Here is a 40,690-nt window from a genome sequence, read left to right as displayed (position 1 = left end):
ATTGAACCGCCGTATACGGATCCGTACGTACGGTGGTGTGAGAGGTCGGGAGCTAATCACTCCCTCCTACTCGATTGTAGAATATCGCTGATCCCCAAGAAGTCGCCCAGTCTTAACGAAGATCAACCATTCTGCATAATATATATGTGCTGGCAAGTCACTTTCATTTAAAGTGATAAAACGAAACTTCAGCATATGTTCTTTGTGCGAAAGCGTAGCGGCAGCAACAACATATGTTTTTGTAGGAAAAATGAAGAGACGACTAATTTTAAAAATAGTTTTCAACAAAAAAGGAGCCATTTTCGTATGAGATGGCTCCTTCTGCATTATTTAATTATTGTTGAAAGCGTATTTCAAGCACGCTTTTTCCACATCGTGTAGCGTTTCTTTTACCGGGATTTCACCTGAATAAAGAGAAATTGTAATAGGTGCTTTTTCTGCTATACCTTGTTTTGTGAAAATATAATTAGTGCCCTTATATGTTAAAAACATATTTTTTACAGGTCTTTTTCCGAAAGTACTAGCAGAAGAATCGAAAAATCCTTTTAATTGACTGCAGTATTCCGTGTAGAAATCACTTTTAAAGCCAGAAAGAGCTTCGAATTTTTTACTATCAATAACTTCAGCCTCATTCGCTAGCTCGAAAATTTTAGCTGAAAATTCGGGGAAAAATTCTTTTACTTTTGCACGAATTAATGGTTTTGAATTATAACTGTTTATGTCATCAGAAAGAGTGACTTTACTCATAGAAATAGCCTCCTGCATAAAATCCCTTTAATACATGATAACATAAATGTATAAGAAGGATAAGGGAATTTCAACATATTTAAACAATTATAAGATAATAGCAGTGCTAGAAATAGTGAAAAATAGGTATATTTATATAGTGTGAGTGTTGAAAAGTATTACTTTTATTAGTCGTAAACATGGTACAACATAAGCTCATGAATCATTTTTCTTACTTCCTCTTCGTTAGGAGGGATAGAGCTTTTCCATTGTATAACGCCATCTTTTAAGTACTCCGCTGAATAACGTTCGCGTTGATAAAAGAACGAGATGGACCAACCTGGAAGCTGAGAATTTTCAAATAAAGGCTTAAAGCTAAAATGCTGAATCATAACCAAACCCCATTTCTTATATATGTAGTTAATATTATTCAAGGATAGTGGTAATTTTGCAACTATTCACTTTACAGACGCTTGTAAGTTGCTATTTATATGCATAGGCATAATCATAACATGTGTTGATTTCCGTTCCGATTGGGCGCTTTGTAGCTGTCGCTTCGCTTTCACTACAGAAAACATTTGTTGATGCTGCCGCTACGTTAGAACTACGCTTTCGCACAGAGCAAAGCTTCCTAGGGCGTCCGATGAGCCGCTTCACTCGCGTTCCTCTATTGCTGATCCCCAAGGAGTCGCCTAATCATAACGAAGATCAACTTATATATTGAATAAGTTTAAAGTTCGTATCGGAAATCAGTATCTGCAAATTAATGAAGAAGGATAAAAATAGTGAATCATCATACTTTAACAGGGGGTATTTCTTTCGTAGAAAATCATTGCTCTGCTATAATGAGTGCAGCAGGCGACAAAAAACGCCAATAGTGAATACAATTGAAATGAGAGGATACTAATGGATAATTTTCTAGTGACATTAATATTTATGGCAGTCATTGGAGCTGCAATTGGTGGTGTAACGAATCACTTAGCCATCAAAATGCTTTTTCGACCACATAACGCTATATATATTAAAAATTGGCGAGTACCTTTTACTCCAGGCCTTATTCCAAAACGACGTGACGAATTAGCGAAGCAACTTGGGCTAACGGTTGTAAATTATTTGTTAACACCTGAAACTTTTAGAAAGAAATTTTTCTCAAAGGATATTCAGGAAAAGGTAGAACAGTTTGTACAAACAAAGGTAGAAGAAACGATTTTTACAAATGATAAAACAATTCAGGATTGGCTATCATTAGCTGGATTTTCTAATATGCCAGCAACAATTGAACAGAAGGTAGAAGCAATTGTTGAGGGACAATTTGAATCAGTTAAGAATACACTATCTACGAAATCAATTCGTACACTTTTATCAGCAGACATTCAAGAAACGATTGATGCAAAGATACCAGTAGCGGTTGATCATATTTTAGAAAAGGGTGAGGATTATTTTTTATCACCCGAGGGCGAACTGACAATTAAGGCGATGATTGATGACTTCTTATCGTCAAAAGGATCACTTGGTGGAATGATAAATATGTTTTTAGGTGATTCTTCTTCACTCGTGGCAAAGGTTCAGCGTGAGCTTGTGAAATTTTTACAGGCACCAGGAACTTCAACATTACTAACGAAAATTTTTACGCAGGAATTGGAGAAATTAAAAGATCGCCCAGCAATGGATTTCTTACAAGATATTCGCTTTGAAGCCATATTATCCAAATTACAAACTTACGTAAAAGAACAATTAGCAATTGAAGAACGCTTGAATTATCCTATTTCGCATTATTGGCCAGAAGGGAATTCGTGGATGAAGGAAACAGTAATTCCCCAAGCTATCGAAAAAGCTTTTGTAAAAGCTGAAGACAAATTAGAAGATGTATTGAAACGTCTAAATTTACAAGAAGTAGTACGTGAGCAGGTTGATTCTTTCCCTGTGGAGAAATTAGAGGAGCTTGTACTAGGTATTTCAAAGCGTGAGTTTAAAATGATTACAGTACTTGGTGCAGTTCTTGGTGGATTGATTGGGATTGTGCAAGGATTAATTGTTTACTTTATTTAAAAAGGAGAATTATGTTGATGAATAATATTTACAATGAAATTAATACGTTAGAGGCAGCTTTTCGTAAAACACCTGAATTTGAAGCTTTGGAAGCAGCAGTGAAAGTTGTTAAAGAAGATGAAGAGGCATTAAATCTATTCAAAAATTTCCGTAAGGTTCAAATTGACCTACAGAAAAAGCAATTAGCTGGTGAAGATATTCTGGAAGATGAACTTGTATATGCGCAGAAAGCTGCACAGCTTGCACAGCAAAATACAAAAATTACTGCAATGCTTGAGGCAGAAATGAATTTAAGTAAGATCATCGAAGAGGTAAATCGAATTTTAATAAAACCTATTCAAACATTGTATGAAGAATTTTAATAGCCAAGTTCAGAGTCCTGAAAAAGCGTAGGCATAAAAGTACTATTAGTTGCACATATAACAAGTAAGAAGAAAACGTGTTTCCGCAAGTCGGAGCACGTTTTCAATTTATGGCTCACTATCATCGGAGGTTATACTATGCATGTCATCATCGAATGGACTTATAAAGCGAAAAAGGGTGCGGAAACTGTTTTGCGTTCAGAAGAAATGCCAGCAGCTCAAGCATTACTACTTGCAGAGGACATGGAGCGAACAGGGAGAGTAAAATCACTGCATTGTATCGATCGACAGGATACAAGTTGGTCTTTAAAGGAACTCAAGGCATATTTAAAGGAAATTGACACTGAGCCACACAATATTACAGTTTATTTTGATGGTGGTTTTGATCGTGCGACATATCAATCGGGGCTGGGCTGTGTGATTTATTATGAACAAAATGGCAAGCCATATCGATTAAGACAAAATTCTTTTTCGTCGGAGCTTAAATCTAACAATGAAGCAGAATATGCAGCACTTTATTTAGGATTAGTTGAGCTTGAGCTATTGAACGTTCATCATTTGCCCGTTTGTTTCACTGGTGATTCCCAAGTAGTGATCAATCAATTGAGTGGGGAATGGCCAGCGCTAGAAAAGAATTTATCTAGCTGGGCAGATAAAATCGATGCAAAGCTAGAGGAGCTTAGTATTCAGCCAGAGTACAAGCTGATAGCACGTAAAGAAAATTCTGAAGCCGACCGCCTTGCAACTCAGGCACTAAACGGTATCGATATTACAGGGTTAAAGGAAATTGTAAAGGAGTAGATACTGGAAACTCCAAAAGAGAACTACCAGTATTTTGAAATGCACACTCAATTGTTAGATGGTGTGTCTAACAATTGGGCGCAGTTCAGTGACAAGGTGGTTTTTTACTATTCTATAGCATTAATCCCTAATGAGAGACTAGTTAGCTCAGCGTTACTTTGATCATGATTAAATTCACCTTGGAAATAAATATTATCAAATTCAAAATTTGCATAATATACGATATCATCAGGATCTCCATATCTCTCATAAGAAGAAATTTGAATAGCTTGACCTATGACTTCCTCTAATGATTCTTTTGTAACATTTTTGAAATTTGACAGATAATAATGACTAACAGGTACCTCTTCCTCAGCTAAACAGAAAAAGTAATTATCATAAAAAGAACAAAGACCCCCCTCATAATAATCCTCGCCTTTTGGCAAGCCGGCTTTCCCCTTAGCGATCGGATATGTATCACCAAAAATAATGTCAGTTTTAAAGAAATCATGATTTAACAATTTTAGCAGTTTAGAATTTTGAATGATTGGTAACCCAGAATATAAGTTTGTTGTACTATTTTCACTAGTTATAGCATGGTCATGAAGTGTAAAATGCTCTAAAAAGTCTCCTGCTTGAATAGTAAAGGTATTTTTAGAGGTATCTACTGTTAACTCACTATTCTCATAGAGCCTATAGGATTGACCGCTAATAATGTTACTACCATCGTCTGCTACTTTAAGTAAATGGAGAACTTCTAAATTGCCTGAAGCACCAGCTTCAAAATCGATTATTAATGCAATATCTTTTTTGTCTTCGTCCTTGAAGATACCCTTAAAACGGAAATCTCCATGAATTGTCGTTTCATATTGTTGAGAATTCCATTGTTCCCAAGCTTCGCGTTTCTTATTATAATGACCGATAATATAACCGTAATTAGTACCGCTATAACTAATGAAGAGTTCTGGGACTTCATCTCCTTCAAAGTCAATCATTTCTACAAAAACTTCTTCACTTGGGATTGTTAAGTTTTTGTACCATGTACTATCTAAAGCTTGTTGCTTCCACTCTTCTGTCGTGTAGGGTAATTTGTCATTCTTTGTTGACTCGTTAGAAACATCAGGTTTTTCTGATGACTGATCCTCGCAAGCAAATAACGAAAAACTTAGAAACAATAGTGGAATTATCCATTTTTTCAACATAGTATCTCCTTACTTCTATAAAATTAGTAAATTCATCACCAAAAGTTGGGGACGAAACTTGTTAAAAAGGAACAGAAATCAACCCTATGCTATTGGTAATAGGCCAAATATTCCATTCTTTATTGCTAATTATAATAGATATTGACTAAAAAAACGGTTATTATCATAAATTCTCCATTTTTAATGAAACTTTTACCATACTGAAACTACTACTACTATGAACCTAATAATAAGGAGAGATTTTATGAACATGAAAAAAATTGCACCCGTAGCAATGACAGCATTATTATTTGGAAGTGTAGTAATACCAGTCGCTTCAGCAAATGAAAATTCAACAGACGCACAACAACAAGTACCACAAATCCAAATTGATCCTGTACACATCTTCAACAATACCTATGGAACGGTTGAAAAAGTGAATTCAAGTGAAAATATTACATACTTCACAGTACAAGATGGTGATCAAACAAACATTTTAGAAATCACAAAGGATACACTTGTTTTCGATAATACAGGTAAAAAAGTGGAACTTAAAAAAGGAGATAAAATAGTAGCTTATACATTCGCAAACAAGCCACAAAAATTAATTTATCCACCACAATTCAATCCTGATGTTGTCATTGTTGAAACTGAGGAAGCTGGATTTGTTGAAGTTGATTACTTCTTTGAAAACTTAACGAATACTTATGAAATGTTGAAGTTAACCATTGGCGAAAATACAGAGCTTATCAATTCAAAGGGAGAGAAAGTTGCAGCGAAAGACTTAATAGAGAAAAATTTAGTAGTTTTCTATACAGCTTCAACAAAAAGTATCCCAGCTCAGACAACTCCTTCGAAAATAATTGTTCTTGATGACGAGTCTGAAAATCCAACAGAAAATACTGTAGAAGCGGAAATAGCACAAATTATCGCGACAGATTACTATGAAGTAGATGGAACAAAAATGGTTCCGTTGCGTTTGATTGCCGAAAAGCTTGGCTATAAAGTAGAGTCAACAAGTAAAGGCGCGATTGTATCAAAAGGTAATCTATCTTACACAATTACACTTGGAGAGAAAATGTTTGGTTATAACAAAGCATTACGCCCACTTAATACAGCACCTGCTTTTCTAGAAGCATATAAAACATATGTACCAGTTGAATTTGTAGAGGAATATTTAAAATAATTTAGAGACCCATATTAAGGTGCCTACCTTTGTATGGGTTTTTTGCGCCTTAAAAATGCTGAATTCATTCACTTTCTTAACTGTTATTTTAAATAAATATTTGATTATATTCCCAAAGATAATCATTGCAGGAAACTTGTGAGAGCATTTATCGTCTTAATCAATGAAGATGGTTACTTTAATGGAAGAGAGGATTTTGTGTGGAAAGAAAATTAAGGTCTAAAAAAGCGAAACCTAAAAATAAAATAGTAAAAATAACTTTAATAGTAATCGTAATTTTACTATTAACCGTAACTAGTTATGGAGCTTATGCGTTTGTTAAATTTAAAAATGCCTATGATAGTTCAAAGGTCGATTTAAAAAGAGATGGAAATAAATCAGAGCTAAGGGAAGAGGATGTTTCATTTAAAAAAGATCCTATCTCCATTTTTTTATTAGGTGTTGAAGATTACTCTAGTGAAGCGGAAAATGGTCGAGCAGACACTCAAATGGTCATTACCTTGGAGCCGGATACATCTGAAATTAGCTTAATTACAGTGCCTAGGGATGCAAGAGTTAACATAGAAAATGCAGGGGAATATACAGGTGTACATAAAATCAATGCCGCTTATAATTATGGATCGATTACAGACTATGGGGCAATTAAACTTCAATTAGAGACAGTTGAAAAATTCCTTAATATACCGATAGATAACTTTATTGCGGTAAACTTTGATGGCTTTAGAGATATTGTCGATGCTTTAGGTGGAGTAACAGTAGATGTAAAAGAGGATTTTTGGGAAGATAATATTTACGATAAAAAACGGATAGATTTTCATAAAGGAGAGTCGCATTTAAACGGGGAAGAGGCACTTGCATTTGTAAGAATGAGATACAGACCTATAAATGCTTCATACTCTCGTGAAGAAAGACAAAGACAATTTTTGACTGCAACAATTGATCAAGCAAAATCGACGAATACAATATTTAAAATTGGTCAAATTGCAGATATTTTAGGAAAAAACGTAGAAACAGATTTAGACCTTGAAGAGATTTACGCACTTCAAAAGCAATATTTGAATGCTAAAAACATATCTACGAAAACGATAGAAATAAAAGGCGAAGATCAGTATATCGACAAAGTATCTTATTTTATTCCTGATATGGAAAGCTTGGAGAAAGTAAGCATGGAATTAAGAAAAATTCTTAAACTAAAAGAAGAAAGTTTCAAAACAAACGCGGCTATTGAAAGATAAAAGATAAGAATCCATTTTGATAAATTTTTCAAAATGGATTTTTTGTATCAATAAACGGAATGTTCTGTTATTAAGTGTAGCTTTGCTTAACGTGATAAAAATTTGTTAAACTATTGGTGCTGTAATTTTTGAGAGAAAAGAGCGAAGACAATGAAAATTATTCACATAGATCAAAAATATCCTGAGGATTGGATTCGCGTATTAAATCATATTGCGAATTTATTTTTTGAGGATTCCAAGTTAAAAGTAGAAGCTGAAGGAACAGATATGACAGTGTCATTTGAATATAACATTGGTGATGATTTTTCCATTTCTACAAAAGCTGTGCTTGAGGTAGATGGTAAGCGTTATACGAATGATTACCGTATTCAATACGAATCTGGGGCTGAAGGACGTGAGCTAAATATTCGTATGAAGCGTGCTTTGTCACACGTATTTTTAGATGTGCTAGAGCAACATACGGGCATGCAACAACAGTGGGGAATTTTAACGGGCGTACGTCCGACTAAGTTGTACCATAAATTTCGAATGGCCGGAAAAAGAGATGAAGAAATTGCTGATATCCTAATTCGTGATTTCCGTTTGTCAGAGGAAAAGGTAGCGCTACTAAAAGAAATAGTTGAACGTCAGTTAGTAACGATTCCTGATATAGATGAAATCGGTAAAGAAATAAGTATTTATATAGGCATTCCTTTTTGCCCGACTAAATGTGCTTATTGTACTTTCCCAGCGTATGCGATTGGCAGCAATCGCAAGCAAGGGCGAGTTGCAACATTTTTAGATGGATTGCATATCGAATTACGTGAAATGGGTAAATGGCTGAAGGACAATAATATGAAAATAACGTCCATTTATTGGGGTGGTGGTACACCGACATCAATCGAGGCGGATGAAATGGATGCATTGTATCAGACGATGTATGACTCCTTCCCAAATCCTGATACAATCCGTGAAGTAACTGTTGAAGCGGGCAGACCTGATACGATTACGCCTGAAAAACTAGAAGTGTTAAAAAAATGGGGCATTGACCGAATAAGTGTTAATCCACAATCTTACACAGATGAGACCCTTAAAGCAATTGGTCGCCATCATACGGTACAAGAAACAATTGATAAGTTCTGGTTAGCGCGTGAATCAGGCATGAATAATATTAATATGGATTTAATTATTGGTTTACCGAATGAAGGGATTGAAGAGTTCCAAAATTCATTAGATGAATCTGCAAAAATGCAGCCAGAATCGCTAACAGTACACACATTATCATTTAAACGTGCATCAGAAATGACACGTAATAAGGATAAGTACAAGGTAGCAGACCGTGATACTGTTGCAGAAATGATGCATATGGCGCAAGTATGGACGAAGGAAAATGAATATGTACCGTACTATTTATATCGTCAAAAAAATATTTTAGGTAATTTAGAAAATGTCGGCTACAGTAAAGCTGGAGAAGAAAGTATCTATAATATTGTCATCATGGAAGAAGTACAGACTATTCTAGGGATTGGCTGTGGAGCCTCCTCTAAATTTGTTCATCCTGAGACAGGAAAGATTACACAGTTCCATAATCCAAAAGATCCTGCTGCCTACATCATGACGTTTGAAGAGGCGATCGGTAAAAAAATTGAGTTTTTAGATGAATTATATAAGGCATAAACAAGATGGCAGTCTGATGTTTTTCAGGTTGCCTTTTTTTATTCCGATAAATCCATGAAACATCCCGATAAAGCTAAAAAGTATTCCGATAAAAGCTCAGGAATGTTTTTAGTCTGAATTATAATGATGATAAGCGTCTAACTAAAATGAGTGGAGGTATAACATGAAAGTCGTTATTAGTCCAGATTCCTATAAGGGAACTTTGTCGGCCATCGAGGTAGCTAGTGCCATGCAGGCAGGAGTATTGGACGTTGATCCATCGATTGAAACAGTCATTTTACCAGTTGCAGACGGTGGAGAAGGTACACTAGAAGCACTTGTTACTTCAACAGAAGGTCAATATTTTTCGCACCGTGTGCTTAATCCATTGGGAAGAGAAATTGAAGCGAGATACGGTGTGCTTGGTGATAATGAAACATGTGTTATTGAAATGGCTCAGGCATCTGGCATCATGCTGTTGCAGGATGACGAAAGAAATCCTGAGCTTGCATCGACGTATGGGACGGGGCAGCTAATCGAGGCGGCTCTTGATAAAGGGTTTAGAAAATTTATTGTCGGAATCGGCGGTAGTGCGACAAATGATGCTGGTATAGGCATGTTAAAGGCACTTGGATTGCAACTAAAAAAAGAAGATGGCACCTTAATTGCTGATGGAGTATCGGCACTATTAGATTTATCCTCAATTGATGACAGTCAGCTAGATTCTCGATTAGCTGAAGCAAAATTTATTATTGCCTGTGATGTTGATAATCCACTGATTGGAGAGCGAGGGGCAACAGCTATTTTTGGGCCTCAAAAAGGTGTTAAAGAGCATCAAATTGCTTATTTTGATAGCTGCTTAAAGCAGTTTGCGGACATTGTTGAAAAGCATGTTGGTATTCGATTACACGATTACAAAGGGGCAGGCGCTGCAGGTGGAATGGGAGGCGCGTTAATCGCCTTTTTAAACGGCAGTTTTCATGCAGGTATTGAGATTGTGATGAATGCAGTACAGTTAAAAAAGCATTTAGAAGGTGCCGAGTTTGTAATGACAGGTGAAGGAAAATCAGATCGCCAAACATTACATGGGAAAGCGCCATTAGGTGTGGCAAAGGCTGCAACATTAGCGAGTGTACACGCTGTGTTATTGTCGGGGGCGATAGATGAAAATGATAAACCTGCATTACTTGAACATTTCACTGTAGTTGAATCATTAGTAGATGAGGCTATTAGTGTTTCGCAGGCAATACAAGAGCCTTATTATTTTATTCGCATGAAAACTAAGAAAATGGTTGAGCATTATATACAAAATGGGTATAACTTTGATCCGTTGTAAGTTGATCTTGCGACTCAGCGAACGCCCCCAGCCCATCGGTAGCTCTCTTTTTTGTATAATAGAAAAGTAGAAAGGAAGTTAGAAATGAAAAAATTAATAGTAATGCTCCTTTGTATTTTTTTATTAGCAGGCTGTACGGAGGCGTCAAATACGAAGAAAGTATCCGTCACTGCGGGACATGAAATGCGCGTACATTTTATTGATGTAGGGCAAGGAGATTCGATTTTTATTGAATCGCCAAACGGCAAAACAATGCTTGTTGATGGAGGCGTTAAAGGAGCCGGTCAAAAGGTTGTTTCGTATTTGAAGGAACTCGGTGTGAACAAGCTTGATATAGTGGTCGCAACCCATCCTGATGCAGACCATATTGGTGGTTTAATTCCTGTGTTGAATTCGATAGATATTGGACAATTTTATGATTCAGGGAAGGTACATACATCTCAAACTTTTGAAGAGATGCTGACACTTATTGATACGAAGAATATTCCTTATAATGTTCCGAAAACCGGCGATCGTATTACATTTGATGATGATATAAATGTGAAGGTGTTAAACGCCAATGAAAATGCAACAGATAATAATGATGCTTCTATTGTTTTAAAACTTGCATATGGCAATGTATCATTTTTATTAACAGCTGACGCGGGGGTAGCGTTAGAAAAAGAGATGATGCAGGACGATGTGAAAGCAACGATCTTAAAGGCAGGTCATCATGGATCTAACACGAGTAGCTCTGCGGAGTTCATTCAGAAAGTACATCCTGAAGTGGCAATTTTAAGCTATGGAGAGGGCAATAAGTATGGTCATCCTCATGCTGAAGTAGTTGAGCGATTACAAGCAATTGGCAGTGAAATTTACGCAACTGCAGAAGCGGGAACTGTTATCGTATCAACAGATGGGGTAAACTATGAGGTGAATTCGAAAGAATGGTCTGGAACCATCGCCTCATCACCAACAGCACCACCAACTACGAGTGCAACTGTTGAAATTGTTAATAAAGATTTAATAGAAGAAATTGTAGACATTAAAAATAACGGTAATGAAGCAGTGTCCTTAAAAGATTGGCAGCTTATATCAATTGAAGGGCATCAAGTTTTTAACTTTCCCAATGTGACATTGCAACCAGGGAAAACGATGTATGTCACTAGTGGCTCAAATGCACGAGAAGGTCAAAACTATTTAAAATGGACAAAGAAACAGATTTGGCTGAATGATGGGGATGCTGCACAATTACGTAATGCGAAAGGGGATATTGTTAGTGAGCTCGACTAAATACACCTTAGACCGTATTGAAGATGGATATGCAGTTTTTTTGAAGTACCCAGAGGAAGAGGAGCAGCTAATCATTTTACAGTCTACTATGAATAAACCAGTGCAAGTAGGCGCTCGTGTGCTAATTGAAGAAATAGACGGCATCTACCAGATTGGAATTTTAAAAGAAGAAACGGAGCAGAAAAAGGCTGATATACAAAGCTTAATGGATAGATTGCGTAGAAAAAATCAATAGTAGAAGAGGCTAGGATTAGGCTCATCACTTAAAGTTAGGGATGGCATTTGTAAAAGCGTATGTCATGATTTTCATTGCAATTGGGACGACCCCAGGTGGAATGGACATCACCCCTACGTTATGGTGATGAGCCTAAATTTTTGCTGTTCAAATCGAAGCATGAAAAACTAAAAACGCTATGCTAAATATTTTGAATATATGCTAAAATAATTATACTAATAGGAAGCTAGGAGCTGACACAATGTCAATTAACACAATTATTTTTGATTTAGATGATACGCTATTATGGGATAAAAAATCCGTTAAAACAGCATTTGAAAAAACATGTGAATACGCAGCAACACTACATAATGTGAATCCGGCTGAGCTTGAGGACGCTGTGCGTAAAGAAGCACGTGCACTTTACGAAGGCTATGAAACATATGATTACACGGTGTTAATCGGCATTAACCCATTTGAAGGACTTTGGGGAACATTCGATGATCCAACAGATTCTTTCCAGAAAATGAAAAACATCGTACCAGGCTATCGTACAGAAGCATGGACAAAAGGCTTATTGGCTCTTGGCATGGATGATACACAACTAGGGGCGGAGCTAGGGGAGCGCTTTGTGGCAGAGCGTAATGTGTCTCCATTCTTATATGAAGATACTTTTGATGTGCTAGATAAGCTGAAAGGAAAGTATCAACTCGTATTACTGACAAATGGAGCACCAAGTTTACAAAATTTAAAGCTTGAAATAACACCAGAAATCGCCCCATATTTTGACCATATCATTATCTCTGGGGACTTTGGCAAAGGGAAACCAGATGCCTCTATTTTCGAACATGTAATGGAGAAGGTAAGTATTACAGCAGACGATGCGATCATGGTTGGAGATAATTTAAATACTGATATTTTAGGCTCATCCCGTGTTGGTATGCGCAACGTTTGGATTAATCGTGAAAACAATGCGCCAAATGGCGTTGTTACACCAACATATGAAGTTGATTCTTTAACTGCATTATTAGAACTTATAAATAAGCTATAAGCTAAAATGTACTGATTTGGGTGTATTCATAAACAAGGGTTGATTTTCACTCCGAGTTGACGCTTTCTGCAGTGCTTTTAGCGCAAGCTCATCCCGCAGAACTCTCCAAGCAAATAGAAAAAGCGTATTTTGAAAAAAGATTGATCAAAATACGCTTTTTCTATATACACTTGAATAAGTGAGTAATATCTCAAAATTCCTACTGAATGTCAACTTCTTATCTCTTACTTAATTATTCACATAAAAACAAACATGATTTCTCAAATCTGTTAACATCACTTGATACGAAATACCAGTGATCATCTATTTTTTTGTAATCACTATAATAATCAAACTCTTTAGCAGTCGGAAATTTACCTGTGGATGAAAAAATAAATCCTTCCTGTAAACCCTGCATATCCATAAAGGGGGGTTCAGCTGATTGGAAATAGACAAAAAAATGATCTTTCGAATGCATACCTACTCTGATCGTCTCAGATTTAACCGCATCAATATATTGCGGGGGAGTGTAATACGAGTAAAAACCTTTAGCTCCGTATCTATTTGCTTCTTTTTTTATTTCCCCATTGACTAACATACTAATGATTTCATCTCTATCATCTTTATAAAAATAAAAATTCACTTCTGTTCTAATCAATGGTGGCACTACAAGTACTATGAGTAGTGTTATTAATTGAATAATAATTGGAACCCATTTTTTTTGGAATGAATAAATGAGTGAATAAATAAAGATGACTGTAAATGACCCATATGTTATTAATGCTAACTTAGAAGATTCATTCCCGATAAGCTTAAATACTGTATAAAACAATAATAAAATACTACTTCCTATTGCAAAGTAGATTATATTTTTTTTCATAATTGCTACTCTCCTAAAACGATATAAAACTTTTAAAAGCAACCAATGGTTTCAAAATCATTGCTTCGAAATATTTTTTTATTTTAACATATCCGATTTTCCCTAACAATTCGCACAGATAAACCCCATGTTGTTGTTGCTGTCGTTTCGCTTTCGCACAGTCAAAACCATGTTGCTGTCGCTTCGCTTTCGCACAGTCAAAACCATGTTGCTGTCGCTTCGCTTTCGCTGCCCGCCGTATGTCCCCAGGAAAGCACTCAGTCGGAACGGACATCAACCTAACGTTATTGTGAAGTACCAAAAAAATAAGAAGAGGCTGGGACATAAGTATGTTTTTACGACAAATTTAAAAAATTCCACATCGGAAAAGCGTGAGAAATCAACGTTTCTAAAATTGATTTCTCACGCTTTTTAAGGTTTTGACCAGTTATGTCCCGGCCTCTATCAATTAATCTATTATAGGTTAATCGCTCTTACTTCATCAATATTTTCAAGCTGTGCAACGAATGTTAGATCTTCTTCTGATACAGCATTATCGACTGTTAACATCATGACAGCTGTTCCACCAACTTGTGCACGACCAACTTGCATTGTTGCGATGTTCACATCTTTTTCTGCTAGCTTCGTTGCTACGCGGCCGATTGCACCTGGTTTGTCTGTGTTTTTAATGTAAAGAAGGTGACCTTGTGGAATAACGTCAACAACATAGTCTTCTACTTTAACAATACGTGCACCTAAACCATTTAATAATGTACCAGCAACTGTATGTGTTTCGTTAACTGTTTTAATTTCAATCGTAATTAAGCTAGTGAAGCCTTTAGCAGTTGTTGTTTTATGCTCATTTATTTTCATGCCGATACGTTCAGATAGGTAACGGGCATTTACGTCATTAACATGATTACCGTGATTTTTAGATAATAAGCCTTTTAACGCGTTTGATGTTAATGGACGAACATCATAATTTGCAACTTCACCAGCATAAGATAAGTTGATTTCTTTCACAGGCTCAGTTGTTAGTTGAGATAAGAATGAACCAAGTTTTTCAGCTAATTCAAAGAAAGGCTCCACTTGTGCAAGCAACTCTTTTGGAATAGATGGCATGTTCACTGGGTTAGTTACAGTACCTGTTTTATAGAATTTAATGATGTCGTTTGAAACGTCAACCGCTACTGATTCTTGTGCTTCAATTGTAGATGCACCTAAGTGAGGTGTTGCAATTACTTCTGGTAAAGTAAGTAGCTTGTGATCTGTTGCTGGCTCAGTTACGAATACGTCAAGAGCAGCACCAGCTACTTTTCCTTCAACGATTGCATCATATAAATCATCCTCATTGATAATACCGCCACGTGCACAGTTAATGATACGCACGCCATTTTTCATCATAGCGAATTTTTCTTTGTTAATTAGGTTGCGTGTCTCAGGAAGAAGTGGTGTGTGTACTGTAATGAAATCTGCAGCTGCACAAATTTCTTCAACTGTTGATTTTGTTACCCCTAATTCTTTAGCACGTTCATCTGTTAGGAATGGATCGTATGCCATAACGTTCATGCGTTGACCTTTTGCACGATATGCAACTTCAACACCGATACGACCGAAGCCTACAACACCTAAAGTTTTATTTTTAAGCTCAACCCCAACATAAGATTTACGATCCCATTTACCATTTTTAAGTGTATTGAATGCTTGTGGGATGTGACGAGCAAGTGAAGTCATCATGGCAATAGTGTGCTCAGCAGCAGAGTTAGTGTTACCGTCTGGTGCATTTACAACGATAATCCCATGTTCAGTTGCAGCAGTTAGATCGATGTTGTCTACACCTACTCCAGCACGTCCGATAAGTTTTAAGTTTTTAGCCGCTTCAATTACTTCACGTGTTACCGTTGTTTGAGAACGTACTAGTAAAACATCTACATCTGCAATTTTTGCGATTAATTCTTCTGGTGCAAGACCAGTATCAACAATGATATTTAAGTCTAGGTCTTGTTCTTGTCGTAGTGGGAAAATACCATCTTCACTTAGTGGGTCAGCGATAAATACGTTAATTGCCTTTGTTGCAGTAGTCATTTGTAATGTAGTCATTTGTAATTAGCTCCTTTTAATTAAAAAATGTTAGTGTTCTTTATAGACAAAACAGTCTGAATTTTACGGAGATAGTACATCTTATACTATACAAATCTCCTTTGTAGAAATGAACAATAAAAAAGCCCTCCGCGCCTTACAAACACAAATATTGTGTTGTAAGGGGCGAAAGGCATAATAAACATTGGTTCGCGGTACCACCCTTAATCACTGCTTAAAAAATTTCTAGCAGTCTTAGCTATATGCGTAACGTGCATGTGACGGATAAGCTTACTTTGGAGATGTTCGGCTTATCTATTCAGGAGTGGAACTATTATCGTAGAAATCACTGATTTACACCAACCATCAGCTCTCTTTGGATTTTCTAGCGACTAGCGTGTCTCCGTCGTTATATTTTCGTGTGATTTAATTGTTAACATCATAATCCTTATTGTTCACCTTTGTCAACATTATTTCTGAAAAAGATTAAAATTCATGACTCCAGATGTCTGAAATACAACCAAATACGAACGTTTATTCATTGAACATAATTAATTGTTCGTGTTTCAAGAGAGGACAATGAAAGCGCTACCGATATATGTTAAGTCAGATTACATGCACGTTTAACAAATATTTGAGGTCGAAAATTATACGATGGAAACTTTCTTTGTTTAGTGGAGGAAAGCGAACATTTTTTTCTTGTCACAATTTTGTCGAAATTACGATGTGTAGAAGGTAAACCGTCAATTAGAGAAGAATGTAAGTAAGGAAGATTGATTTTTAGGGGGTGTAGAATGATGTATGATGTAGCAATTGTCGGTGCAGGATTGGCAGGGTTAGTAGCTGCCTGTGAGTTAGCGGATGCAAAGAAAAAAATTCTATTAGTAGATCAAGAACCTGAAAATTCAATGGGGGGACAGGCATTTTGGTCCTTTGGGGGTATTTTTTTAGTGAATTCACCCGAGCAAAGAAGGCTTGGTATTAAAGATAGTAAAGAGCTTGCGTGGCAGGATTGGCAAGGAACGGCTGGCTTCGATCGCTTGGAGGATGAAGATTCGTGGGCATACAAATGGGCTAGAGCTTATGTAGATTTTGCAGCTGGTGAAAAATATAGCTGGTTAAAGTCTATGGGAATTAAGTTTTTTCCAGTCGTCGGTTGGGCAGAACGAGGGGGATCCTTAGCAGGCGGCCACGGTAATTCAGTACCTAGATTCCATATCGTTTGGGGAACCGGACCAGGTATTGTAAAGCCTTTTGTTGAAAAAGTGAAAAAGGCCATAAAGAATGGTTTTATAGATTTTAAACCAAGACATCGTGTAGATGAATTTATGCAACAAGATGGAAGGATAACGGGGATTAGTGGAACAGTTTTGGCGCAAAGCTATGCAAACCGTGGTGAAAAAAGCTCTAGATTGGGCATAGGTGAATTTTCTTATGAAGCTGGAGCGGTTATTGTGGCCAGCGGTGGAATAGGTGCAAATTTTGATTTAGTTAGAAAAAGTTGGCCAACACGACTTGGAACACCACCGAAAAATATGGTCTGTGGTGTACCTGCTTATGTAGACGGTAGAATGTTAGAAATTACGGAGCATGCCGGTGGACGTATCGTTAATCGAGACCGCATGTGGCATTATACAGAAGGCTTGAAAAATTGGGACCCTATTTGGCCCAATCACGGTATTCGAATTTTGCCGGGCCCTTCATCATTATGGTTTGATGCAGAGGGCAATCGATTTAAAGCACCTAATTTTCCTGGTTTTGATACGTTAAGTACATTAGAAGCCATTCAAAAAACTGGCTATGATTACTCATGGTTTATTTTAACGGAAAAAATTATTGAAAAAGAATTTGCCTTATCGGGCTCTGAGCAAAATCCTGATTTAACAAATAAAAGTATTATGGATGTTCTGAAACGTGTTTTGCCAGGGCCACCTGCTCCCATTCAAGCATTTAAAAATTATGGTGAAGATTTTGTTATTGCTAATGATTTAAAGGAATTAGTTGATGGAATGAACAAATTGGCTGGCAATGACCTTCTCGATTTTATCAAAATAAAAGAGCAAATTTTAGCAAGGGATCGTGAAATGGACAATAAATTTTCAAAGGACTTACAGGTTAATGCTATTCATGGCGCAAGAAACTATGTAGGTGATAAATTTGTGCGCGTTGCGAAGCCCCATAAAATATTAGATCCTAACAATTGGCCACTTATTGCGGTTCGCTTAAATATTTTAACGCGTAAAACATTAGGGGGCTTACAGACGAATTTGAATGGTGCTGTGTTAGATGCGGATGGTCAGCCTGTACCAGGTTTATTTGCAGCTGGAGAAGTTAGTGGTTTTGGTGGCGGCGGTGTACATGGATACCGTGCATTAGAGGGGACGTTTGTTGGAGGTTGTTTATTTAGTGGTCGTCAGGTAGGGCGTTACTTAGCAAAAGGAGAATGAAGGAAATTTAAGTGTGGAAAATCGCTCGGGTATGTCGATTAAGTTTATTCCTTTACAGACAATGAATAAATCCTCAAAAATATGAAAGAGCATCACCACAAAATGGATGATGCTCTTTTTTCTTATAAAGAAGAATTTTGAACTTGAGCGATTTTAGCGATTTGTTCCTCAATTTGCTCTTTTGTCCAACCATTCTCTTCAACGAAGAAGTTACGTTTTGCGCGGCGGCATTCGTCTGAACAGCTACGCATATAAAAGGCCTCATGCTTTTCCTCGCAAAGCATTAATTTATGGCATTCAGGATTTGCACAGTTTGTATAACGTTCTGTCGGTTCACCAGTAAAGAAATCCTTACCGACAATCACATGCTCAACCTGATTAATGGGTACACTGCGACGACGATCAAAGACGAACATTTGCCCATCCCATAGTTGGCCTTTTACTTCAGGATCTTTAGCATACGTGGCAATACCACCATGTAATTGGCCAACACTTTCTCCATAGCCTTCACGTTTTAACCAGCCAGAGAATTTTTCGCAGCGGATACCACCTGTGCAGTAAGTTAAAACTTTCTTGTCAGCAAAATCTTCTTTGTGGGCCTCCATCCAAGCTGGTAAGTCACGGAAGTTTTCTATATCTGGACGAATAGCGCCACGGAAATGTCCAAGGTCATATTCATAATCATTGCGTGCATCAATAACTACCGTATTATCTTCCTGCATACGTTCCATAAATTCCTTTGGTGATAAATAATCGCCTGTTATTTCTAAAGGATTAATATCGTCTTCTAAACCAAGGTGCACAATTTCTCGACGTGGGCGAACATGCATTTTTTTAAAGGTATCCTCTTCAGCTTCATCAATTTTCCACATAATGTCGCTAAAACGAGGATCTGCCTTCATATGATTCATGTAAGCATCAGTTTGCTCGACTGTACCTGAAACGGTTCCGTTAATGCCTTCATAGCCAACTAAAATACGACCAAGAAGCCCGATATCTTTACAAAGTGCTAAATGTTCCTCTGCGAATGCCACAGGGTCTTCAATAGCTATATATTTATAATAAAGTAATACACGATAGTCTTTCTGTGTCACAATTATTAACCACCTTTAAATCAATATTCGTCATTAAATATAGCATAACAAGTGCAATTTTGCGTAGGATAGAAGGAGTTTTCTAAAAAAACACGAATAGTACATAGTGAATGACTATTCATATTTGGGGGTGTTGGGATGGAATTTTCAACGATTACATTAGAGAAATTAGAACGCCGTGCAACATTAACATTAAATCGTCCACATGCCATGAATGCTATGGACGACGTGATGATGCGCGAACTAGCAGAATGCTTTGAGGCACTACAGCAAGAACAAGAAATACAAATTCTCGTTATTCGCGGAGAAGGAAAAGTCTTTTCAGCAGGTGGCGATATTAAAGCGATGCTAGATCCAGATAAGCCACTTAATATTAATGAGGCAATGGTTTACTTAACACGTATTGTCAAAGCATATTACCAGCTACCGATGATTGTCATTGCAGCGGTTCATGGAGCATCAGCTGGATTAGGCTTTAGTCTAGCGCTAGGGGCAGACATAGTGGTGGCATGTGAAAATAGTAAGCTTGCTATGAACTTCATCGGCATAGGGCTGATCCCTGATGGTGGTGGCCATTTCTTTATGAAGGAACGTGTGGGTACAGTCAAAGCTAAACAAATGATTTGGGAAGGAAAGGTGCTAACTGCATCGGAAGCACATGATGAAGGGTTAATTGACTACGTTGCACCAGATGGGACTGTTTTTGCGATTACTGACCAACTAGTAGGAAAAATGCTTGCTTCTCCAATTGCATCGATGATTACGACTAAAAAAATTCTACATGCTCAAAATTTACCGCAACTAGAGAGTATTTTATCTATGGAAGCAGCGGGGCAAGAAGCGATGCGTAAAACGACGGATCATTTAGAGGGAATTCATGCATTTGTAGAGAAAAGAGCACCTGCTTTTGTAGGAAAATAGATTTAACTTCTTTCATTGGGTGTCCAAACACCCGCCACGTCCTGTGGCAATGACTGAGTGACCAACATCATGTTGCTACCGCTACGATTTTGCGCAAAAAACATCTGTTGGCCTAAAAGGCGCGTAGTAAATTGTACTACGTGCCTTTTACTAGCCATTTTTAGACATGAAATAAGATTAATTTACCCGAAGAGTTAACAAGACGATGAGTTTTGTTGGCAACACCTTTTTCTTCGATCTGCTGTAAACCGCTGATTTTTGCAGCCTCATCGTTTTCGAATGTCCAAGTTTCATCAAATAATGTTTCCCCAGTTTTTTCAAAAGCCGTAAAGCGATAATTCTCCATACAAACCCCACCCTTTACTTAAATATATATCTATTATACATAGAAGATTTATAAACTTCACGGTAAAACTAGCGAATATTTCGATAAATTATGAAAGTTGTGGAAAGTTTAAGGCAATACTATTAATGAATATTTGTTGAATACATTTCTCATCTAGTGGGAATTATGATAAAATAGAACAAATATTCGGTTCCGGCGTGATTCACGAATGTCTCATTATAAAAATGAGATACGTAAAAATTGATAAATTATAAAATCGGCGATTCCGATGTACTCAATAATTTACTGCGTTGCGAGTGAAAAAGAATGAAGTTAAGGTATAGATTATTTAATACTTGAGGTGGTTGGATGTCAGCAATTCGTTTTTTCCATATGGCGGATTTACATTTAGATAGTCCATTTAAGGGCTTATTTGGTTTACCCGAGCAAAATTTCAAAAAGATTCGAACAAGTACTTTCGAAGCTTTTGATAAAATTATTCAGAAAGCTATTCAGGAGAAACCTGATTTCTTACTGATTGTCGGTGATATATATGATGGTGAAAATCGAAGTTTACAAGCACAAAGACGATTTCAAGAGGCTATGGAAAAACTCTTTCAGCATAATATCCCTGTCATTTTAAGTTATGGGAATCATGATCACTTAAATGGTGCTTGGACGCGTTTTGCTTTACCGAGCAATGTCTATGAGTTACCAGCTGAAACTAGTGTTGTGCAATTAAACATACGTGGTCAACAAGTCAATATTTATGGCTTCAGCTATAGTGACCGTCATATAACGAAATCAATGATTGATAGTTATCCTGTTGCACAGGACCAGCATGTTATTCATATTGGTATGCTTCACGGTAGTGAGGCTAGCGATACTTCACATGCTGTTTACGCTCCTTTCACAAAAGATCAACTGCTTGAAAAAAACTATCATTACTGGGCTTTAGGACATATTCATAAACGACAATTTTTACATCAAAATCCACCGATTGTTTATCCAGGCAATATTCAAAGCCGACATCGGAAAGAGCAAGGGATAAAGGGTTTCTATGACGTAACTTTGTCACAATCCTCTACAGATTTGGAATTTGTACCGACATCTGCTGTTGTTTATAACACGGTAGAGGTTGATTGTGCGAATGTGTTTCATGCAAATGAACTACTTAAAAAATGTGAAGAAGTTTTGATGCTTAATCGTCAAGAATTTGGGGCGTCTGTTGTTGAACTTCATTTGAAAAATATAGATGAACAATCACAATCTTTATTTGAACATGCTACAGTTGACGCATGGCTAGAAACTATTCGAGAAGCCGAGGATGGAATTGAACCGATGTGCTGGGTGCAAAAGCTCGTGTTACATCAAGCGTCCATATTGTATGAACATACTGCTGCGACTGAATCCGTGATGAATTTAATGGAGGAATGGGATATTTCTGAATGGAAGGATATTTTAAAGGAACTATACCAACATGCTGGCGGTGCAAGGCTGATTGAACCTTTAACAGAGCAAGACATTAAAAATTTAATGCACGACGCACAAGAATTATTAGCAGAAGAAATTCAAAGGGCGTGATTAACATGCTAACGATACAAAAAATCCAAATTTATGGCTTTGGAAAGCATGAAAATATCACCATTACTTTACGCGAAGGGGTTACCATTTTTTATGGTATGAATGAAGCGGGGAAAACGACCATTCAACAGTTTATTTTACAAATGCTTTTTGGATTTCCTACGAGGCAACAGGCACAACGTAAATATGAGCCGAAAGCATCGACTAAATTCGGTGGTCAGCTGACGATTTGGCATCCAACGTATGGGCAATGCACGATCGAACGTATGAAAGGAAAGGCAGCTGGAGATGTTACGGTCTATTTAGAAGACGGAACAATGGGGCATGAGGAGCTTTTAGCAAAGCTATTATATGGTTATTCAAAAGCCTCCTTTGAGTCTATTTTCTCCTTTTCATTACACGAGCTACAGGGCATTGAAAAAATGTCAGAGGAGGAGCTAACACATTTGTTACTTGCCTCTGGAACAACTGGGATACAACAACTATCAACTCTAGAAAAGAAATTGGACAAAGATGCTAGTGAGCTTTTTAAAAAAGCAGGCAAAGTGCCACTCATTAATCAAAAATTGGAGCATTTAAAAAAGCTAGAACGTACGATTAAACAAGAGCAAGGTAATATTCAGACTTTTGAGGATAAATTATTACAATTACAGCAGCTCGATTTAAGGCTAGAGGGCTTATATAGTCAACAAAAAACAGAGCAGCAAAATTGGGAGCAACTCACAATTTTGAGGCAGGCTATGCCACTTCTAAAGCAGCAAAAGTCTTTCGAACAGACGCAAAAAAGCTATGAACATGTGCAGTTTCCTCCAGAAGGGATCCGACGCTATGAGCAATTAAAGGATCGACTTATGCATGAAACACTGCAAATGGAGCAGCTGAAGGATCAGTATCAGGGACTGCAACGTAAGCTACAATTAACAGTGGACGAGCAAGTTATTACTGAGATGTCTCGTCTTGTGAACAAGGAAGCAACATGGAATCAGTTAGTTGTAAAGGAACAGAACTTAATGGATGAGCTGTATTTAATCGAGCAAGAAATAGAAGCTCAGTTCCGTTTATTAGGTGTTCAGGAAAAAACAGCGCAAGATATTTTGCTTGAAGAAACCGTATCATTACAGCAAGAGGAACAATTTCAACAACAGTTAAGCCTATTGGAAGAAGCAGAAGAAGAGCTGAAATTTCATTTGCGTTCGTTAGAGCAACTACATGCAGAATTAGATACAATTGCTCAACTGCAACAACAGCTTCACCAGGAGTCATTAACTACGGAGGAAGAACATATTTTAGCACAGTGGCCACAGCGTAAGCGAAAGCTTGAACAATTGCGTTATGGAAGGTCACAACGCTCGAAACAACAACAACCAAGTATTTTTATATTTATTGTATTAGCTATAAGTATACTGTCGTGTATCTATGGTGTTATGGAAAAAAATATGGCTGTTATCGTTGTAGGAGCGGTTATGTCACTCATCATTATTTTATATTTAAAATTTGCTAGACAAGCTCATGAAGCGCCGAGTAAACAACAGAGTCAGCAAATGCGTGAGTTAGAGCAGGAGGAAAATATTGCTCAGACTATCCTGCTAAAAAAACAAAAATTTGAGGATCGATTGTTGCATGCAAATGAGCAACAGCAAGAAAAAGAACGTCAATATGTGAAACTTGAATATAAAATTCAACGGGCTGAGCATGTAAGTGAAGAGGCTACTCAGTTGCTCCACCATTTTTTAGGGCGCTATCGGTTAGAGGGAAATATACCGAAAACATTATTACCAGAACTGTTTATGCGCATTCGTGGTGCTCAAGAGTTGGCAGCAAAAAAGAAGAGTACATTTACGCTTTTACAAACGATACAAGCGGAGAAAAACGAGTTACTAGAACAGATACAGCGAGTCTTAAAGACAGAATATAGTGAGCAAGAAATCTTTATGCATTTACGTACTACATTTCTTACTTTACAGCAGAAGCAACAAATATCCCAACAAGCAAAAGAGCAGTTGACTAGTCTGCAGACTAAAATGCAAGGAGTGCAATCACATATAGACAGCTATGAGTCTGAAATTACTCAGTTATTTAATGCTGCGAATGTACAAACAGAGAAGGGCTATTATGAAACACATGAACAATTTGAGCAACAACAACAAATAAAAACAGAACTTCAAGCCATTCAGAGTCAGCTAGCCTCGCTAAATGTAGACAACAAGCAGTCACTGCTAGAAGAGGAACAGCTAAATGAAAAACTGCTTACTTTAGAAGAAGAACGAGGAACAATGCAGGTAGCGATCGATCATTGCTTAGAACAACGTGCGACACTGCAAATCCAAAAGGAGAATCTTCTAAATGACGAGAAATATGGCCAGTTGCTTCAACAGTTTGAAGAAGAGAAATCAGTGTTGCAACAGCTGATAGGACAATGGGCTTCAAAAAAAGCATTGGCTACTGCGATCCATGAAACATTGTTCAGCCTAAGAGAAGAAAAACTACCTCATGTTTTGACAGAAGTTAATGCAATATTTAATACGTTTACAGGTGGGCGTTACGATAAGCTTTTAATAAACGATGAAGGCTATTTTGTTGCACAGGATGTTTCTGGATTACGTTATCAAATGGCAGAATTATCACAGGCTACAAAGGAGCAAGCTTATATTTCGTTGCGTATGGCACTAGCAAAAACGCTAACAACCTCTGCTCCATTTCCATTTATTATGGACGATCCTTTTGTCCATTTTGATCGAAACCGTACAGACAAAATGGTACAATTAATGAAAGAAGTAGGATATGAACGTCAAATTTTATATTTTACTTGCCATGACGCGATGCTCGAGCATTGGCAGAAAGACCAAATTGTCGATGTAGGAGCACTAGCAAATGAAAGGGGAGTGGCGTCAACATGAAGGGTATTACGACGCTCCAGGTTGGAGAAACAGTCGATCAATTTTTATTAATTAAACAGGCGACAAAAGGGGTTACCACAGTCGGAAAGCCATTTATGTCACTGTTATTACAAGATAAAAGTGGAGATATTGAAGCAAAGCTATGGGATACAAATGAAGATCATGAAAAAATGTATCACGCTGAAGCAATTGTCCGTGTAGGTGGAGAAATTCATGACTATCGTGGCAAAAATCAATTACGTATCAAGGCAATCCGTGTTGCAAAACCAGAGGAGGGAATTGCTATTAATGATTTAGTTCCTTCCTCGGCAACTCCAAAAGAAGAACTATATGAAGAATTGACGCAATTTTTCTTTGATATTAAAAATCCGAATATATCACGAATTACACGTACAGCTATTAAAAAACATCAGGATGCTATTTTAGTCTATCCAGCTGCTACGAAAAATCATCATGATTATGCATCTGGTCTATTAGATCATATGGTGTCCATGTTGAGACTAGGAAAAGCAATTGCTGATTTATATCCTACGTTAAATCGAGATTTGTTATATGCAGGGATTATTCTACATGATATTGGTAAAGTAGTTGAATTATCAGGACCTGTTGCAACAATGTATACGGTTGAAGGGAATTTACTTGGTCATATTACTATTATGGTCAATGAAATCGCCAAGATTGCTAGTGAACTAGAAATCGAGGGCGAGGAAGTCATGCTATTGCAACATATGGTACTATCTCACCACGGTAAAGAAGAATGGGGTAGCCCGAAAAAACCGATGATTCAAGAAGCGGAAATCTTACATTATATTGATAATATTGATGCGAAGATGAACATGCTAACAAGAGCATTAGGCAAAACAGCGCCAGGCGAATTTACGGAAAGACTATTTCCACTTGATAATCGATCGTTTTATAAACCGACTATATAGTAAATTCAAAGGTTGGGGATTACATTTTTCTTCATTTAGCAGACATTTTTGTATAAAAAGGGTTACGCCTGTATCGGCGTAACCCTTTTTCATATAGTAAAGTAACAACTAGTAAGATTATTTTTCAGAATCTTTTTCTTTGTCGTCTTTACTTTCTTTTTGAGCTTTTTCTTCAGCTTTTTTAGCTGCTTCTTCAGCAGCTTTAGCTTGCTCCTCACTTGTTGTTGTAAGAGCTTCAATAGCAGGTTCTAATTCTTTATCAGATGTTTTTACATCAGCATCTTTTGCCATTTTTGCAACGATATCTTTAAGAATTTGTTGATCTTCACCTGTTTGCTTTAATTTAGCTAGCATTTGTGTACGGATGTTTTTCTCTTCATCTTTGAATGAACCAACACCTTTTACATCACGCTTTTCCGTAACTTCAATAATATGGAAACCAAAGCTTGATTGAACTGGTTCACTTAATGTTTTTAAAGGAAGGGCATAAGCCGCGTCATTAAATTCATCTACCATTGCACCAACAGAGAACCAACCTAGCTCTCCGCCATTTTGAGCAGAGGTAGTATCAGTTGAGTATTCTTTTGCTACATCCGCAAAAGAAGCGCCACCTTTAATTTTAGCAATGACTTCTTTAGCTGTCTTCTCATCTGCTACTAAAATATGGCGAGCATTTAACTCAGTTTTCATTTGCTCATAATGTTTTTTTACATCTGCTTCTTTAAACGCTTTTTCTTGTAAAGCCTTTTCTGAAAGAAGTTCAATACGTAAAGCATCTTTATAGCCTTCCTCAGTTAAGCCACTTGCAGCCAGTGCATCGGCGAAGCTATCACCGAATTGTGAAGCAGTTGCGTCATAGGCCTCTTTGATTTCTTTATCTGATACTTTGTATTTATCAGCTAATACTTTTTCAGTCATCATTTGTTGAATTATATGAGATCCTGCTAAAGTTTTTGATGTTTTGTTAAAGTCAGCAACTGTAATGTCACCTACTTTTGAAGTTGCGATTGTTTTGTTGTCGTCTCCGCTACAAGCACCAAGTGCTAATACTGAAGCAGCTAATGTTAAAGATAAAACTGTCTTTTTCATAGTGGATATTCTCTCCTTATATGGTTTCGTCCCATTTTTTACTATAACATAAACGATTTAAAAACAAAATGGTTCCCCTTGAGTATAGCCTATATTTCATATTTGCAAGCGCATAGGATATAGAAAAGAAAGGGGGTGAAGTTATGGGCAGCGGAGGATACGGTGGTGGCGGCGGCTACGGCTCAGGCTCAGGCTTTGCTTTATTAGTTGTGTTATTTATTTTATTAATTATTGTTGGTGCAGCGTTCCTATACTAATTAATATAAATAACGAAAAGCTAAGGGTTTAATTTCCTTAGCTTTTTTTAACAATGTAAAGGCATTCGCGCAGTCCGCTTGAAGTCACGTTCCATTAAATATAATTGATCAGATCGCGCGGTCACATAAGGCGTTCGATTTACCTCTGAACGTTGACTGGCGCGGATCACTTTTCTTTTTAACTATACTGCATATAAAACTTCAATATAAAATGAGACAAGTAAAATTGTAATAAGTATATTTATAGTTCGGAATACTTTTGGTTGGTTTTCTTCGGGAATTTCACGTCGCATGCACAGCGCATAAGTCATGCGGTTTATTTGAAATAAATAGAATACCGAGAATAGAACTACAATCATTAACAGCAAGTCTATTCCTCCCCTCTTTCAATAGTAATAGCATAACAAAAAACGTTAATAAAACACAAGTACAAGCAATTTAGTGAATAGTAGGTGGCACTAAAATTTCATAGCCTTTAGGCGTCTCCTCAATCTGGGAGTCTTTAGGTGAATTCAATAAATATTTTACATATAGAATATCTATTACACATAGACTACAGTGGTAAGCTAAAAGTAATGTACCATAATGAGTATACGCAGGGAATAGTAGTGTACCCAATAAAATGCTTGTATTTAGTACAATAAATGGTGAAAGTAAAGCTAAAATATATCGGTTTTTCGATAAAGGTTCACGGATACGCATGTGAAGAACAGGAATAACATAAAATTGGGTACGCACACGCAATTTTAATTGCTGACGTAAATCATATAATGCTAGAAAGTGTAAGCATTTATGAATTGGGTAAATTGCAAATATAGCAATAACAAAAAGCCAAAACAAACGATCTGTATAGTGCTCATCATTAAATAAATTAAATGTCACATAGGAAAGCGAAAAGACAGTAAAAAAAACAAGTACAGACATGATCATAATACGCGTTGTTCCGTAATGATGTTCCAGATTTAATATTTTCCAACAATGCATGATTATCAACTCCGTAATATGAATGGTCTATTTAATTTAAATTGATTTATATTAGAATGCAAGAAAAAGGAGGTATCTCAGAAATATTTCTGAAATACCTCTTTAATTATAAGCTTTTACGGCCATTAGGTTTAGATTACGAACAACTAACGCTAAAAGCCTAGTAGTTTCACTTTTATCCTTTTACAGTTGAACGTTCTTCGATCGTGTCAAAGGATTCACGGAAGTGCTGGAAAGAACGCTCAAAAATGTCGATGAAGTCCTCTCCATATATATTGCGAATAACAGCCATAACATCTAAAAATTCTGGGAAACGACCGTATAAGTCTTTTAAAGCTAATGAACCTTCTAACACAGAATGATAAGTATTATGATAATTGCTATTCATTTCAACAATAAGTTCTGTACCTGCTTCTGTTAACTCAACATACGTATTACGCTTGTCGTCATCACGCTTTGAAAACTTAAGGAATCCACGCTCTTCTAATTTTTTTGAAAAATTAAATGCAGTGGAAACGTGCATTACTCCAAATTTCGCCACATCAGAAATTGAAGCCCCTTTTAAATGATACGAAATCCATAAAATATGATGTTCATTAATATTTAAATCGTAGGGTTTAATCCATTGCTGCCAATCTTTTTCAACTGCTTTCCATAAGGCTTTTGATATTTGCGCAATTCTTTGACTATAAAGCATCGCTTCTTTTTGAGTGTACAATTCCTCTGACAAAGCCATCACCTACTGCTTTCTTTAACATTTTAAAAATATTATAGCAATAAAGGAAAAAAGTTTAAAGTTAGAAAAATTAAAAAATTGAAAAGTGGTTAAAAAATAACATTTTACCAATAGAAATTAATAAAAATATATAATCTTATTTAATCATAAAGGACTTTAGTCACTAACTTTTTCTTGCGGTTTTTTCTTTTTTTCTGTAAATTGTGCAACGTTTTTCTCGATTTCGCTTATTGAATTCTGTAATGCATCTATTTCTTGTTGTAAGTTATTTTTTGAAGGTTCTATTTCTTCAGTGAATGTAGTAATAGTTTGTTTTAAATCATTTATTATTAGTGGTATATTATTTTTTATTTCATTAGTAAGCGAATGAACAGATTGTTTTACTGTGCCTGCTTGCTGTTTTACATCCAAAAGTTTGTCCTTTGTACTTTCAGCATTTGCTCGCAAATTAGCGCGTAATTGTTGTCCTGATTGAGGAGTTGAAAGAAGTACTGCGATTGTACCACCGACGATCCCAGCTCCAAGTCCAAATAAAAATGGTTTTGCTTTCATATCGATTACCTCATTCCTGTAATTATCATGTGTTACCTACTATTAAACCATGAAATGCAAATATACAAAAATAAAAAAGAAACTAAACGAGTGATTTTGAATCACGGTTTAGTTTCTTTTGAAGATAAAGGTGTATTTTCTAATTGTATGCACCTTTTATTAAATTGAAATAGCTGTTTGGAATTTAGAGCGTTTCACCAATTTTGCAACTATAGGATAAATAATTGCAAAAGCAATGACATTAAATGCTACAGCAGGTAATACAACCCCTACAAACAGTACAGCGAATGTTGCACCAACATTTGCGTTGAATACAAAAAGTGCTACTGCTAAAAAGACAGTTCCAGATAAAATTGTTCCTAAGCCAACTAAGCTAGCAGATACTATAAAGTTGCTTGCCAATTTTTTTAGCACAATTAAAATCGCTAAAAAGACAAAGCCCGTTACTGCTTTATCGATAATGTTTGGAACAAGACCAGCTGGAAACGTTGTAAACAAACCTGACAGTACACCGGTTGCTAAAGAAAGTAAGAACGTTTCTTTAACAGTAGGGAACAATAAAATGCCAATAAACATCATTGTTAGCATGAAATCAGGCTTCATGCCGTTTACCATACCTGGTGTGACCACATAAAGTGTAGCACCAACACCGACTAAAAGGGCCATTAATACTAAATTCTTTGTATTCATTTCTAATCTCTCCTCGACTATGCTAATCTTTTTTGTCTCCTAACGTGTCCTCATGACCGTTAGCGAAACTTATTTGTGAGTGTACGATATAAATCTTTAAATTGCAATAAGAAATTCTGACAATTCGAGTGTGTCAGAAATTATTTAAGGTTGGCTTTAATGCTTTCCGCAACATCAGATAATTGCTCTGGTGTATATTTTTGTGTTTGCCAATTTAATCCCAAGCCTTCTTTTTCATCGTAACGAGGAATAAAATGTAAGTGGTAGTGGAAAACAGTTTGTCCAGCTGCAGCACCATTATTATTAATCGTATTAAGTCCAATTGGGTTAAAAGCAGCTTTTATAGCATTCGCAATTTTGGGTGCAGCTGCATATAAATTACGAGCTACTTCCTCAGGCATCTCAAATAGGTCCTTACAGTGATGCTTTGGAATTAATAGGGTATGTCCCTTCGCTACAGGTGAAATGTCAGTAAATGCATAGACATGTTCGTCTTCATAAATTTTTGTACTTGGGATGGATCCATCAATGATTTTGCAAAATAGGCAATCGCTCATTCGAAAATTCCTCCTTATTATATATGTACATACATTCTATCATACTCATAACTGTATCATTTGCTAATTTTTGATAAAATATAAACGAGAAGAGGAGTGATGGTATGACGGTATTAGAGGTACAACATGTGACAGGTGGTTATACAAGAAAGCCGGTTATTAAAGATTTATCATTTTCGATTGGAAAAGGAGAGCTTGTTGGCTTAATTGGCTTAAATGGAGCTGGTAAAAGTACAACGATTAAGCATATCATCGGAACGATGCTTCCAAAAGAAGGAGACATACGTTTAAATGGTGTGACGTTAAAGGAAAATACGGACAAGTATCGTACAGCATTTTCTTACATCCCTGAAACACCTGTGTTATATGATGAGCTAACATTACGTGAACATTTAGAATTAACGGCGATGGCTTATGGTCTAGATGAAGCAACACTTGAAGCTCGTTCGCAATTATTATTAAAGGAATTTCGAATGGAAAAACGACTGAATTGGTTCCCATCGCATTTCTCAAAAGGTATGCGTCAAAAGGTTATGATTATGTGCGCCTTTTTAGTCAATCCAAGTCTTTACATTATTGATGAACCTTTTGTGGGACTCGACCCGCTTGGGATTCAATCCTTGCTTGATCAGATGGATGAAAAGAAAAAAGAAGGCGCTTCTATCTTAATGTCTACGCACATTTTATCGACCGCTGAAAAGCATTGTGACCGTATCATTTTATTGCATGAAGGACGCGTGCGAGCACAAGGGTCAATGGAGGATTTACGCAAGGCATTTGCGATGCCACATGCGACATTGGATGATTTATATATTGCAATGACAAAGGAGCGCGACCATGAAGAACTTGCGTGATGTATGGTCCTCTCGCTTTATGCACTATATAGGTGAAGTGCAAAAATATATGCGATTTATTTTTACGGGGCATATAGCGATTGTACTAGTATTTCTTATTGGAGCAGGGGGCTATCAATATAGTGAATGGCTGAAAATTGTACAGTCTGATTTTCCGGCAGAGGTTTTAATTGCAGTGGCAGTGGGGATTTTACTAGCATTTAGTCGTCCAACTTCACTTTTGAGAGAGCCAGACCAAGTGTATTTATTACCTTTAGAATCGAAAATGTCATATTATTTTAAAAAGGCGTTAGCGTGGACATTTTGGTCACAGGTTTGGGTTGTTGCAATTGTTTATATCGTAAGCATCCCTTTACTTAAGGCTGTTACTGAATTAACAACATCTGAAATTTGGTCAGTATTTCTACTTATTATTATATTGAAGTATTTTAGCGTGCAAGGTGAATTTAGTTATCGTTATAGTGAACGTGGTCAAATGATTTGGGTGGACAGACTAATTCGAGCTGTTATCTTTGGTGTTACTGTGTACATGGCGCTTCAAATGCAGCTTATTTTAGCTACTGTTGCTGCTGCAGTTGGATGTGTGTATATTGTAATATTTAGAAAAAAATGTGCAGGTGAGCCTATTCCGTACGAGCACTTTGTAAAGCTGGAACAAAATCGCATGATGAGTTTCTATCGCTTTGCTAATTATTTCACGGACGTTCCACATTTGCGAGGTAGTATCCGTCGTCGTGGTTGGCTTGATTGGCTTTATAAATTTGTGGCATACAAGAAAGACAATGCCCAAAAGTACTTAGTGTTCCGTACATTCGTCCGAACAGATGATCATTTTTATTTATGGCTCCGATTAACAGTAATTTCAGCTGTTATTGCAGCCTTTGTAGATATCCCAGTCGTTACATGGATTATTGCAGGTGCATTGAGCTTTGCTACAACTATTCAATTAAAATCAGCTTTATTATCAAGCGGTGAATTTCGTATGGACATGCTTTATCCTTTATCGGATGAAGCACGTAAGGTAGCAGTCAATCAAATTGTGCGTCTTGCAATGATAACGCAAGCGATTATAGTGGGTCTATGTGGTATCACACAGCCGATGTTTTATGTTACTTTTATAATCATTTTGGTTGTGAGTGAATTGACTTCTAAAGCCTCGAAGTCTTGAAATTTAAGCATATCACCATAGGGTAATGAATTTAGTTAAAACATATGCCGTTGAATAAATTGATGGGAGTGGAGACCGGGCGTCTCTTTGGAAATTAGCGTCACAGAATAGGGGATCAAAGGCTAAGAGCATCACGTCTTGTGATAATCAACAACCTTGTAGCTCCAGCGGATTAACGGACGTCCCCAGGAAAGCGCCTAGCCGGAACGGAAATCAACCCACGTTATGGTGTTCAGCAAATTATAAAAGCTCATTTTTCCAATAATAGAATTGGAGAAATGAGCTTATTTTTGTTAAAGAGAGATTTAAGTGGTGGAGCGCTACTTTTGCTTCGGGCTCTCCAGTGCATTTGTCTTCTATTCTACTAATTGATAATCTAGTGCTGCTGATACTAATACCTTTGCAGCAATGAGCATCCCTTTTTCATCTATATCGAATTTAGGATGATGATGTGGTGCATATTTAGCTGGGCGGGCTCCCGTGAAGAAGAATGTACCTGGCTTTTCTTCTAAGTAATAAGCGAAATCTTCAGCCCCCATAGTTGCTTCAATCTCAGTAACATCGCAAATATCCTGAGCGATATTACGCACAAAGAGTGTTTCCTTCTCATGATTTACAACCGCAGGGTAGCCATGACGGTAATTCAGTTCAATTGTACAATCATGCGCAATTTCTGTACCTTGGATAACCCGTTTAAACTCACGTTCCATCGTTTCACGAACATCTTTATTAAACGTTCGAATTGTGCCATTTAAGTAAGCTGTATCGGCAATAATATTGTCGGCATTAGATGCCACGAATGAACCAACCGACAAAACAGCAGATTCGGTTGGGGCAACACGACGTGCGACAAGCTGTTGTAAATTTATAACAAGCTGAGAGCCAATAACAATCGCATCTTTTGTTTGATCCGGATGCGCGCCATGACCGCCTTGACCTTGAATTTTTATTTCAAAACTATCAACAGCGGCCATCGTCGGCCCTACGCGGTAGCCAACTATCCCTGTAGGATGGTTAGAAGAAAGATGTGTACCCAAAATAGCATCAACGCCATCCAAGGCACCAGCCTGTACCATCCCAATTGCTCCACCTGGATCAACCTCTTCAGCATGTTGATGAATTAGTACATATTCTCCTACTAGCTCATCGCGCATTTCCCACAATAGCTTACCGATAATTAACAAAGTAGCTGTATGACCATCATGCCCGCAAGCATGCATAACACCAGACACAGTTGATTTGTATGGTACATCTTTTTCATCTTGTATAGGAAGAGCATCAAAGTCTGCCCGTAAGGCAATCGTTTTGCCTGGCTTGCTCCCCTTAATCCGCGCAATTAAACCGTGACCACTGACATTAGCTTCAACCGGTACGCCGAGTTTCTTATAATATTGAATAATATAATTAGCAGTTTCTTGCTCCTGAAAGCTTAACTCCGGGTGCATATGCAGATGACGGCGAATCGCCACCATTTCATCAAAATGAGCATCAATTCTTTCAAGTAGATGTTGGTTCATAGTAAACCTCCTTAAACGGATTATCCTAGATTTTTATTAATAACATAATAGTTTTACAAACTGGATAAATAGAGGGTAAACGTTTCTCATAAAGAAAATCCTTGGGAAAAGTAATGAATTCCCGCGCCCAGGCAAATACCTGCGGAAGAGAAGAGAATACCCGCGCTTCCGGGTGAAATACCCGCGGAAGAACAGAGAATACCCGCGCTTCCGGGTGAAATACCCGCGGAAGAACAGAGAATACCCGTGCTTCCGGGTAAAATACCCGCGGAAGAGCAGCACACACTCGCGCACCTCAACTAATCTTCGTTGTCTTCTTTTGGAGCGGCACTATAGGTTGTGACATAGGAAGCTGCTGAGAAAATGTTTTGTTGATTCACGCCTGTTGATTCTTTGCGTTCAGCATGTGCTGATGCAAAGGCCTTTGAGCTTTTCCATGCTTCGAATGAATGAGGACCATTCCATTGTGTCATGACAATGTATGTTTCACTATTTAATGGACGAAGTAGTCGAAATGCTACAAAGCCTGGTTCATCTTCTATAGCACGTGCTCGATTTAAAAAGCGATGTTCAAAAACTGGTCGACCTTCATCTGTCACAGGAATATTGTTGAAAACAAAGAAGCCTCGTTCTTCTAGAGCATTTACAGAATCTAGCACTTCAAACTTACGAGGTGTGGCAAATATAGATTTTCCATTGGTTTCATGTATAAGCACAGAGTTACCTTCTCCGTGTATTAAAGTCAACGCCTCGTTTGGATGTTTATTCTTTAACTGCTCTAAAAAATCACCTGTACCAGAAGTTAAATAAATATACATAACTATTGTCCTCCTTATGAATGTTCATCTTTTAAAAGGAATGAATTGTGCTTGTAGCACTACTTAGACCCACTGTTATCTACGCGAAAGCAACTAGTACGCTTAGGCGGAAATGATAATATAGCGTGATTATCTCCATTTAAATGGAAGTATATAGCTTTGTCAAAAAAGAAATCCTATAGAAAGAACAATTTTATGACATTTCCCTATGAAAACTATACAATAACAGAGGAAGCGTTTACTATTGAAAACGGATATCAATAATAACGAATTAAATCAGAGAATTTTACTATATGAATTTTATTGAGGGGAAGGAACTATTCATGACAACTTTTAATGATACTCTTCTACGTGCTGCACGGGGAGAAAGAACGGAACATACACCAGTGTGGTATATGCGACAAGCAGGACGATCTCAGCCAGAATATCGTGCGATTAAAGAAAAGTATTCTTTAGAGGAAATTACACTTCAACCTGAGCTTTGTGCATATGTAACGAGATTACCAGTAGAAAATTACAATGTTGATGCAGCGATTTTATACAAAGACATAGTAACACCACTCCCTGGTATTGGAGTAGATGTAAAAATCAAAGCAGGCGTAGGTCCTGTAATTTCAAATCCTATTCGCTCAGTCGCTGATATAGAAAAACTAGGTGAATTCAATGCGAAAGAACATACACCATTCGTTTTAGAAACGATAAAAATGTTAACAGAAGAACAACTGAATGTACCTTTAATCTGCTTTGCAGGTGCGCCATTTACTCTGGCAAGCTATATGATTGAAGGGGGTCCTTCAAGAAACTATAATAAAACAAAGTCATTTATGGTATCAGAGCCTCAAGCTTGGTTTGCATTAATGGATAAATTAGCTGACATGATTATTTCTGATGTTTCAGCCCAAGTCGAAGCGGGAGCAAAAGCTATCCAAATTTTTGACTCATGGGTTGGTGCTTTAAATGTTGAAGACTATCGTGTGTTCATTAAACCAATTATGACACGTATTTTTGCAGAGCTTCAAAAAGAAAATGTGCCACTTATTCAGTTTGGTGTTGGTGCAAGTCATTTAGCGAAAGAGTGGAATGATTTACCGATAGATGTTGTTGGCTTAGATTGGCGTTTACCAATTAGAGAGGCTCGTGCTAACGGTATAACTAAGCCAGTACAAGGGAATTTAGATCCATCACTATTACTTGCTGATTGGTCAATTATTGAAAAGCGCACGAAAGATATTATCGATCAAGGCTTAGAAATGCCAGGGCACATCTTTAACTTAGGTCATGGTGTATTCCCAGAGGTAGATCCAGAAGTGTTAAAACGTTTAACGGCGCTTATTCATGAGTATAGTGCTCAACAAATTCAAGCACGCTCTTAATATAGATGTGGACAAGATATTAACTTTCATATTCTTTTCTATGAATGATATCTCGATTTCATCATAGAAAGAGTGCTGTCCAACCTAATGAATTGGACAGCTTCTTTTTGTCACATACTGTACGATAAAGATATACTTAACTATTATTTAGAGGTGAAAAGGTAATGAAAGAAGTTAAAGGCTTATTAGTTATGGCATACGGAACACCCTATAAAGAAGAAGACATCGAACCTTACTATACGCATATTCGCCACGGTCGCAAACCATCAGAAGAGCATTTAGAGGATTTACGCGGTCGTTATGAGGCTATCGGTGGTTTATCACCACTTGCTGCTGCTACTAAGGCGCAGGCTGAAGCTTTATGCGCACGTTTAAATGAAGTGCAAGATGAAGTGGAATATAAATTATTTATTGGTTTAAAGCATATCCACCCATTCATTGAAGATGCGGTAGAAGGAATGGTAGCAGAAGGTATTAAAGAAGCGGTTTCTATCGTATTAGCTCCTCACTTCTCAACGTTCTCTATTAAGTCATATAATGGTCGTGCAACAGAAACAGCTGGAGATCGATTAACAATTACTTCTGTAGAATCTTGGTATGATGAACCAAAGTTCATTGAGTATTGGAAAAACAAAGTGAATGAAACATTTAATGCAATGTCTGATGAAGAACGTGAAAAAGCATGTCTAATCGTTTCAGCACATTCACTTCCAGAGAAAATTAAAGAGTTGGGCGATCCATATGAAGATCAATTAATTGAGACGGCTCGACTAATTAAAGAAGCAACGGGTGTCAATAATGTAGAAGTTGGCTGGCAATCAGCAGGACAAACACCTGAGCCGTGGATCGGTCCAGATGTTCAGGACTTAACACGTGAACTTTATGAGCAAAAGGGCTTCCGTTCATTCGTTTATACGCCAGTTGGCTTTGTAACAGAACATTTAGAAGTTTTATATGACAACGATTATGAATGTAAAGTTGTTTGTGATGAACTTGGCGCGAAATATTATCGTCCAGCCATGCCAAATACACACCCATTATTTATTGATGCAATGGTTGATGCCATTCATAAAAAATTAAGCTAAGCGAAAAGAAAGTGATGATGTTGGTGACTCAGAAAAGACGAAAGGTAGTTGTTGTAGGCGGTGGCATTACTGGCCTCACAGCTGCGTTCTATTTGCAAAAAGAAGCAAGCGCAAAAGATTTGCCGTTAGATATCGTACTTGTCGAGTCGTCATTACGTCTTGGCGGAAAAATACAAACACTGAGAAAAGATGGCTGTATTATCGAGCGCGGGCCAGAATCTTTTTTTGATCGTGAGAACTATGTATATGCTTTGGCAAAGGATTTAGGCATTGAACAGGAAATGATTACAAGCAATACAGGGCCGACTTATATTGCTGCTGGTAGTCAATTGTATCCAATCCCTAGTAATCTTTTGTCTGGGGCAACACCACATGTTTCGTCATTTATTACATCAGGTTTGTTTTCACTTAGCGGGAAAGTTCGTGCAGCGGGGGATTTTTTCATCCCGCGCTCTGCACAGGATGATGACCAACCATTAGGGCAATTTTTTAGAAGAAGATTCGGTGCTGAAATTGTAGAAAATTTAGTAGAGCCATTACTTGCTGGAACGTTTGCTGGTGATATTGAGCAGTTAAGTATGCGTTCAACATTTCCGCAGCTCTATGGATTAGAGCAAAAATATCGTAGCTTACTTATTGGAATGAAAAAGTCTGGTACAAATTTTTTAAGTAACGATCTTACTACGAAAGATAAGGGTATTTTTCAATCATTTAATAATGGTCTTGAGACACTTATCGAAAAACTTGAAGAATCACTACTACCTGGTACAGTTATGAAGGGTGTTAAAGTCGAAGAAATTGAGCATGGTAAGGATGGTACTGTCCAAGTTGTGTTAAACAATTTTACACAATTAAAAGCAGATGCTGTTATTATTGCAACACCTTTTAATGTAGCAAGAAAAATGTTCAGCAAACATCAGTTATTAAATGAATTGAGTACGATGAAGGCGGCAACTATTGCTACTGTGACAATGGCATTTAAAAAAGACCAGTTAGGTGATCTAGATGCGTTATCATTTTTTGTTTCTCGAAATAGTGATTTTTCAATAACTTCTTGTACTTGGATTAATCGAAAGTGGCCTGGAACAACACCGGATGATTACGTGCTTTTACGTAGTTATATTGGCCGAGTGGGCGATGAGGCAATTGTAGCGTTATCCGATACTGAAATTGAAAAGACCGTTTTGCAGGATTTAATGAAAACAATTGGTGTAGATGGAGAACCGTTGATGACTGTAGTTACCCGCTGGAAAAATGCCATGCCACAATATACCGTAGGACATGAAGCGAAGGTAGAGCGAGTAAAACAAGAATTACGTGAACATTTTCCCGCTGTAAAGCTCTCGGGGAGTTCTTTCGAAGGAATATCAATACCTGAGTGCGTTGAGCAAGGTAAAAATGTTGCTGACGAAGTACTAACGGAAATGTTTGTGGATTAAATAGTTATTAGAAGTAGTACAAACTTGAAAAATGTTTGTACTACTTTTTTATTGCTTTTAAGAGATTCCTCCGCGATAAATTATTTGTAAAGTATGAAATAGGAGCGTTTAAAAGTAAAAATTGCACAAGTTAGATACATCGAAATAGAAAACTGGGAAAGTAAGCTTCTACTTTCCCAGTAAAGATCTTATAGAGAATGTTAGAATGTTAGTTGTTCAAACCAGTAAAAATTTTTGTTCTTTAATGCTATGAAATTCGATGACATGACCATACAATACCGCCAGAGTTCGCTCCTCCAAGAGTAAGTCCGATCGTTAAACCGTTAGCGTTGTAGAATAAATCAATGGTATCACCTGCATCTAACTCGACTTCTCCAGCCAATGTTACTGTCCCATTACCAAGGATAGTGCGTAAATTCAATACGGCTATAATATTTACATTTAATAAAGGGAATAATCCGCTTATTAAACTTGCTGCTGCGTTTCTGCGAATTGCAAATGATGGATTGATGCCAGCCCCTAAGCCAACGGTAATTACTGCAGTAGTTGAGTAGTTGATTGTTGCTTCAAAAGCGTATCTTCCGGTTGTTGGAACAGTGAAAATTCCGGTCACTGGATTGAATGCTGGTGTTGTGAAATATGGCGATGCAACACTCCAGTTGGCGATTGTACTAGAAGCACTTACTGATACAGCATTATTAAATGCTGAGAAACCTTCTGTAAATGCTGGTCCAGTAAAGCCAGTCAAACCAGTAGGTCCAGTAGGTCCAGTAGGTCCAGTAGCCCCAGTAACGCCAGTCGAGCCGGTAGCGCCAGTAGCCCCAGTAACGCCAGTAAAGCCAGTCGAGCCGGTAGCGCCAGTAGCGCCGGTAGCGCCAGTAGCGCCAGTAGCGCCAGTCACACCGGTAGCGCCGGTAGCCCCAGTAGAGCCAGTCAAACCAGTAGGTCCAGTAACGCCAGTAGAGCCGGTAGCGCCAGTAACGCCAGTAAAGCCAGTAGAGCCGGTAGCGCCAGTCACACCGGTAGAGCCAGTAGAGCCAGTCACACCGGTAGCTCCAGTGACCCCAGTAGCTCCAGTAGATCCAGTCACACCGGTAGCTCCAGTGACCCCAGTAGCTCCAGTAGCTCCAGTGACCCCAGTAGAACCAGTAGCCCCAGTAGATCCAGTCACACCGGTAGCTCCAGTGACCCCAGTAGCTCCAGTAGTGCCAGTGACCCCAGTAGAACCGGTCACGCCAGTAACGCCAGTGGAACCAGTCGTACCAGTAACGCCAGTAGCGCCAGTAACACCAGTAGCCCCAGTAGAGCCAGTCACTCCCGTAGAACCAGTAGCTCCAGTAGAGCCGGTCATGCCAGTAGAGCCAGTCACACCGGTAGCCCCAGTGACCCCAGTAGAACCGGTCACGCCAGTAACGCCAGTAACGCCA

Annotated in this window: 38 protein-coding genes, 1 pseudogene and 1 other annotated feature; of the genes and pseudogenes, 21 read left to right on the top strand and 18 right to left on the bottom strand. The window is 37.6% G+C overall.

What is annotated here, in order from left to right; all coding sequences use genetic code 11:
* Positions 1-330: 330 nt before the first annotated feature.
* The 3 genes from AC3WSK_RS20925 to AC3WSK_RS20915 form a co-directional block, all read right to left on the bottom strand.
* Positions 331-747, bottom strand: a complete 417-nt coding sequence (locus tag AC3WSK_RS20925) for a hypothetical protein (protein ID WP_079563306.1) — start codon at positions 745-747, stop codon at positions 331-333.
* A gap of 167 nt (positions 748-914) precedes the next feature.
* Positions 915-1,118 (bottom strand): YheE family protein, encoded by a 204-nt coding sequence (locus AC3WSK_RS20920; RefSeq protein WP_427484009.1) that lies wholly within the window; start codon positions 1,116-1,118, stop codon positions 915-917.
* Positions 1,119-1,209: 91 nt separating this feature from the next.
* Positions 1,210-1,344 (bottom strand): hypothetical protein, encoded by a 135-nt coding sequence (locus tag AC3WSK_RS20915; protein WP_427484008.1) that lies wholly within the window; start codon positions 1,342-1,344, stop codon positions 1,210-1,212.
* Positions 1,345-1,632: 288 nt separating this feature from the next.
* Between AC3WSK_RS20915 and AC3WSK_RS20910 the strand changes: the two genes are divergently transcribed.
* From AC3WSK_RS20910 to AC3WSK_RS20900, 3 genes are all read left to right on the top strand, one after another.
* Positions 1,633-2,775: a DUF445 domain-containing protein gene (locus AC3WSK_RS20910; RefSeq protein WP_427484007.1), complete on the top strand. Its 1,143-nt coding sequence runs from the start codon at positions 1,633-1,635 to the stop codon at positions 2,773-2,775.
* 17 nt (positions 2,776-2,792) lie between these two features.
* A complete protein-coding gene (locus AC3WSK_RS20905) occupies positions 2,793-3,137 on the top strand; it encodes a YlbF family regulator (RefSeq protein WP_079563309.1) in 345 nt (114 codons plus the stop codon).
* Between the two features lie 138 nt (positions 3,138-3,275).
* Complete coding sequence (locus AC3WSK_RS20900) at positions 3,276-3,938, top strand: ribonuclease H family protein (protein WP_349661974.1); 663 nt, start codon at positions 3,276-3,278, stop codon at positions 3,936-3,938.
* 107 nt (positions 3,939-4,045) lie between these two features.
* Here the strand turns inward: AC3WSK_RS20900 and AC3WSK_RS20895 are convergent, their stop codons facing one another.
* On the bottom strand, positions 4,046-5,119 hold the full coding sequence (locus tag AC3WSK_RS20895; RefSeq protein ID WP_427484006.1) for a hypothetical protein: 1,074 nt from the start codon (positions 5,117-5,119) through the stop codon (positions 4,046-4,048).
* Between the two features lie 244 nt (positions 5,120-5,363).
* On the opposite strand from AC3WSK_RS20895, the gene AC3WSK_RS20890 reads away from it, so the two are divergent.
* The 7 genes from AC3WSK_RS20890 to AC3WSK_RS20860 all read left to right on the top strand — a co-directional run bounded on the left by AC3WSK_RS20890 (position 5,364) and on the right by AC3WSK_RS20860 (position 13,027).
* The gene (locus AC3WSK_RS20890) at positions 5,364-6,284 is read left to right on the top strand and encodes a stalk domain-containing protein (RefSeq protein ID WP_079563312.1); all 921 of its coding nucleotides are present in this window, start codon (positions 5,364-5,366) and stop codon (positions 6,282-6,284) included.
* A gap of 200 nt (positions 6,285-6,484) precedes the next feature.
* Complete coding sequence (locus AC3WSK_RS20885; RefSeq protein ID WP_079563313.1) at positions 6,485-7,519, top strand: LCP family protein; 1,035 nt, start codon at positions 6,485-6,487, stop codon at positions 7,517-7,519.
* A gap of 150 nt (positions 7,520-7,669) precedes the next feature.
* On the top strand, positions 7,670-9,175 hold the full coding sequence (locus AC3WSK_RS20880) for a coproporphyrinogen III oxidase (RefSeq protein WP_492414445.1): 1,506 nt from the start codon (positions 7,670-7,672) through the stop codon (positions 9,173-9,175).
* A 163-nt stretch (positions 9,176-9,338) separates the two neighbouring features.
* A complete protein-coding gene (locus AC3WSK_RS20875) occupies positions 9,339-10,490 on the top strand; it encodes a glycerate kinase (protein WP_492414444.1) in 1,152 nt (383 codons plus the stop codon).
* A gap of 84 nt (positions 10,491-10,574) precedes the next feature.
* Positions 10,575-11,762 (top strand): MBL fold metallo-hydrolase, encoded by a 1,188-nt coding sequence (locus tag AC3WSK_RS20870; RefSeq protein WP_492414443.1) that lies wholly within the window; start codon positions 10,575-10,577, stop codon positions 11,760-11,762.
* Positions 11,749-11,997 carry a DUF3006 domain-containing protein gene (locus tag AC3WSK_RS20865; RefSeq protein WP_079563317.1) on the top strand — a complete coding sequence of 83 codons (249 nt, stop codon included), beginning with the start codon at positions 11,749-11,751 and terminating at the stop codon, positions 11,995-11,997. Before AC3WSK_RS20870 ends, AC3WSK_RS20865 begins: the two co-directional genes overlap by 14 nt.
* Positions 11,998-12,238: 241 nt before the next feature.
* Positions 12,239-13,027 carry an HAD family hydrolase gene (locus tag AC3WSK_RS20860; protein WP_492414442.1) on the top strand — a complete coding sequence of 263 codons (789 nt, stop codon included), beginning with the start codon at positions 12,239-12,241 and terminating at the stop codon, positions 13,025-13,027.
* A 232-nt stretch (positions 13,028-13,259) separates the two neighbouring features.
* Here the strand turns inward: AC3WSK_RS20860 and AC3WSK_RS20855 are convergent, their stop codons facing one another.
* Complete coding sequence (locus tag AC3WSK_RS20855; RefSeq protein WP_079563319.1) at positions 13,260-13,886, bottom strand: hypothetical protein; 627 nt, start codon at positions 13,884-13,886, stop codon at positions 13,260-13,262.
* A gap of 456 nt (positions 13,887-14,342) precedes the next feature.
* A complete protein-coding gene (gene serA, locus AC3WSK_RS20850) occupies positions 14,343-15,950 on the bottom strand; it encodes a phosphoglycerate dehydrogenase (protein WP_094075119.1) in 1,608 nt (535 codons plus the stop codon).
* A 173-nt stretch (positions 15,951-16,123) separates the two neighbouring features.
* Positions 16,124-16,363 (bottom strand) — a binding site (T-box leader).
* Positions 16,364-16,738: 375 nt separating this feature from the next.
* Between serA and AC3WSK_RS20845 the strand changes: the two genes are divergently transcribed.
* Entirely contained in the window at positions 16,739-18,391 is a 1,653-nt protein-coding gene (locus tag AC3WSK_RS20845) for an FAD-binding dehydrogenase (protein WP_492414441.1), read from the top strand.
* A 122-nt stretch (positions 18,392-18,513) separates the two neighbouring features.
* On the opposite strand, the gene trhO is transcribed toward AC3WSK_RS20845, so the two are convergent.
* Entirely contained in the window at positions 18,514-19,485 is a 972-nt protein-coding gene (trhO, locus tag AC3WSK_RS20840; RefSeq protein ID WP_079563323.1) for an oxygen-dependent tRNA uridine(34) hydroxylase TrhO, read from the bottom strand.
* Positions 19,486-19,623: 138 nt separating this feature from the next.
* Between trhO and AC3WSK_RS20835 the strand changes: the two genes are divergently transcribed.
* Positions 19,624-20,406 carry an enoyl-CoA hydratase gene (locus AC3WSK_RS20835; protein ID WP_079563324.1) on the top strand — a complete coding sequence of 261 codons (783 nt, stop codon included), beginning with the start codon at positions 19,624-19,626 and terminating at the stop codon, positions 20,404-20,406.
* Between the two features lie 160 nt (positions 20,407-20,566).
* Here the strand turns inward: AC3WSK_RS20835 and AC3WSK_RS20830 are convergent, their stop codons facing one another.
* Positions 20,567-20,752, bottom strand: coding sequence for a YhzD family protein (locus AC3WSK_RS20830; protein WP_079563325.1), 186 nt, complete (start codon positions 20,750-20,752; stop codon positions 20,567-20,569).
* Between the two features lie 348 nt (positions 20,753-21,100).
* Between AC3WSK_RS20830 and AC3WSK_RS20825 the strand changes: the two genes are divergently transcribed.
* From AC3WSK_RS20825 to yhaM, 3 genes are read left to right on the top strand one after another with little or no spacing between them, the layout of a single operon-like run.
* Positions 21,101-22,315: a metallophosphoesterase family protein gene (locus AC3WSK_RS20825; protein WP_079563326.1), complete on the top strand. Its 1,215-nt coding sequence runs from the start codon at positions 21,101-21,103 to the stop codon at positions 22,313-22,315.
* 5 nt (positions 22,316-22,320) lie between these two features.
* Complete coding sequence (locus AC3WSK_RS20820) at positions 22,321-25,212, top strand: ATP-binding protein (protein ID WP_492414440.1); 2,892 nt, start codon at positions 22,321-22,323, stop codon at positions 25,210-25,212.
* Complete coding sequence (gene yhaM, locus AC3WSK_RS20815) at positions 25,209-26,144, top strand: 3'-5' exoribonuclease YhaM (RefSeq protein WP_079563328.1); 936 nt, start codon at positions 25,209-25,211, stop codon at positions 26,142-26,144. Before AC3WSK_RS20820 ends, yhaM begins: the two co-directional genes overlap by 4 nt.
* A gap of 117 nt (positions 26,145-26,261) precedes the next feature.
* Here yhaM and AC3WSK_RS20810 read toward each other — a convergent pair whose 3' ends face one another.
* Complete coding sequence (locus AC3WSK_RS20810; RefSeq protein WP_079563329.1) at positions 26,262-27,233, bottom strand: peptidylprolyl isomerase; 972 nt, start codon at positions 27,231-27,233, stop codon at positions 26,262-26,264.
* 143 nt (positions 27,234-27,376) lie between these two features.
* Between AC3WSK_RS20810 and AC3WSK_RS20805 the strand changes: the two genes are divergently transcribed.
* Positions 27,377-27,490 carry a YjcZ family sporulation protein gene (locus AC3WSK_RS20805; RefSeq protein ID WP_079563330.1) on the top strand — a complete coding sequence of 38 codons (114 nt, stop codon included), beginning with the start codon at positions 27,377-27,379 and terminating at the stop codon, positions 27,488-27,490.
* Between the two features lie 182 nt (positions 27,491-27,672).
* Here AC3WSK_RS20805 and AC3WSK_RS20800 read toward each other — a convergent pair whose 3' ends face one another.
* The 6 genes from AC3WSK_RS20800 to AC3WSK_RS20775 all read right to left on the bottom strand — a co-directional run bounded on the left by AC3WSK_RS20800 (position 27,673) and on the right by AC3WSK_RS20775 (position 31,009).
* On the bottom strand, positions 27,673-27,858 hold the full coding sequence (locus tag AC3WSK_RS20800) for a hypothetical protein (protein ID WP_079563331.1): 186 nt from the start codon (positions 27,856-27,858) through the stop codon (positions 27,673-27,675).
* 70 nt (positions 27,859-27,928) lie between these two features.
* Positions 27,929-28,474 carry a DUF3267 domain-containing protein gene (locus AC3WSK_RS20795; protein WP_079563332.1) on the bottom strand — a complete coding sequence of 182 codons (546 nt, stop codon included), beginning with the start codon at positions 28,472-28,474 and terminating at the stop codon, positions 27,929-27,931.
* 175 nt (positions 28,475-28,649) lie between these two features.
* Positions 28,650-29,210, bottom strand: a complete 561-nt coding sequence (locus AC3WSK_RS20790) for an HTH-type transcriptional regulator Hpr (protein WP_079563333.1) — start codon at positions 29,208-29,210, stop codon at positions 28,650-28,652.
* Between the two features lie 156 nt (positions 29,211-29,366).
* On the bottom strand, positions 29,367-29,762 hold the full coding sequence (locus tag AC3WSK_RS20785; protein WP_079563334.1) for a YtxH domain-containing protein: 396 nt from the start codon (positions 29,760-29,762) through the stop codon (positions 29,367-29,369).
* A gap of 159 nt (positions 29,763-29,921) precedes the next feature.
* On the bottom strand, positions 29,922-30,452 hold the full coding sequence (locus tag AC3WSK_RS20780) for a tryptophan transporter (RefSeq protein WP_079563335.1): 531 nt from the start codon (positions 30,450-30,452) through the stop codon (positions 29,922-29,924).
* A gap of 140 nt (positions 30,453-30,592) precedes the next feature.
* On the bottom strand, positions 30,593-31,009 hold the full coding sequence (locus tag AC3WSK_RS20775; protein ID WP_079563336.1) for an HIT family protein: 417 nt from the start codon (positions 31,007-31,009) through the stop codon (positions 30,593-30,595).
* Positions 31,010-31,113: 104 nt separating this feature from the next.
* On the opposite strand from AC3WSK_RS20775, the gene AC3WSK_RS20770 reads away from it, so the two are divergent.
* A complete protein-coding gene (locus AC3WSK_RS20770; protein ID WP_079563337.1) occupies positions 31,114-31,863 on the top strand; it encodes an ABC transporter ATP-binding protein in 750 nt (249 codons plus the stop codon).
* Positions 31,847-33,031 (top strand): ABC transporter permease, encoded by a 1,185-nt coding sequence (locus AC3WSK_RS20765; RefSeq protein ID WP_492414439.1) that lies wholly within the window; start codon positions 31,847-31,849, stop codon positions 33,029-33,031. The genes AC3WSK_RS20770 and AC3WSK_RS20765 overlap by 17 nt, the downstream gene beginning before the upstream one ends.
* Before the next feature lie 356 nt (positions 33,032-33,387).
* Here AC3WSK_RS20765 and AC3WSK_RS20760 read toward each other — a convergent pair whose 3' ends face one another.
* Both AC3WSK_RS20760 and AC3WSK_RS20755 read right to left on the bottom strand, forming a co-directional pair.
* A complete protein-coding gene (locus AC3WSK_RS20760; protein WP_492414438.1) occupies positions 33,388-34,548 on the bottom strand; it encodes an amidohydrolase in 1,161 nt (386 codons plus the stop codon).
* A gap of 299 nt (positions 34,549-34,847) precedes the next feature.
* Complete coding sequence (locus AC3WSK_RS20755) at positions 34,848-35,366, bottom strand: antibiotic biosynthesis monooxygenase family protein (RefSeq protein ID WP_079563340.1); 519 nt, start codon at positions 35,364-35,366, stop codon at positions 34,848-34,850.
* 323 nt (positions 35,367-35,689) lie between these two features.
* On the opposite strand from AC3WSK_RS20755, the gene hemE reads away from it, so the two are divergent.
* The 3 genes from hemE to hemY all read left to right on the top strand — a co-directional run bounded on the left by hemE (position 35,690) and on the right by hemY (position 39,263).
* Positions 35,690-36,739, top strand: coding sequence for a uroporphyrinogen decarboxylase (gene hemE / locus AC3WSK_RS20750; protein ID WP_079563341.1), 1,050 nt, complete (start codon positions 35,690-35,692; stop codon positions 36,737-36,739).
* A 164-nt stretch (positions 36,740-36,903) separates the two neighbouring features.
* On the top strand, positions 36,904-37,824 hold the full coding sequence (gene hemH, locus AC3WSK_RS20745; RefSeq protein ID WP_427483994.1) for a ferrochelatase: 921 nt from the start codon (positions 36,904-36,906) through the stop codon (positions 37,822-37,824).
* 14 nt (positions 37,825-37,838) lie between these two features.
* Positions 37,839-39,263, top strand: coding sequence for a protoporphyrinogen oxidase (gene hemY / locus AC3WSK_RS20740; RefSeq protein ID WP_079563343.1), 1,425 nt, complete (start codon positions 37,839-37,841; stop codon positions 39,261-39,263).
* 247 nt (positions 39,264-39,510) lie between these two features.
* Here hemY and AC3WSK_RS20735 read toward each other — a convergent pair.
* Positions 39,511-40,690, bottom strand: a pseudogene (locus AC3WSK_RS20735) (collagen-like protein); the annotation flags it as partial.

This window comes from Lysinibacillus sp. EB271-A1-10B (assembly GCF_058791335.1).
Note: the sequence above shows the minus strand (reverse complement) of the source record. Positions and strands in the feature narration are given on the sequence as shown.

What these genes read in the sequence shown, in the direction of transcription:
- AC3WSK_RS20830 (WP_079563325.1), bottom strand. Translation starts at nt 20,752, where the DNA reads ATGGAGAATTATCGCTTTACGGCTTTTGAAAAAACTGGGGAAACATTA.
- AC3WSK_RS20755 (WP_079563340.1), bottom strand. Translation starts at nt 35,366, where the DNA reads ATGTATATTTATTTAACTTCTGGTACAGGTGATTTTTTAGAGCAGTTA.
- AC3WSK_RS20895 (WP_427484006.1), bottom strand. Translation starts at nt 5,119, where the DNA reads ATGTTGAAAAAATGGATAATTCCACTATTGTTTCTAAGTTTTTCGTTA.
- AC3WSK_RS20875 (WP_492414444.1), top strand. Translation starts at nt 9,339, where the DNA reads ATGAAAGTCGTTATTAGTCCAGATTCCTATAAGGGAACTTTGTCGGCC.
- serA (WP_094075119.1), bottom strand. Translation starts at nt 15,950, where the DNA reads ATGACTACTGCAACAAAGGCAATTAACGTATTTATCGCTGACCCACTA.
- AC3WSK_RS20835 (WP_079563324.1), top strand. Translation starts at nt 19,624, where the DNA reads ATGGAATTTTCAACGATTACATTAGAGAAATTAGAACGCCGTGCAACA.
- AC3WSK_RS20910 (WP_427484007.1), top strand. Translation starts at nt 1,633, where the DNA reads ATGGATAATTTTCTAGTGACATTAATATTTATGGCAGTCATTGGAGCT.
- AC3WSK_RS20920 (WP_427484009.1), bottom strand. Translation starts at nt 1,118, where the DNA reads ATGATTCAGCATTTTAGCTTTAAGCCTTTATTTGAAAATTCTCAGCTT.
- AC3WSK_RS20805 (WP_079563330.1), top strand. Translation starts at nt 27,377, where the DNA reads ATGGGCAGCGGAGGATACGGTGGTGGCGGCGGCTACGGCTCAGGCTCA.
- yhaM (WP_079563328.1), top strand. Translation starts at nt 25,209, where the DNA reads ATGAAGGGTATTACGACGCTCCAGGTTGGAGAAACAGTCGATCAATTT.
- AC3WSK_RS20860 (WP_492414442.1), top strand. Translation starts at nt 12,239, where the DNA reads ATGTCAATTAACACAATTATTTTTGATTTAGATGATACGCTATTATGG.
- AC3WSK_RS20790 (WP_079563333.1), bottom strand. Translation starts at nt 29,210, where the DNA reads ATGGCTTTGTCAGAGGAATTGTACACTCAAAAAGAAGCGATGCTTTAT.
- AC3WSK_RS20890 (WP_079563312.1), top strand. Translation starts at nt 5,364, where the DNA reads ATGAACATGAAAAAAATTGCACCCGTAGCAATGACAGCATTATTATTT.
- AC3WSK_RS20780 (WP_079563335.1), bottom strand. Translation starts at nt 30,452, where the DNA reads ATGAATACAAAGAATTTAGTATTAATGGCCCTTTTAGTCGGTGTTGGT.
- AC3WSK_RS20900 (WP_349661974.1), top strand. Translation starts at nt 3,276, where the DNA reads ATGCATGTCATCATCGAATGGACTTATAAAGCGAAAAAGGGTGCGGAA.
- AC3WSK_RS20855 (WP_079563319.1), bottom strand. Translation starts at nt 13,886, where the DNA reads ATGAAAAAAAATATAATCTACTTTGCAATAGGAAGTAGTATTTTATTA.
- AC3WSK_RS20770 (WP_079563337.1), top strand. Translation starts at nt 31,114, where the DNA reads ATGACGGTATTAGAGGTACAACATGTGACAGGTGGTTATACAAGAAAG.
- AC3WSK_RS20845 (WP_492414441.1), top strand. Translation starts at nt 16,739, where the DNA reads ATGATGTATGATGTAGCAATTGTCGGTGCAGGATTGGCAGGGTTAGTA.
- AC3WSK_RS20905 (WP_079563309.1), top strand. Translation starts at nt 2,793, where the DNA reads ATGAATAATATTTACAATGAAATTAATACGTTAGAGGCAGCTTTTCGT.
- AC3WSK_RS20870 (WP_492414443.1), top strand. Translation starts at nt 10,575, where the DNA reads ATGAAAAAATTAATAGTAATGCTCCTTTGTATTTTTTTATTAGCAGGC.
- AC3WSK_RS20925 (WP_079563306.1), bottom strand. Translation starts at nt 747, where the DNA reads ATGAGTAAAGTCACTCTTTCTGATGACATAAACAGTTATAATTCAAAA.
- AC3WSK_RS20785 (WP_079563334.1), bottom strand. Translation starts at nt 29,762, where the DNA reads ATGAAAGCAAAACCATTTTTATTTGGACTTGGAGCTGGGATCGTCGGT.
- hemE (WP_079563341.1), top strand. Translation starts at nt 35,690, where the DNA reads ATGACAACTTTTAATGATACTCTTCTACGTGCTGCACGGGGAGAAAGA.
- AC3WSK_RS20810 (WP_079563329.1), bottom strand. Translation starts at nt 27,233, where the DNA reads ATGAAAAAGACAGTTTTATCTTTAACATTAGCTGCTTCAGTATTAGCA.
- AC3WSK_RS20760 (WP_492414438.1), bottom strand. Translation starts at nt 34,548, where the DNA reads ATGAACCAACATCTACTTGAAAGAATTGATGCTCATTTTGATGAAATG.
- AC3WSK_RS20795 (WP_079563332.1), bottom strand. Translation starts at nt 28,474, where the DNA reads ATGCATTGTTGGAAAATATTAAATCTGGAACATCATTACGGAACAACG.
- AC3WSK_RS20820 (WP_492414440.1), top strand. Translation starts at nt 22,321, where the DNA reads ATGCTAACGATACAAAAAATCCAAATTTATGGCTTTGGAAAGCATGAA.
- AC3WSK_RS20880 (WP_492414445.1), top strand. Translation starts at nt 7,670, where the DNA reads ATGAAAATTATTCACATAGATCAAAAATATCCTGAGGATTGGATTCGC.
- AC3WSK_RS20775 (WP_079563336.1), bottom strand. Translation starts at nt 31,009, where the DNA reads ATGAGCGATTGCCTATTTTGCAAAATCATTGATGGATCCATCCCAAGT.
- hemH (WP_427483994.1), top strand. Translation starts at nt 36,904, where the DNA reads ATGAAAGAAGTTAAAGGCTTATTAGTTATGGCATACGGAACACCCTAT.
- AC3WSK_RS20825 (WP_079563326.1), top strand. Translation starts at nt 21,101, where the DNA reads ATGTCAGCAATTCGTTTTTTCCATATGGCGGATTTACATTTAGATAGT.
- hemY (WP_079563343.1), top strand. Translation starts at nt 37,839, where the DNA reads ATGATGTTGGTGACTCAGAAAAGACGAAAGGTAGTTGTTGTAGGCGGT.
- AC3WSK_RS20765 (WP_492414439.1), top strand. Translation starts at nt 31,847, where the DNA reads ATGAAGAACTTGCGTGATGTATGGTCCTCTCGCTTTATGCACTATATA.